The organism is Psychrobacter sp. JB193 (assembly GCF_002285555.1).
Lineage (GTDB): Bacteria > Pseudomonadota > Gammaproteobacteria > Pseudomonadales > Moraxellaceae > Psychrobacter > Psychrobacter alimentarius.
This window is the reverse complement of record NZ_NRGY01000003.1, coordinates 288,358-346,028: the sequence shown is the minus strand read 5'-3', so window position 1 is coordinate 346,028 and position 57,671 is coordinate 288,358. Positions and strand designations below refer to the sequence as shown.

General features: G+C 44.3%; 37 protein-coding genes (2 of these 37 only partly in view). 19 read left to right on the top strand and 18 right to left on the bottom strand.

What is annotated here, in order from left to right:
• The 3 genes in view from CIK80_RS14620 to CIK80_RS14610 are tightly spaced (at most 3 nt apart) and all read left to right on the top strand, a layout consistent with a single transcriptional unit that may run on beyond the window.
• Positions 1 to 6,369, top strand: the 3' portion of a protein-coding gene (locus CIK80_RS14620; protein WP_095570614.1) for a HEAT repeat domain-containing protein. The gene continues 1,287 nt to the left of window position 1, outside the view; only the last 6,369 of its 7,656 coding nucleotides appear in the window; its start codon lies beyond the left edge, outside the window; the stop codon is at positions 6,367 to 6,369.
• Positions 6,359 to 8,512 carry a hypothetical protein gene (locus tag CIK80_RS14615; RefSeq protein WP_095570613.1) on the top strand — a complete coding sequence of 718 codons (2,154 nt, stop codon included), beginning with the start codon at positions 6,359 to 6,361 and terminating at the stop codon, positions 8,510 to 8,512. The genes CIK80_RS14620 and CIK80_RS14615 overlap by 11 nt, the downstream gene beginning before the upstream one ends.
• Positions 8,513 to 8,515: 3 nt before the next feature.
• Positions 8,516 to 9,943 carry a reverse transcriptase family protein gene (locus tag CIK80_RS14610; protein WP_218830339.1) on the top strand — a complete coding sequence of 476 codons (1,428 nt, stop codon included), beginning with the start codon at positions 8,516 to 8,518 and terminating at the stop codon, positions 9,941 to 9,943.
• 73 nt (positions 9,944 to 10,016) lie between these two features.
• On the opposite strand, the gene CIK80_RS14605 is transcribed toward CIK80_RS14610, so the two are convergent.
• A complete protein-coding gene (locus CIK80_RS14605) occupies positions 10,017 to 10,655 on the bottom strand; it encodes a GDSL-type esterase/lipase family protein (RefSeq protein ID WP_095570612.1) in 639 nt (212 codons plus the stop codon).
• Between the two features lie 281 nt (positions 10,656 to 10,936).
• Here CIK80_RS14605 and CIK80_RS15595 point away from each other — a divergent pair, with 281 nt between their 5' ends.
• From CIK80_RS15595 to CIK80_RS14590, 3 genes are read left to right on the top strand one after another with little or no spacing between them, the layout of a single operon-like run.
• Positions 10,937 to 13,033 (top strand): circularly permuted type 2 ATP-grasp protein, encoded by a 2,097-nt coding sequence (locus CIK80_RS15595; protein WP_343286960.1) that lies wholly within the window; start codon positions 10,937 to 10,939, stop codon positions 13,031 to 13,033.
• Positions 13,034 to 13,093: 60 nt separating this feature from the next.
• Positions 13,094 to 13,879: a transglutaminase family protein gene (locus tag CIK80_RS14595; RefSeq protein WP_062844599.1), complete on the top strand. Its 786-nt coding sequence runs from the start codon at positions 13,094 to 13,096 to the stop codon at positions 13,877 to 13,879.
• A gap of 36 nt (positions 13,880 to 13,915) precedes the next feature.
• Positions 13,916 to 14,656 (top strand): peptidase, encoded by a 741-nt coding sequence (locus tag CIK80_RS14590; protein WP_095570610.1) that lies wholly within the window; start codon positions 13,916 to 13,918, stop codon positions 14,654 to 14,656.
• A 39-nt stretch (positions 14,657 to 14,695) separates the two neighbouring features.
• Here the strand turns inward: CIK80_RS14590 and uvrA are convergent, their stop codons facing one another.
• The 5 genes from uvrA to yghU form a co-directional block, all read right to left on the bottom strand.
• Positions 14,696 to 17,260, bottom strand: coding sequence for an excinuclease ABC subunit UvrA (gene uvrA, locus CIK80_RS14585; RefSeq protein ID WP_095570609.1), 2,565 nt, complete (start codon positions 17,258 to 17,260; stop codon positions 14,696 to 14,698).
• A gap of 240 nt (positions 17,261 to 17,500) precedes the next feature.
• A complete protein-coding gene (locus CIK80_RS14580) occupies positions 17,501 to 18,745 on the bottom strand; it encodes a DUF819 family protein (RefSeq protein WP_095570652.1) in 1,245 nt (414 codons plus the stop codon).
• A 218-nt stretch (positions 18,746 to 18,963) separates the two neighbouring features.
• A complete protein-coding gene (locus tag CIK80_RS14575; RefSeq protein WP_095570608.1) occupies positions 18,964 to 20,634 on the bottom strand; it encodes a DEAD/DEAH box helicase in 1,671 nt (556 codons plus the stop codon).
• Positions 20,635 to 21,189: 555 nt separating this feature from the next.
• Positions 21,190 to 22,233 carry a DUF1176 domain-containing protein gene (locus CIK80_RS14570; protein WP_257011793.1) on the bottom strand — a complete coding sequence of 348 codons (1,044 nt, stop codon included), beginning with the start codon at positions 22,231 to 22,233 and terminating at the stop codon, positions 21,190 to 21,192.
• A 464-nt stretch (positions 22,234 to 22,697) separates the two neighbouring features.
• On the bottom strand, positions 22,698 to 23,564 hold the full coding sequence (gene yghU / locus CIK80_RS14565) for a glutathione-dependent disulfide-bond oxidoreductase (RefSeq protein ID WP_095570606.1): 867 nt from the start codon (positions 23,562 to 23,564) through the stop codon (positions 22,698 to 22,700).
• 278 nt (positions 23,565 to 23,842) lie between these two features.
• Between yghU and CIK80_RS14560 the strand changes: the two genes are divergently transcribed.
• Positions 23,843 to 25,219 carry a DHA2 family efflux MFS transporter permease subunit gene (locus CIK80_RS14560; protein ID WP_095570605.1) on the top strand — a complete coding sequence of 459 codons (1,377 nt, stop codon included), beginning with the start codon at positions 23,843 to 23,845 and terminating at the stop codon, positions 25,217 to 25,219.
• A 143-nt stretch (positions 25,220 to 25,362) separates the two neighbouring features.
• On the opposite strand, the gene bfr (CIK80_RS14555) is transcribed toward CIK80_RS14560, so the two are convergent.
• The 3 genes from bfr (CIK80_RS14555) to CIK80_RS14545 all read right to left on the bottom strand — a co-directional run bounded on the left by bfr (CIK80_RS14555) (position 25,363) and on the right by CIK80_RS14545 (position 27,003).
• Complete coding sequence (gene bfr / locus CIK80_RS14555; RefSeq protein WP_062844606.1) at positions 25,363 to 25,845, bottom strand: bacterioferritin; 483 nt, start codon at positions 25,843 to 25,845, stop codon at positions 25,363 to 25,365.
• A gap of 78 nt (positions 25,846 to 25,923) precedes the next feature.
• The gene (gene bfr, locus CIK80_RS14550) at positions 25,924 to 26,412 is read right to left on the bottom strand and encodes a bacterioferritin (RefSeq protein ID WP_062844607.1); all 489 of its coding nucleotides are present in this window, start codon (positions 26,410 to 26,412) and stop codon (positions 25,924 to 25,926) included.
• Between the two features lie 399 nt (positions 26,413 to 26,811).
• Positions 26,812 to 27,003, bottom strand: coding sequence for a (2Fe-2S)-binding protein (locus CIK80_RS14545; protein ID WP_062844608.1), 192 nt, complete (start codon positions 27,001 to 27,003; stop codon positions 26,812 to 26,814).
• Positions 27,004 to 27,396: 393 nt separating this feature from the next.
• Here CIK80_RS14545 and CIK80_RS14540 point away from each other — a divergent pair, with 393 nt between their 5' ends.
• On the top strand, positions 27,397 to 27,720 hold the full coding sequence (locus CIK80_RS14540; protein WP_062844609.1) for a metalloregulator ArsR/SmtB family transcription factor: 324 nt from the start codon (positions 27,397 to 27,399) through the stop codon (positions 27,718 to 27,720).
• Positions 27,721 to 27,891: 171 nt separating this feature from the next.
• Here the strand turns inward: CIK80_RS14540 and cysA are convergent, their stop codons facing one another.
• The 5 genes from cysA to CIK80_RS14515 form a co-directional block, all read right to left on the bottom strand.
• The gene (gene cysA, locus CIK80_RS14535; protein WP_084387291.1) at positions 27,892 to 28,614 is read right to left on the bottom strand and encodes a sulfate ABC transporter ATP-binding protein; all 723 of its coding nucleotides are present in this window, start codon (positions 28,612 to 28,614) and stop codon (positions 27,892 to 27,894) included.
• A gap of 114 nt (positions 28,615 to 28,728) precedes the next feature.
• Positions 28,729 to 29,661 carry a sulfate ABC transporter permease subunit CysW gene (cysW, locus tag CIK80_RS14530; RefSeq protein ID WP_095570604.1) on the bottom strand — a complete coding sequence of 311 codons (933 nt, stop codon included), beginning with the start codon at positions 29,659 to 29,661 and terminating at the stop codon, positions 28,729 to 28,731.
• A gap of 1 nt (position 29,662) precedes the next feature.
• On the bottom strand, positions 29,663 to 30,544 hold the full coding sequence (gene cysT / locus CIK80_RS14525; protein WP_062844611.1) for a sulfate ABC transporter permease subunit CysT: 882 nt from the start codon (positions 30,542 to 30,544) through the stop codon (positions 29,663 to 29,665).
• A 209-nt stretch (positions 30,545 to 30,753) separates the two neighbouring features.
• On the bottom strand, positions 30,754 to 31,794 hold the full coding sequence (locus tag CIK80_RS14520) for a sulfate ABC transporter substrate-binding protein (protein ID WP_228139947.1): 1,041 nt from the start codon (positions 31,792 to 31,794) through the stop codon (positions 30,754 to 30,756).
• Positions 31,795 to 32,116: 322 nt separating this feature from the next.
• Positions 32,117 to 33,226: a sulfate ABC transporter substrate-binding protein gene (locus CIK80_RS14515; protein WP_095570603.1), complete on the bottom strand. Its 1,110-nt coding sequence runs from the start codon at positions 33,224 to 33,226 to the stop codon at positions 32,117 to 32,119.
• A 371-nt stretch (positions 33,227 to 33,597) separates the two neighbouring features.
• Here CIK80_RS14515 and CIK80_RS14510 point away from each other — a divergent pair, with 371 nt between their 5' ends.
• Positions 33,598 to 34,122 carry a hypothetical protein gene (locus CIK80_RS14510; RefSeq protein WP_095570602.1) on the top strand — a complete coding sequence of 175 codons (525 nt, stop codon included), beginning with the start codon at positions 33,598 to 33,600 and terminating at the stop codon, positions 34,120 to 34,122.
• A 76-nt stretch (positions 34,123 to 34,198) separates the two neighbouring features.
• Here CIK80_RS14510 and sat read toward each other — a convergent pair whose 3' ends face one another.
• Positions 34,199 to 35,449: a sulfate adenylyltransferase gene (sat, locus tag CIK80_RS14505; protein WP_095570601.1), complete on the bottom strand. Its 1,251-nt coding sequence runs from the start codon at positions 35,447 to 35,449 to the stop codon at positions 34,199 to 34,201.
• A gap of 313 nt (positions 35,450 to 35,762) precedes the next feature.
• Between sat and CIK80_RS14500 the strand changes: the two genes are divergently transcribed.
• The 3 genes from CIK80_RS14500 to CIK80_RS14490 all read left to right on the top strand — a co-directional run bounded on the left by CIK80_RS14500 (position 35,763) and on the right by CIK80_RS14490 (position 38,749).
• Positions 35,763 to 37,448, top strand: coding sequence for a nitrite/sulfite reductase (locus CIK80_RS14500; protein WP_062844616.1), 1,686 nt, complete (start codon positions 35,763 to 35,765; stop codon positions 37,446 to 37,448).
• Entirely contained in the window at positions 37,441 to 38,037 is a 597-nt protein-coding gene (locus CIK80_RS14495) for a DUF934 domain-containing protein (RefSeq protein WP_062844617.1), read from the top strand. The genes CIK80_RS14500 and CIK80_RS14495 overlap by 8 nt, the downstream gene beginning before the upstream one ends.
• A 73-nt stretch (positions 38,038 to 38,110) precedes the next feature.
• Entirely contained in the window at positions 38,111 to 38,749 is a 639-nt protein-coding gene (locus CIK80_RS14490; protein WP_062844618.1) for a phosphoadenosine phosphosulfate reductase family protein, read from the top strand.
• 133 nt (positions 38,750 to 38,882) lie between these two features.
• Here CIK80_RS14490 and CIK80_RS14485 read toward each other — a convergent pair whose 3' ends face one another.
• Positions 38,883 to 39,623 (bottom strand): SDR family oxidoreductase, encoded by a 741-nt coding sequence (locus CIK80_RS14485; protein ID WP_095570600.1) that lies wholly within the window; start codon positions 39,621 to 39,623, stop codon positions 38,883 to 38,885.
• Between the two features lie 284 nt (positions 39,624 to 39,907).
• Between CIK80_RS14485 and cysG the strand changes: the two genes are divergently transcribed.
• The 3 genes from cysG (at position 39,908) to CIK80_RS14470 (ending at position 47,182) form a co-directional block, all read left to right on the top strand.
• On the top strand, positions 39,908 to 41,488 hold the full coding sequence (cysG, locus tag CIK80_RS14480; RefSeq protein ID WP_095570599.1) for a siroheme synthase CysG: 1,581 nt from the start codon (positions 39,908 to 39,910) through the stop codon (positions 41,486 to 41,488).
• 168 nt (positions 41,489 to 41,656) lie between these two features.
• Positions 41,657 to 43,231, top strand: a complete 1,575-nt coding sequence (locus tag CIK80_RS14475) for an exonuclease SbcCD subunit D C-terminal domain-containing protein (RefSeq protein WP_095570598.1) — start codon at positions 41,657 to 41,659, stop codon at positions 43,229 to 43,231.
• A gap of 87 nt (positions 43,232 to 43,318) precedes the next feature.
• Positions 43,319 to 47,182: an AAA family ATPase gene (locus tag CIK80_RS14470; RefSeq protein WP_095570597.1), complete on the top strand. Its 3,864-nt coding sequence runs from the start codon at positions 43,319 to 43,321 to the stop codon at positions 47,180 to 47,182.
• Between the two features lie 90 nt (positions 47,183 to 47,272).
• Here CIK80_RS14470 and CIK80_RS14465 read toward each other — a convergent pair whose 3' ends face one another.
• On the bottom strand, positions 47,273 to 52,108 hold the full coding sequence (locus tag CIK80_RS14465; protein ID WP_095570596.1) for an NAD-glutamate dehydrogenase: 4,836 nt from the start codon (positions 52,106 to 52,108) through the stop codon (positions 47,273 to 47,275).
• 476 nt (positions 52,109 to 52,584) lie between these two features.
• On the opposite strand from CIK80_RS14465, the gene purD reads away from it, so the two are divergent.
• Positions 52,585 to 53,907, top strand: a complete 1,323-nt coding sequence (gene purD / locus CIK80_RS14460) for a phosphoribosylamine--glycine ligase (protein WP_095570595.1) — start codon at positions 52,585 to 52,587, stop codon at positions 53,905 to 53,907.
• A 410-nt stretch (positions 53,908 to 54,317) separates the two neighbouring features.
• Positions 54,318 to 55,712 carry an AarF/ABC1/UbiB kinase family protein gene (locus tag CIK80_RS14455; protein ID WP_095570594.1) on the top strand — a complete coding sequence of 465 codons (1,395 nt, stop codon included), beginning with the start codon at positions 54,318 to 54,320 and terminating at the stop codon, positions 55,710 to 55,712.
• A 139-nt stretch (positions 55,713 to 55,851) separates the two neighbouring features.
• Here the strand turns inward: CIK80_RS14455 and CIK80_RS14450 are convergent, their stop codons facing one another.
• The gene (locus CIK80_RS14450) at positions 55,852 to 56,529 is read right to left on the bottom strand and encodes an SAM-dependent methyltransferase (RefSeq protein ID WP_095570593.1); all 678 of its coding nucleotides are present in this window, start codon (positions 56,527 to 56,529) and stop codon (positions 55,852 to 55,854) included.
• A gap of 197 nt (positions 56,530 to 56,726) precedes the next feature.
• Between CIK80_RS14450 and CIK80_RS14445 the strand changes: the two genes are divergently transcribed.
• Both CIK80_RS14445 and CIK80_RS14440 read left to right on the top strand, forming a co-directional pair.
• Entirely contained in the window at positions 56,727 to 56,918 is a 192-nt protein-coding gene (locus CIK80_RS14445) for a DNA gyrase inhibitor YacG (RefSeq protein ID WP_095570592.1), read from the top strand.
• A 41-nt stretch (positions 56,919 to 56,959) separates the two neighbouring features.
• A protein-coding gene (locus CIK80_RS14440; RefSeq protein ID WP_062844625.1) for an aspartate aminotransferase family protein crosses the window boundary here: on the top strand, positions 56,960 to 57,671 show its 5' portion. 470 nt of this gene lie beyond the right edge of the window; only the first 712 of its 1,182 coding nucleotides appear in the window; it begins with the start codon at positions 56,960 to 56,962; the stop codon falls past the right edge of the window.

The following is a 57,671-nucleotide window of genomic DNA, read 5'->3' as shown; positions in this document are numbered from 1 at the left end:
AGCAACGGTTTGAGCAACAGTCGCGCTCTGCAGTTGGTACAGTGGCTAGCTGGTATAACGCTTGATGCGCGTTTACCCATACTTGAAGAGCAGCTTCACTCAAATCGTGGCAGCCGTGTGCGTCTTGCCGCATTTGACGGGTTAACGACGGCTGCTACAACAAAACTCAATGCATTACCCTCATACTTAGAGGATGCGCTTGCACGTTCCACGAATGAGGACGTTATTAGTGCCACGCTACAACGCTATCTAACAATCGCCACTCAGGATACAGACAAACAGTCTCGCGTTGTATCCATTTTGCAGGTGGCGCTGTCGCACTCCATGCTGAGCGTTCGCCGACAAGCATTAGCATCGCTTGAGCACTTGCTACCAGACGCCAGCCCAAAAGCAGATATTATGGCGTTGGATAGCCGCTATCCTGACACCATTCAGGCAGGACTGATTCGACTGTATCAGCGCGGTTTATTGGATAATCCAGAAGTGTCCCGCCAGCTCATGTTGCTGCAAAGCCACCATCAAGCTGACGTCAGACAAACCGCTTTTTATGCGGCTTTATTGGCGCAGCCTGAGCTCATTACGGTCTTAAAGCAGCAGGCCCGTGCAAAAGAAGACGCTCAGCTACTACGTACACTGACTGATTTTGATGACTTTCGCTTACTGCGCGGTACGGTCTTTGACAATATAAAAGTAGATAAGCATACGTCCAATTACGATGAGCTATTAAATGTCATGATAGGATCGCGCTTTGAACACCAAACCAAAAATGCGACCGAGCATACCGTTCAAGAAGATGATACTACTGTCAGCCTTACATTAGATACGCAAGATTTTGCCACCCAAGTCGAGCAAACATCCACGCAAAAAGCAAGCAAAAACACCGCCAAAACGGCGACTACGGCAACGGTAGTATCACGTCCTATACTCAGTAGTGCCTGTCTTGAGCCTCTATTACAAAATCTGAGCAACCGCTACGAAGACATCAGTTTTCGCGCCGCCTACGCCCTTGCCTGCTTAGAGGATGCGCGCGCATTTGGCACCCTAATACGGTTTATGCATCATGATAACGATGCCTTTATTCGTGCAGGGGTTGCGGCCGCCCTAGGTCATCTACAGCTAGCCGATGGGAAAAGCATTTTACCCACCTTGCTTGATGATGCCGATGCTGGCGTACGCCAAGTCGCTATGAGCGCCCTAGGAAAACTGGTAGATGATGACTTATCTTGGGTGGCGTTTGGGTTTGACTCAAAGCATCAAGACATTCATGAGCGTGCGCTTGCAATATTGTTGACACAAGTGCTAAACAACAAAAAAGCGATTTCTGACCCATCAGATATGAGCACGGTACTGGATCAAGCACTCAATAACCCCTTTACCAGTATTCGCTTAGAAGTGGTAAAAGTGTTACTCAATAAAACGCTTGAACGTACTACCAAAACCACTATCATTAATATGATTGAACAGCTACAACACAGCCTGTTTGAAGATGTGCATCAAGTGGCAGTAGAAGAATGGCAGCGACTCTTATTACAGAGCACATCAAAAATAAGTACGGCACCGGACGGTATAGACACGTACCAGGCGGTGCTGACTTTGCTGCTTGCTGATAACTTTGCCCATATTCGTAAACAAGCTTTTGATACGGCGCTTAAAAATAGCAAGCGTTTCGGATTTACCAATCTGATGTTGGACGCACTTGCCAGCCCTCATCTCGATATTAAACGTTTGGCGCTGAGCCAATTACAAACCAAAGCCAGCACTCAGCAGCTGTGCGCGTTAATGCCCGCCTTAATAGATTTGTTGGCAAGCGACAGTATGGACTTGCGCCAGCAGGCATTAGCAGTCGCGCTAAATTTGACTGATATTGGAGTTTCGCTCAACTCGACCACCAACCATGAAGCATTATTTACTGCCGGACTAAGCAGTCCTTACCCTGATATCCAACTGACCGTCGCCAAACTGCTGGCAAGTCAGTCCATCAATTACCCTGAGCCACTAAAGACGCAGTACCAAGCAAACGCTTATGCCGTGTTTGCGCAGTATCTGAATAAAGAGATGCCTATATCTGCCAGCCACAAAAAAGACAATGAAGATTACAAACAGTGGCATCAGCAGATCACCGATGCCTTAATAGGGTTGGCAACGCTCTCAGAACCTAATAAATACCACGCCTTAGACTGGTATGCGCGCTACTTACACCATCCTGATGCCGATTTTAGCTCACTTGCGCCCAAGCTTATGTATATTGTCACGCCTCAAGATACCGAGGTGCTGGCGACATGGCAACAAGACGAGCGCCCAATCATCCGTCAATCTGCCAGCTTGGCTTTGGCAGTCTGGGGCGACAACCGTGGGCAGCATTTTTTTGGCAACGCATCTACTCATACCTCTAGCAAAAGCCATAACGACAGCCTGCGCCATCTTGTTGATCCTATTGGGGCTATTCAATGGCTACAAGCGCGCTCAGGCTTGGGTATTACTCAAGCACAGCAGCTACGGCTGTTATTTGATAATCAAACGTATGCGCCAGCCGCCAGATTATTGCTCATATTCAATGCTTTGGTATCACCACTTACTCGACCCGAGCGCCTCATTGAGGCATTGAGCTTTGCCGACAATGAGACTGCGTTTGTTTATGCACATGTATTGGCACGCTTTCACCTACCTTCGATGTCCAATTGGCAGTATCTCAGTGACTACTTGTCGCAGAAGATTGATACCATTTTGGTAGCTCATCCAAAGATGCTGACGATGTCGTCAGAGACAAGCGGTGCCAACACGCGTAGCACGACTGACGCACGCGCCCACATACTCAGTATGGTCAATGTTGCAGGCTTACAGCAATTTGCATATTTAACTCAGCACAAGGCCCCTTTGATACGTGCTCAAGCGGTGGCAGTTTTGGGTAAATTATCTCGTCTGCTCTCGCAGCAATCTTATGAGGATGATGCCAAGGTATTTGCCGCTCTACAAGAATGGCAGCGTAGCATCGAAAGTATCGAGATTTTACTTCAACGTCATCATTACCCAGCTGATACCGACGAGCTTAGCCAGCAAGGTATGAGCAATGCTGACATTGATGATACGTATCAAACCCTTGCATTTGGCGTATGGCTTGGCGTCATTCGTGAAAACGATCATAGTAACAGCAGCACCGAGCAAGCGATTCGCGGGCTGATGTGGCTGACCAAACCCAAACCGACTCTAGCACCAAGTACAGATACTGCATTAGCTGCCAGCAATCAAGGTGAGGCTATCGACTGGTCGGACAGTGTCAGCCGTGCGCTGTTGCCTCTGCTTCATCGCCCTCGCATTGAAACGCGTGAGCTGGTGTGGGACTGCTTATCCACGCTGCCTATTTCTGCATCAAAGCTGGCTGAATGTGCCATGAATACGCCGTATCGCGATATGGTCAAACGTGGTTTGCACTGCTTGATAAACAGCCTTGAAACTGCATCTGTATCGAGCGATAGCAAAGTGGACGTAGAAGCCGCTAGCAATCAACCACTAACAGACTTACTGTTCACCAATCATGATCTGTTGGCAGAAGAGACCTATCAACTATTAAAAGAACGTATGGGTCATTTACCAGCCAGCCTCATGGCGCTGAATACAGAGAGCCTACCACTGTTACGGCAAGTGGTGAGCGAATGGCGTCACATCACAACGCGCACTTCTCAGACAGCAGGCGGGTCTGACCAAGCGCAAGCCTTACGCCAAGACAAGTTGACCTTTTTATTACAAGCACGTCACTGTCACGACTGGCAGGCACGCTATCAGACCTTTATGCAGCTTATCGAGTTTAATGGCGTATTGTTTACGGATACAGGGTTTAATCATACTAAGCTGATGGATGAGTTGTTTGTCTTTTTAATGGACAGTACAAGCAAATACGAGCAAGAGCAGGTTTTATCCCTCATTACTCAAGTATTGCAATCTTGCCAGCGTATTCAAACGGCAGCGCATCTTGATAATATTGATAAAGCGGTGGACACAAAGGTGGTTGAAACAGCGGCGCAAAAAAGTCGCGAGCAGCTATTGTCCTTGCTAGACCATGCCACTCTCAAGCTGTCAAACGCGGACTTATACAAATCTATTGCCGCACTGCGCGATACGCACATGGCTACTCCCTTACGCGACCGCCTGCAAAAAATGTTCGAACATCCAGCAGCTCATTCATCTCAGGAGCGGCAGCAGCTGTTTGATACACTCGTCATGATCAGTGGTTACGACCAGCCTATTCATGACTATTTGGGCGAGGATAAAGACGTGCGCTGGCTACAACAACAGTATCCCAGAGATCCTGAGGCGCTATTGTCTTTATTTATCTTGCTCCTACGCCATGCCGACTATGGGCATGCCGCTCAGCTACTAAGATCATTGGCTTGGGTCCCTCCAGTATGGACGTTAGATACGATTATTGGTGCAGACCAGATTAAAGAGGAGGATATTGCCACGCGTATTGATAAAACCTTAGCTCTGTCTTATGAGCAGCTACCTGCTAAGTATATGCAAAACCTGATCAAGGCCGTCTCTTATCGTGCCAAGAAACGTAAACACCATGCAGACGTCCTAAAAAACATACTCAAAAAAGCTTTATCATACAAAGAGGCGTCAGTGCCGTTTTTGGCAGCAGAAGGTTTGGCGCTCTGCGGCAATAGTGAGGGTTTGAGCACGTTAATGGCCAGTATTGACTACCATACTGATGGTGATATGCGTCGCCGTAGTGTGCTGGCTATTGGTGAGATGATGCAGGTTCATTCTCAACCTACAGACACGCATGCCCTCTACAAGGCGTATGATAAGTTAACCAAACTGGCAGAAGATGATGAGCACTACTTACAAGACGTGGCCTCTGAAGCGTTGGGACATATCGCGCAGGGCGGCGCATTTGAATACAGCGCGCAGATTTTTGCTTTATTGACAGCGCAGTTGTCAGACCCTGAATTACAACCTTATAACCCGGCTATCACTCATTGGTTAAATGGGCTACGCTGGTTGAACACCAGCAATGCTTGGGCGCAAATCCGCAAACACATACAGCGCCAGTTACATGAGCAATTCCTATTTGCACCGCAGCAGCATGCCATCTCCTTATTATCGCATTATGATAGCGATGCGAATAAAGAGATGCTGTTAGATATTCTCAGACAAGATACCAATCAAGAAGCGATACTAGAAACCGCTTATACGGCTGCGCAAAACCTATGGGGCAACCGTACTGATCATATCTATCCGTATGACTGGGCGGCAATACAAAACCCAAATGAAGATTTTACATTGCTAGCAGCGCTTAGCCTAAAACGCATCGTGACGCATAGCACTATTGATATGCTGGCACCCTTTATTACTCAGCATATCCATGAACTGCCCGCGCAGACATTTACCCTATTACAAAATGCGCTATTGGCAAAACCTAACATGAGCCAGCGGCAGCTTCGCAGCTTGATCGACAGCCCGGATGCGCAGATACAGCATATAGGTTTGCGCTATATAACGCAGTACCCTAGTCAGTATCTTGATACGCAAATGCAGATAGACTGCAAGCAGTACTTGATCACCGCGCAGCATCGATGGCAAACGCTACTGGATATCGTCACAGCGCAGCCTGTCATGAGACACCATGATACGTGGTTGACTCAAATGCAGCATACAGCCACCACGATTACTCAATTGTTGTGGATCACCTGCCGCTATGGCGTACCTGATAATGCTTTATTTGACTGGTTAAGCGCTCAGCTAACCTCACCTGCCATCAACAGCGTAGCCGCACTGGCGACGGCGGTCAGCGCGTACTGGCAACAAGCCTTGTTAGGGCTTCTGGCACGGCAGGCAAGCGACGATCATCTGCTTGCTGACCTAATACCAACCCTTATCAATATAGCCAACAATCCAATAGTACCGCTGGCAGCAGAAAATAACGCCTTATTGTCGACCCTGCTTGAGCGCTTGACTGTGCAAAAGGCGCAAACAGCTAAAGCACAACTGACATCTATCGCTACACCTCAGCCAGATTCAAGCCAGCCGTTATTAGCAGCGATTAAGGCCAAAGACGCCGCTGCCCTCTATCACTGGGCGCAGGACAGCCATGCTGAGACGTCAATACGGATACGCGCCATCGAAGCACTTGGGCAGCTGCACGATCCTAATATTGGCACGTGGCTGGATGCTTTAAGCAAAGCACCTGCTGATGATGACATGGATATTCAAAAACTGGCTTATAAAGTTTTGCGCCGCTGGCAACGCGCTATGACGCGCGCTCAGCAAAAACGCCCGCAACTGCCTACTGTAGTAGCGATGAGAAGCATTCATACAAAGGCGACAGACAAGCTACAGAATCAGGGCGAAGGACATTATCATGACCAATAAACAAATAGACAACTCAATTGACCAAACCGTCATCAGTCAAGAGGCAACACCAGCAGACAAAGATGAGACTCACGCTAATGGCGTGATGATGGAGCTCAATTATGCCGCGCCAAGCCATGTGAGCTTATCCTCAGATCAGCAATCTGACCACACCCAGCATGTGGTATTGTTCACACAGCTAGAGCGTGATGCAGTCAGCTTTCATGGCAAGCTCAAAGACCCACTGATTTTTCGGGACAGCTTACTGGCGTTATTTGACGTGGTCAGTAGCGATTACCGCTATGTACCAAAAGACCGTGCCGCCTATACGGTGTTTATGCAAATGCGCCGCGCCAGTCGTCATAAGAACCTATTTTCTGCGCAGCGTGATTATTTTACATGGCTGTTTGACAATGACCCTTTGGCCTTTTGTCTGCTCGACCCTATCATTCAAGTTCATCAAGCAGGCGTCAGTTTTGAGGTGTTCAGCCGTGATGAAGGCTGCTATGCGCAACTGACTTTGCAGCACGATTTGTTTGAAACAGTATCTGCTCCCGTGCTTGGTACTACCAGCATTGACTACAGTAGCGCCCTATTTGATGGCATTGAGCAAATCCGTGATCATCAAATAACCACGTTAGATATTGGTCAAGAAGCGATACGTTTAGAGCGCTCAAACGTATCAGAGCCAAAAGATAATTCTGAGACCGAAATGGATAGCGCGGTCAATGAGGATAGTAAACAGGAAGTCATCGAAAAACGCATCAATGTGCCCAAAAGTTGGATACGCGCATTATTGCAAGTACAGTCAGCAGGTCAACTGGCACAAGAACGGATTGATCTTGATCCTATTGCGTTATACAACGTGTTGTTTGAGCTGCGCATGCATGCCGATATTAAAGGTAAGCGCCGCGGTTTATTGATTGAGCTCATACCGCAGCAGCTGCCCGTGATGATTTTAGAGCCATTTGATATTACCGTCACCAGTCAAGTGAGCCGCCAGCAAACCCTGTATCAAGGACAAAAAGCCAAGCTCATTCGCTTGTGGGGTCGCAGGCGTTTAAGTTTATTAAAGCGCTTATTACCGCATACCGATACGGTCAGTGTGTCGCTGCTTGGACAAGGGATGCCAAGCTACTGGACGCTCACAGGTAAGGGCTTTCATTTTACCTTTGCCATGACAGGCTTTAGCCAAGCCAACTGGTCGCAGTCACTCAATTTTGATTTATTATTGCCCAAGCGTCCGCAGCAAAACACACCAAACAGTGATAACGATGATTTAGTACCTTTGGTGCAAGCGCTTGTCGAGCAGCCAAGCCGTATTGACGCTTTGTGCGAGCGTTTGAGTACGCCAGAAAATAACCTTATAGCCAGTCACGTCCGGCAGCAGCTGCTGTCGGGTGCGCAGCAAGGTTTGATTCGCTATGATATGGCCAACCAGTCTTATTACTATCGTCCGTTGACACAAACGCCGCTCGACATGGCGCAGTTTGCACATCATAACGAGGCAGAAAAACAGGCATTTGACATCGTTAGCCGAGAAGATGGCGTACAGAATCTCAATGTCCAAACGGTGGTGGGACAAGGCGTCTCAATCAGTGCCGATATTCATGTCAAAGAAGATCGCCGTACTTATCAAAGCCAGCTACAACTGGGGGATGAGGGTTTGGTCAGTCGCGCTGCGTGTAGCTGCCCGCAGTATTTACAGCATCGCCTGAGCCAAGGGGTCTGCGCGCACCTGATTGCTTTGCGCTTAAGCCATCATCAATACGACCACACACAGACAAACAGCTGGCATGACATGCGCACCCTCAGCAAACGTGTGCCCAAACCGCAACAAAAAGCATCTAAAAACAATAACGTATCAACCGAACACGCTTCTCAATCATCTACCAATGAAGTGCTGGACTTATCGGCGCTCGCCCAAGGTTTTCCATCAAGTGATACGCAGGCAAAGCCAGTCGCTTACAACCATAGCGCACACACGATCAGCTATGTGCATGTGACGTGCGATCATAAAAAAGTACTGATTGAACACAGTATCGATGATGACAGCACACGTCAGCAGTTTGTATTTAATCAACCTGCCCAAGCCCATGCCGCCTTTTTACAACACATTGCCCGATTTGAAGCCCAAGGCTTTATCGAAAATAAAGGGGTATAACCCATGACCACACCAAACAATCAGCAAACCGATTATATCAGTCCGACCCCAATAATGACGCCTGCTGAGCGTCAATGGCAAAAGCTGTGGCAAGATATTGAAGACGCGGGTGGCCGTTATCAATATATCCAGCAGCAAATGCTACAGCACGGGTTTATGGTTGAGCGCAAACCCATAGATACGATGTCGCCAAAAGAGCGCGAACGCTATAAAAAATCCCTTAAAAAAGAAGCCGCTGAAGAAAAAACCCTCAAAAAAATGGCATGGCAAGCCTATAAATCACAGCATATCGTTTATCTGGGGCGCCACATTTATTGGTCAGATGACACCAGCATCGATAAATGGGACACTAAAGATGCCAGCAATCGACTCATTGACAACAAACTGCCCCTCATCAGCAAGCATACGCAATTGGCAAGCGCCGTCAATCTGACAGTGCCACAGTTAAAAGGTTTGTGTTATCAAAGAGAGGTGGCAACCAATATCCCTTATACGCATTTTACGATTAATAAGCGTAACGGTACGCCTCGGCAGATATGGTCACCCATTCCTCGACTCAAATTCGTTCAGCACTGGATTTTAGAGAATATCCTAAATAACTTAATGACGCATGGAGCCGCTCACGGGTTTGTTCGTGGCAAATCCATTATTACCAATGCGGCGGTACACACTAATAGTACCCTACTGATCAAACTGGATGTAAAAGATTTCTTTCCAAGCGTGCACTGGCGCCGCGTCAAAGGCGTGTTTCGCCATGCAGGTTATCCTGAGCAAATCGCCACTTTGCTGGCTTTGTTGTGTACCGAATCGCCAAGGCAGATGGTGCAACAAAATGGCAAAACCTATTACGTGGCGCTTAGTGACAGAGCGTTACCGCAAGGCGCGCCGACCAGCCCTGCTTTAACCAATATCGTTTGCGTCAATCTTGACCGACGGCTAACAGGACTGGCGGACAAGATGGGTTTGCGTTATAGCCGCTATGCCGATGATCTGACTTTTAGCCTACCAGACAACGCTACCAGCACCAAAAACACCGTCCAGCCTGCTGATCATAATCAACTCATTGGGCAGCTATTGGGTTCTGTGCATAAAGTTTTGCGTGAAGAAGGTTTTAACTTGAACAATGATAAGACACGCGTTATTCGTATGGGCAATCAGCACACTGTCACTGGCATGGTGGTCAATGGCGAGGGCGTGCCACGCGTACCGCGCAAAATCAAGCGTATGCTGCGCGCCTCCCTGCACAATCTAGCGTCAGATCAACCCTTACATGACGGCGAGACGCTTGAAACCTTATCAGGGTACGCCGCTTGGATTGCCTCTGCGGAGCCTGAATTGGGGCAAAGATACTTGAAGAAAATTGAGGCGCTACGAGACCAAGGTAAGCTATCCAAGGCGAAAAGCCATACGAAAGCTGACATAGTCGCTTAAAGGTATTAAAATCATTATTAGAGATAGGTAAAACCAAAAAATGGTTTTGCTTATCTCTATTGTAGTCAACATATTATTGTGCCACACCTTCTTCTTTTAAATACTCGTACAGCCCTTCTGCAAATTGTCGATAGCCTGTTGCATTGGCGTGAATGCGATCAGATTTTAGCGTGTCATCTGACAATATTTCTGACCAGCCGTCTGAATATAACGGCACCTTTTTTGCTTCAGCAATCTCTTCATATATCGGATTATCACTTGCCTTACCAAACAATGCACTGGTGCTAATGTATGGCTCTGCAATGAGAACGACGTCGATATCCTGAGACTGTAATGTATCGATAGTGGCATTAATATTAGTTCGCGTGGTCTCGGGCTGAATACGTTGTAATACATCATTACCACCCACACCCAGCAGTACTAAATCAGGTGCTTTTTTGGCCACTTCCTCTACTCGAGCAAGTACATCTGCGGACGTATCACCATTGACACCAGCATTGATGACTGTCCATGTCGTCAGTTCAGAAAGCACCATAGGGTAAGCCATCTCTAGATCTGCGCCATAACCATAAGTTAGCGAATCCCCAAGCGCGATAACGGTACTGTCTGCTGGCAAGGCGTTTTGTTGAGGGTTACTGCTACAGCCACTCATATTGATAGTGGCGGCAAATCCCAGACTGACCAGCGCCAAAAACTTACCACGTATCTCCATACTTGCTTCAATCCTATTTTTTATACCAATTGAGTTAAATTTATCAGAATTAAAATGAGATATCTTAAAACCTATCATTTAACGCTTGTTGTATGTTGATCAGTATCCGTTGTATAGTTTATCTAGGAGATAGACTACCTGTTGGGCACCATACAAGTGCTCTGCTGTAAAGCATACTAAAAAAACCGCAAAGTTTTGATGAGCTCCAAAACGGCAAAGGACAATACCGACTGGTAGCAAGTTCTGTCGGCAATTGGCTGGACAATACCAGCATTGATGCCTTGAACCATCTCAACGAGCAAGCTGCCGATATATTTTATCGTAAAGGGGTGACCTTTACGGTCTATAGTGATGCTAAAAACATTGAGCGCATGATTCCATTTGATATTATTCCCCGTATCATCGCGGCAAGTGAGTGGCGTCAGATAGAAGCGGGCTGTAAGCAGCGTATTACCGCCCTCAATGCGTTTTTGCATGACATTTATCATGACCAAGCCATTATGAAAGCTGGCATTGTTCCTGCCAGCTACGTCTATGCCAGTGGTTGTTACGAGCCATGGATGATAGGTATTGAGCTTGATAAGCCCATCTACTCCCATATCAGTGGTATTGATCTTATTCGAGATGAGTCGGGTCGGTTTTGTGTGTTGGAGGACAACCTACGCACCCCTTCTGGCGTCTCGTATATGCTTGAGAGCCGAAAAATATCAGAGACGCTATTATCTGATCAGTTTTCACAAAGCTCTATCTTGGGCGTCAGTGACTATCCACAGCGCCTCAAATCCTGTCTTGCCAGCTCAACCAGTAAATACGACCCACAGATAGCTATCTTAACGCCAGGACGTTTTAACAGTGCTTATTATGAGCATGCTTTTTTGGCACACGAGATGAACGTACCCTTAGTACATGGCTACGATTTGATTGTCGAAGACAGTAAAGTCTACATGCAGGGCATTCGCGGTAAAGTGCAGGTCGATATCATTTATCGCCGCATTGACGACCCTTATATTGACCCTTTGGCGTTTCGCTCAGACTCTATTTTGGGAGTGTCAGGACTCATGAGTGCCTACCGTGCAGGCAACGTGGTCATTGTCAATGCACCCGGAACTGGCGTGGCCGATGACAAAAGCTTGTACCCTTTTGTACCAGATATGATTAAGTTTTATCTGGGCGAAGAGCCTATCCTACCTAATATCGAAACATACCAGTGCCGTAAACCAGATGAACTCAAATACGTGCTGGATAATTTAGATAAACTGGTTGTCAAAGAGACACAAGGCTCGGGTGGTTATGGCATGCTTATTGGCCCCACCTCTACTAAGCAAGAAATCAGTGATTACCGTCAGCGTCTTTTAGACAATCCAGCTGGATTTATTGCTCAGCCTACGATCTCACTTTCCACCAATCCTACTGCTGTCAGTGACGGGATTGCACCGCGTCATATTGATTTGCGCCCCTTCATATTGAGCCATGGTGATGGCTCAGTGGACATTGTACCTGGCGGTTTGACGCGAGTGGCCATGGTTGAAGGCTCTTTGGTTGTCAACTCGTCACAAGGCGGCGGTATCAAAGACACGTGGATTATCGACGACAGCAATTTGACGTCATCATCTAGGCAAATGGTCAAAAAATCAGACAACCAACTGGATAAACAATCGATAGAAGCAATCACCGCAAGTCACTCACATTATCATGATCCTGTGCAGCCGCTTGAAGCAGGTTATGAAAATCCTGACAATGCACCAATGATATTGCTGCTATCTACCGCCAATCATCTGGTGTGGCTCGGTCGCTACAGTGAGCGATTGTACTATTATGACAGCATCATCAAACAATTGGTGAAAGGCAATATTAAAAAAACACAGTTGCAGCATCTGATTAACCATTTGGGTTTTAACGTTGATCCAAACCAGCCATTAAAGTCGATAAAAGCTCAGATGCTGAGTGACTTGGAACAAGACAAGATACCCAATATTGTCCAATCTATTGAGACCAATGTGCAAGAAGCCAAAGGTGTCATCGGTAAAGATACCGCTGAGCTGTATAACCTAATTAAAAGATTGTCTAGCGCGGGCACGTATCGAGCGGCGACGCTACAACTACACGCCTGTAATGCTGCGATGGCGCAAGAGCATCCTATCGTCACGTGCTTTTGGCAATTGGGGCGGCATTTTGAACAACTGGAGCGTACGGTATTTCTCAATGAGGACTCAGTCAATATCAGCCTTGAATTCAAGCACTGGATCAATAAGCTACCAGAAAATACACGCTGGCGTGAGCTGATTCGTCTAACCAATCAGATGATTAAATCGCAACAGCTTAGCGACTTTCAGCTCTTGAGCAAAGAATGCAGCACAATATTGCAGCAAGGGGTCTAACGCAGCATCACTTAATAACAAAACCCTGAGTGCGGAACAATCAGAACAATAGGAGATGCTATGAAACTTCAAATCAGTCACCAAACCAACTATTATTACGATGAGCTGGCACATCGAAGTGTGCAATATATCCGCATGACGCCCATGCAGCTGCCACATCAAATCATTCATCAGTGGAACGTCATGCTACCCAAGGTAGCCACCAGTCAAAAAGATGGCTTTGGCAACGACTGGCTGACACTCAGCCGTAATGAGGCGCATAACAATCTACAAATGCAAGCGTCCGGTATTGTCGAAATTAATACGAGTACAGAGCGATTAGAGGATATGGACCATGTTCCCTATCTGTTATTTACCGTACAAAGCCCTTTGACAGCGTGCTCAGAAAATATGCGGGCATTTGCAGCGCCTTATCTAAAAACGCTGACTCATGACAGTCTAAAGGCGATGGCCGCTGAGCTACTCACAAAAGTGCCTTATATCAAAAACCTCACTCATGTCGGCACAACGGCTGCTGAAGCTTTTGAAATTGGCGCCGGCGTGTGCCAAGACCATACCCACATCTTTTTAGGGTGCTTACGAGATCAGCAGATTCCAGCGCGCTATGTATCAGGCTATCTCTATGATAATACCGAGAACCACATGGCCAGTCATGCATGGGCAGAAGTATGGCTAGATGGCTACTGGTACACATTTGATATCTCAAATCAGTTGTTCCAGCCAAGCTCTCATGTGTACGTCGCCATTGGCCGCGACTACTTAGATGCAGCGCCTGTACGCGGTGTAAGGATGGGCGGTGGTTACGAAAATCTTTACAGTCAGGTACTGGTTTCAAGATTATCATAAATTATTTTCTACGCTCATTTTTACCAAGGATTTGTTATGACTTATTGTGCTGCCATTCGTCTCAAAGAAGGGATGATTTTTGCCAGCGATACTCGCACCAATGCAGGGGTTGATCACATCTCAACCTTTAGAAAACTGTACCAATATGGCGTTGAGGGTGAGCGCTTTATGGTGCTACAAACCGCTGGCAGTTTGGCGACGTCGCAAGCTGTGTTTAATAAACTGCAAAGCGATATTAATTTACGTGCAGAAGGTAGCCTCAACACTGTCTCATCGCTGTTTGATGGGGCGCAAATGGTTGGTGAATGCATGCGTAACATCATGGCAAACGCGCAGAGAGTGGCTAATGATAACAATAGCCGCACGTTTACCAGCTCATTTTTATTGGGTGGTCAAATCAAAGGGCAACCGCCCGAGCTATACATGATCTACCCTGAGGGCAACTGTATTAGAGCTACAAGAGACACGCCATTTTTTCAGCTGGGCGAAAGCAAATATGGTAAGCCGATTCTTGATCGCTCAGTCAGATATGACACCAATGTCAATCATGCAGCTCAAGCGTTGATGCTGTCTTTTGACTCCACCCTACACTCCAACTTGTCCGTCGGTATGCCCATTGATTTTGTGATTTATGAAAACGACAGTCTGATGTTACCAAAAGGCCGCCGTATCGAAGAAGACGATGAGTACTTCAAGACCATTAGCCGTCAGTGGTCAGCCGCCTTGCGTAATACCTTAATTGAATTGCCTGAATGTCCAGACAACTATTGGGGCTAGGTTATCCCGTATTACGAAACCCAATCTAAACCTTTGCCATTACACCAATAAAAATGGGGCGGTGCGACTGTCTTCTGATTGGGCGACATCCCTTGGCGTGCCCTGAGCAACAATTAGCCCGCCCGCATCCCCTGCTCCTGGCCCGATATCAATAATCCAGTCGCTATTGCTGGCCACTTGCATATCATGCTCAACCATGATGACCGTGTTGCCAGCATCGACGAGATCATTTAACTGCGTCATTAGCATGGACACATCAGCGGGATGTAGACCAGTGGTGGGTTCATCTAATATGTACAAGGTATCGCCTCGCTGTATACGTTGCAATTCAGTAGCAAGCTTGATGCGCTGTGCTTCCCCGCCTGATAGCTCCGTCGCTGGCTGACCCAAACGCAAATAGCCCAGTCCAACTTGTAGTAGCGCGTCCAATGCCCGCACAATAGGCACCTCATCAACAAAAAACTCGTGAGCCGCTTCTACGGTTAAGTCCAGCACCTCAGCAATGTTCTTATCTCGATACGTGACCGCTAAGGTTTCTTTATCATAGCGCTGCCCATGACACACTTGGCAAGGTGCATAAACGCTTGGTAAGAACAACAGCTCAACACTGACAAATCCCAACCCTTCGCAATTTGGACAGCGGCCTTTTGTCGTGTTAAAAGAGAAACGCCCAGCATCATAACCACTAGCTTTTGCTTGCTTGGTTGCTGCAAACAGCTTACGTACATCATCAAATAAACCAGTATAGGTTGCCAGATTCGAGCGCGGCGTCCGTCCGATCGCCTTTTGATTGATATTAATCAGACGACGGATATGCTCCATACCAGATATGATTTCACCACCTGTTACCGCTTCAAGCTCTTGCTCAAGCAAATCTGCCTCCCCTATAGGGGCCTCCGCAACCGTTTTTTGTCCCAGTGCCTCATTGATGAGCTCGACTAATGCTTGACTGACAAGGCTCGATTTTCCTGAGCCTGAGACCCCAGTGACACTCGTCATTACCCCAAGCGGAAACGCAACGTCTAAACCTATTATGTTGTTGCGCTCGATGTTTGCAAGCTTAAGCCATGCTGTCGGCTCTCTGGTATCAGATTTAGACTGAGCGTTAGAGATTGTATCAGCAAAGAGGTATCGACCCGTATGCGACTGTGCAACCTCACGCAGTCCCTCTACAGGCCCACTATAGACAATCTCACCGCCATGCATGCCAGCCTTTGGTCCGACATCGACGATCCAATCGGCATGTCTGATAACACTCACGTCATGCTCAACGACAAACATAGAGTTGCCAGACGCGATGAGCTCATCCAGTGCCCCGAGCAGCGCTTGCGTATCAGCAGGATGAAGACCTGCGGACGGCTCATCAAGGACATAAACCACGCCAAAAAGCTGCGAGCGAATCTGGGTTGCCAGTCGCAATCGCTGAAGTTCACCAGGAGATAATGTGGGTGTCGTACGCTCAAGCGATAGATAACCCAAACCAAGCCTGGTCATTGCCTCAACACGAGAGAGGATGTCATTAGTAATACGCTGTGCAACGATGGCTTTTTCGCGGTGTGGTGTGTCATCAGTTACTTTAGTCCGCGCTGTTTTCTCAAGTTTAATGGCCATTTCAGTTAAGGTTAGCTGTGACAGCTCACCGATATCCAATCCAGCAAACTTGACGGACAGCGATTCTTTTTTGAGCTTTTTGCCATGACACTCTGGACACTCAGAGATTTGCATAAACTGCGAGACACGTTTTTTGGTACGCGGGCTTTGAGTTGTAGCAAAAGAATGTAAAATAAAGTTTTTGGCACTGGTAAAGGTGCCCATATAATTTGGCTTCTCCCCATTCTCAATCGCCTCGCGCGTTTGCTCAATATTGTACTCAGGATAAACGGGCACGGTTGGCGTGTCATCGGTAAACAAAATCCAGTCGCGCGTTTTTTTGGGCAGTGTGTGCCAAGGTTTATCGATATCATAGCCGAGTGTGGTCAATATGCGGCTAAGATTTTGACCTTGCCATGCTGGCGGCCATGCCGCAATCGCCCGCTCACGGATGGTCTTCGTATTATCTGGTACCAACAATGCTTCAGTAACTTCAAACACACGACCAATACCTGAGCAAGTCGGACAAGCACCGTCTGGCGTATTAGGAGAAAACGCGTCGGCATATAGCATCTCTTGGTTGGCTGGATACTCTCCTGCTCGTGAATACAGCATACGCAAACCGTTGGATATAGTGGTTACACTACCGACGGACGAGCGTACTGAGGGCGTACCGCGCTGCTGTTGTAGTGCCACAGCTGGTGGCAATCCTTCGATGCTATCGACATCTGGCTCATCGACTTGATCAATCAGTCGTCTTGCATAAGGAGATACCGAATCAAGATAACGCCGTTGTGACTCGGCAAACAACGTCCCAAACGCCAATGATGACTTCCCTGAACCTGATATACCCGTAAAGACCACCAGTGCATTGCGAGGTAAATTAACATCGACGTTCTTTAGGTTATGCACGCGCGCACCCCTTACCTGAATGTTTTCTTGGTCAGGGTTGTATAGAGCGTTTTTCACGATACTTGTTTTATTTGTTTTTTCTAATTCTTTTTGGCTTGCCATAATACTATTCATTCCTGTTGAGTCGTCGTTTATTCCCGAAGGTTCTATTTTTTGTACAACTGGCAGAAATGTTAACACGTACTTAGGTAGTGACATGATGAAGCTTACGTATTAGTAGCATAGATGGACAAAACGATAACTTAATCTATCAATTCATGAATAACAAAAAAAAGCTGCATTCATGCAGCTTTTTTAATTGGTAAAAGAGAGACTTTAGTTGTAAGCATGATGGTGTCAGTATTACCCCACCACAAGCCGCATCAATTGGGTACTGATATAACCACCAAACGTCCCTACCGCATAACCAAGAATACCCAAAAATACACCCACAGGTGCAAGCGACGGATGAAATGCCGTCGCAACAATCGGCGCCGATGACGCGCCGCCTGTATTGGCATTAGAGCCAACCGCCAAAAAGAAAAACGGCGCGCGAATGAGTCTTGCGACAACAAAAATAATGGCAACATGGATACTCATCCATAAAAAGCCAATCAATAAGAGACGCCACTGAGAGACAATACCTTCCAGATTAATCTGCATTCCGATGGCGGCAATCAACACAAAGATAAATACCGTACCGATTTTAGACGCGCCAGCGTGATCAAGACGACGAATTTTGGTAAAGGAAAAAATAACACCGATCAAGGTAATGATCACCACCATCCAAAAAAACGAGCTGGCAAAGCTATACTGTACTGCCCATTTGTATGGCGCAAAAAAATCTGCAATTTGCCCGCCGGCAAAGTGCGCCACTCCTACCATAGCAAAACATAACCCAAACATCACCATCAAATCATTTAAGGTCGCAGGCCGCGCATGATCACGCTCATAACTTTCGACGGCTGTAATGACTTTATCGATACTGCTGGTATCTGCTTTTAAAAAGCGGTCTATTTTCTCGCTGTGTTTAGCCATTACTAAAATTGCAAGCAACCACAATGAAGCATTGGTTGCATCCACCAAAATCATCATGCCAAACAAATCGTCGCTGACACCAAACAATTCTTTCATTGCTGCCTGATTGGCGGCGCCTCCGATCCAACTACCAGCCACGGCTGAAAACCCGCGCCATAAGGTATCATCGACAAACATTTCAGGCGATACCCATTTGGCGATTCCTAAGCTAATAGGACCACTGATAATAATGGCAATACTAGCCGCAAAGAACATGGCAATAGCTTTCCAGCCCAACCCCAATATCTTAGGCACATCCATAGATAGGGTCATTAATAATAAACTTGCAGGCAACAAATAGGTTGCTGTAAAACCGTAAATCTGCGAACCAATACCGTCCGCAAAGACGCCCAAACTGTTGAGGGTTGCAGGTATAAAGCAGCACAAAACAATACCCGGTAATACCGCATAAAATCGTCGCCAAAACTTACCGGGCAATCCTTGGGTATAAAAAACCAAACCAATGATGGCCATAATGATGCCAAACGCCAGCGGCAAACTATCAATAGCTAAACTTGAGAAAGCGGGCATCAAATAGCTCCAAAGCATACGATAAAAGCCTGCCAGTATAGACAAGGCAAAAAAAACGCGCAAGCCACTATCTTGTACTTGCCACTCAAAATGGTTGGACTCACACAAACCAATAGACACAAAAAAGCCAGATAATAAGTATCTGGCTTTTTTATTAGCTTTACCGTTAACTTAGTCGCTTTTATAAAAGCCTTCGTTAACCATAAATAATCGTATTATTACGAGTTTTTACCACGGTTGCCGCTGTTTGGACGACCTTGACCACGGCTGTCAGAACGACCTGCTGGGCGACCTTGGCTGCCGCTTGGACGACCGCGACCTGTTGCTGCACGCTCACCACGTGGAACGCCAGTGCTATCACCGCGGCTTGGGCCACCAGTGCGCTTGCCTTGATAAGGCTTGCCACCTGAACGCTCATTTGGCTTACCAGATGAATCACGTGGTTTGCCTTGATAACCGCTGTCATTGCTGGCGCGTTGACTGGTTGCTGCGCTGTCACTTGAGCGACCACGGCCTTGACCGCCACCACTAGATTTACCTGCATAGCCACCCGCTGAACGACCACGGCCTTGACCACCTCCGTTAGAGCGTCCGCGACCACGGCCACGACCATTACCTTTGTTTTCGCTAGGCACGTATGTTTTCTTAGGCTCCATACCTTCGATAACACAGACTTCCATTTTGCGATCTAAATAACGGTTGATGGCGTTTAGCTGTGGACGATCATCCATGCTACATAGGCTGATTGCGATACCAGTACGACCAGCACGGCCACAACGACCGATACGATGGACGTAATCTTCTGTCTGACGCGGCAAGTCATAGTTAATAACGTGTGAAATTGCTGGTATGTCTAAACCACGGGCAGCAACGTCAGTCGCTACTAGGATTTTGACTTTACCGTTACGCAAATCTTGAACGATACGGTTACGCTTGCTTTGTGGCAAATCGCCATGTAGGAAACTGGCTTTATGACCCGCTTCTTGTAGCTGTTTTGCTAGCTTTTCAGTGCTACGTTTGGTGGCAGCAAAGATAATGATTTGATCCATATCTTGCTGGCAAACGATTTTGTCAAGTAAGCGGTTCTTGTGATCAAAATCATCACAGTAGTACACTTTTTCTTCTATGTGTGCAGATTCTACTTTGATTGATACACGCTCAGGATTTTTAGTGAAGCTAGCTGCGATTTTACCTACTGGGCCATCCCAAGTCGCTGAACACATGATTGTCTGACGATCAACTGGTGCTGCACGTAAGATATCACTGATGTCATCAGCAAAACCCATGTCTAACATGCGATCCGCTTCGTCAAGTACCAATACTTCTAGATTTGATAAGTCAACACGGCCTGCATTGATATGATCAAGTAAACGACCAGGCGTTGCAACGATAACTTGGACGCCTTTTTTCAGAGCAGTGATCTGACCATTGTATGGCGCGCCGCCAACCAATGGTACACAGAATAAACCGCGCATGTCTTTAGAGTAAGTACGGACACTATCATGTACTTGCTGAGCAAGTTCGCGCGTTGGCGTTAGGATAAGGGCTTTGGTGAGCTTGTCAAAGCTGGTTGCACGGCTCAAACGATCAAGTACTGGGATTACGAATGCTGCAGTCTTACCACTACCTGTTTGCGCTGACAACAATAGGTCACGACCTTCTAGAGCAAAAGGAATGGCTTGTGCTTGGATAGGTGTTGGGTTGGTGTAACCACTACGATCAAGTGCCGTAAGAATTGGTTTGGCAATACCAAGATCGGTAAAGGTAACTTTATTTTCTTCAGTAGCGTCAGTAGTCGCCGCTTGATTATCAGTATCAGTATTTGCTTGAGTGTTGTTGCTTTCGATGATGCCGTTTTCAGCGGCGATTGTAGATAAGATATCAGTCATGAGAATCCTTGGTAAGTATAAGTTGCTGTAAATTCAGCAATCTTGATGCATACCACTGATAACCGTTCACCACGCAGCCTTTATTGAAGTATCATCGCAGCACATAAAAGTGTCGATAATAAGAAACGAAGCCAATAAAGCCTCGATAATAAATGCGTTTGTGCTGTCTGACGTATTTTGGTGGTAGTGCCGAGTGTCTCATCCTTGCTTGATATAAACGTATTATTGATGCTTTGTCCAAAGCAGATAATCGCATATAACAACCAATTTGACCCCTCTTTACGGGTCAGTAGATAAGATATGAGTCAAAAATAACGATTATTTATATAAAGTGTTATTTAAGTACACAAAATCATCGGCAACAATTACTTATGGTCATCCTAGACCCAAAATCGCAGGCGATGTTATCAATCTCATAATTCACGATAGACTAAGCTAACGTGGCGACGCAGTATATCACATTAAAAAAATATTTGTAGCTGTTTTTTTGATTAGTGTAGAAACAGTCGCAGGATTGCGGTTTCTACACCCTATTGAGACGTATATCGGCTACTATTATTGTGCTGTTCTAACCTCAGTCACATAGGTGGGTAGCTCCCATGCACCGCCAGCTGCAATCAAACGACAGAGCCCAGTAGTGCTTTCATAGCTTTTTTCAAATGATTTGCCCGTCCATATCCACTCGCTTTTGGCTAAGCAGTCGCCAATACCGCGACCTCTCTGCACTGAGGTTATTTTGCCTTCGTCGTAGCCTGTGGCACTAGTAGTGACCAATGTCGGATTGTAAGGCTTGCTGTCATTCATTACCCACACGCCTGTACCGACATTGTAAGCCCCTCTCCAACATTCATGCTGTACCAATAGTTGTGAACCATTTAAACGATTGATGCGCCATGGCGACTTGTCTGGCAGATTTGGGCAATCACTATCTACTTCTTTCATTGTACCTTTCATAATGGTTGCTAGCTGAGAAGAGCGCATGCCAAATTTTTTATTATTATTAGAAACCGCTTTGGAATTAGGTAATACAAAGCGTAATTTTGGGACAGCCTTTGGAGGTATTACGCTGCTATTGGGCTTAGCCGCACCTTCGCGATCAATAAAGGCGTTTGACGTCCCTACTCGACCTTGGGCTTCGTCCGCCTTTAGCATAACGGCACTAGCGCCTTTATCAGAAAGCTGCCAACGTGAATTGCGCAGTACCAGCTCAATTTTACTGGATTTGGTCAAGGCATTCAATAATGCGCTTACTTGAGCTTCAGTCAATTCAGCATTGCCTGCAGTGGCTGAAAAAGTTTTGGTTTCGCCATAGTTTTTATCGTTAATAAATAAAGAGATACGATGGCGATCACCCAATTGCATGAGTGCTTTAGACGAGCTTTCTTTAGCACCCCCAAGCTTCACTTTGCCCTCTACGCTGGCATTGGCGCCTGCGCGGCGCACAAGCAACACGGAAACAGGCAGCTCACTATTATTCTCAGCTTGATAGCCTGCCAGCCGGCAAGTCATGGTATTGTCGCAGGCAACCTGCCAGTCTTGATTGACAAACTCAACACCTGCGTGCGCCATGGTGACATTGCTAAGTAGAACTGTACTCATGGCAGCAACCATAGGTATAAGCACATGGTTTTTTATCCTCAATGAGGGCATCTTTTTTATTACATTGGATATAATTGTAGAATAAGTCATGTAGTACGACCTTAAGCATTTATTGACAAATATCGATTGATATTTTTAAAAAATCATGCCGAAATTTTAATAGAAATTAAGCGTTGAATATTGATTAAAGGCAATCACTCGATCAAGTTAAGATGTTATGTCTTACATAATTTTTTATTCATAAAATGGTGACAAACATCTGTCTGTCAGAATATTGTTTGCCTATCTTAACGCATTAGTGTTTCTGATTGTTATGATAATGTAGCATTTCGTAAAAATACAGCCATATATTTATTATAATATACTTATACGTAAATATAATATATCAAATACTACTAAGGCCGATAAGCGGAATGCTTATCGGCCTTAGTGGTAATATGATGGTAAACCAGATACCAATTTACTTAGTCAATTGGTGTTAATGTCAGGTCAACCGCACGTTTAACTGCAGGACGCTCAGCGATTTTTTGTGCCCAGCGCTGTACATGTTTATAGTCGTTTACTTGTAAGAATTCTGCTGCATCATAAAGCTTACCCAGTACCAGCTGACCATACCATGCCCAAATAATCATATCAGCAATATTGTAATCTTCTTCATTGTTGCCACACATGTATTCATTATCTTTTAGATGCGTATCAAGCACATCAAGCTGACGCTTAACTTCCATCGTATAACGATTGATTGGATACTCCAACGGTTTAGGTGCATAAGCATAGAAATGACCAAAACCGCCCCCTAAGAAGGGCGCGCTACCCATTTGCCACATAATCCAAGACAAACAATCTGCACGTGCCTTGCCTGCTGACAGAGGAATAAACTTACCAAATTTTTCTGCCAAATACATTAAGATGGCACCTGACTCAAAGACTGCGATAGGCTCGCTGCTGTCATCGCCTTCTACATGGCTAGAATGGTCTACCAAGGCTGGAATCTTTGAGTTGGGATTGATTGCCACAAACCCTGAGCCAAACTGATCGCCTTTAGAAATATCAATTTTATAAGCATTATATTCAGCACCTTTCACACCTAGCTCTGCCAACTCTTCCAATAATATATTTGCCTTTACACCATTTGGGGTATTCAAAGAATACAATTGCAATGGTGCATCACCTACTGGTAGCGGTTTTTCATAACGTGCGCCAGCAGTCGGGCGATTGATGCTAGCAAATTTACCACCGTTTTCTTTGTCTTGTACCCAAACCTTTGGCGGTACATAGGTATTTGTTTGTTCAGTAGCGTGATTGCTTGAATTATTATTGTCCTGACTCATAACATATCCTTAATTTATTTTTTTTGGTGTATATCTATAATGAAGGCTCACTATAACGAGAATTCACCCTTACATTAAAGTCCTCTCTTGTAAGCAATGTTGTCGCCTATTGTTTTAGTACTTTGTCACCTCAGCTGGCAATCGTTACCTTGAGTCACTTTTATTATCCGTAAGTCTTTCTTATACTACTTGACCTATATCATAACTCGCCACTTATCAATAAGTGGCAAATAATACTATTCGTCTGATTTTATGACAGAATATTTAATGAGATTTACATGGTAACGCTCACCCCAACGCAAGATAAATACCTGCCCTATGTACTAGCGGTAGCGCTATTTATGCAAATTCTAGATGCAACCATTTTAAATACGTCACTACCGCAAATGGCACAAGCGCTTGGCGAGTCGCCCTTAAAAATGCAGTGGGCGGTGATCAGTTATGCACTGACTTTAGCCATATTCATTCCTCTTAGTGGCTTTTTGGCTGACAAATATGGCACCCGCCAAGTATTTTTATCAGCCATCATTATTTTTTGTATTGGCTCATTGTTATGCGCCGCCTCACCAACACTAGATTTTTTGATTGCTTCACGGGTTATTCAAGCCATCGGTGGCGCAATGATGACACCCGTTGCTCGTCTCATATTGGTCAAATCCTATCCACGTAATAAGCTATTAACGGTCATGAATTTTGCGGTCATACCTGCATTGGTTGCGCCGTTGGTAGGACCCATTTTGGGTGGTTATATTGTGCAATACGCCAGTTGGCATTGGATATTTTTGATCAATATACCAATGGGGATAGCCGGTTTTGTGATGGGGAAAAAGCTGGTCCCTGCATTATTCGAAGATACCAAACGTCTTGATTGGACAGGATTTTTATTGTTTGCCGCAGCGGCTTGTGGATTTACATTGGCTGTAGAGTTTGGCTCGCAGACAGGACATGGGCTTTATGGTCTGCTCTTCGGTCTTGGCGCAAGCCTATTGATAGGCGCTTATATTTGGCATGCCAAACGGCAATCTGCCTCGTTGTTCCCGCTGGCCTTGTTCGATGTTCGTACCTTTCGCATAGGTATTACTGGCAATCTGTTTACACGCCTTGGCATCAGTGCGGTCCCCTTTTTATTGCCATTACTGCTGCAAGTCGTATTTGAATACTCTCCATCAAAGGCAGGCTGGCTCCTTGCTCCTATTGCTGTAGGCGCAATCGGTATCAAGCCCTTTGTGAGTAAGATCATTCAGCGTTACAGCTACCGCAAAGTTTTGATCTACAACACCTCAGTGATGGGCTCACTTATCTTGGTTTTAACGCAGTTTAATGACGCCTCACAATGGCTTTGGTTTATTCCTATTTTGACCATCATGGGCGCTTGTAACTCCTTACAATTCAGCGCGATGAATACCATTACAATTGGTGATCTCCAAGGCGCACAGACCAGTAGCGGCAATAGCTTGATGGCCGTTAATCAACAGCTGGCCATTAGCTTCGGTATTGCTTTTGGTGCAGCCATTTTAAATCTATTACGTGAGCGTATACAGATGGATACGTTAACAGCATTTCAAACCACATTTTTTGTCATGGGTGTATTAACGATTCTCTCTGCAATGGTATTTATGCGCTTGAAACCTGAAGACGGCCGTGGTTTGTATTGACAGTAAAAACGTGACTACCGGTGTTAGCTTCCATAGATTTGTTAAACGTCACACATAAAAATGCCAGCATGGGGTTGGTATAAACCAAAACTCATGCTGGCATCTGATATGGCGTGATCGCCAATCAATGATAGGTTTAACGCTTAGATCGTATCGTCATCATTGATTTGTGATTGAATGTATCGTTCTACGCCCATACTTTCGATTAAGTCTTCTTGAGTCTCAAGCCAATCTTGATATTCCTCATTACCATCTTTTAAAATGGTCAATAACTGACGAGAAACATAGTCGGCCTTTGTCTCACACAAAGTGATGGCATCAGTAATGATAGCGAATTTTTGCTTTTCTAAACGCAAATTGCAATCGATCAACTCTGGCACATCTTCGCCAATAAACATCTTACCGTAATCTTGCAAATTGGGTAAGCCACCTAATAATAAAATACGTGCAATCAAATCATCTGACCATTTCATCTCAGCGATAGATTGTTTGTAAAAATTTTCGTTAAGCGCTTCTAAGCCCCAATGACGGGCAATGCGTGCATGCAAAAAATACTGATTGATGGCAATAAGCGACTGTCCCAGTACCTTATTTAAAGCACGAATGACCTCTTTGTCCCCTTTCATTATTTCTCTCCCTACTTATTTATTGTTTTGGCCAACCATGTCGGCCAGTTTTTATGACTATTTATATCTATTGTGACATTAAATAAGATTGGGAGTGACTTCAGCCACTTGGCTTTGGAGGTAATTTGGCAGACCAATCATGTCGATAAGACGTAACTGCTGTTCAAGCCAATGAGCATGATCTTCTTCGGTGTCTTTTAACTGCTCAACAAGCATCTCACGCGTAACATAATCCCGCTCTTCTTCACACAGCGCAATACCGTCTTTTAGATGCTTCTGTACTTGATACTCTAAATCAAGATCCAGTTGTAGCATCTCAGGAACCGTGGCTCCAATATTGATAGCATCTACAGTCATTTTTGGCGTACCGCTTAGCATCAAAATGCGGCGAATAATGGCTTGCGCGTGTAACGTCTCATCTTCCATCTCATGATGGATACGGTCGTACAACTTCCCGTAATGCCACTCAGCATACATTTCTGAATGTATAAAATACTGGTCACGAGCAGCCAGCTCACCACCTAATAAAAAATTTAAATAATCTATGACTTTTTGGCTACCTATCATAACCCATACTCCTCTATGTATATTTATACATTACCGTATATCTAAAATTCATCACGTAATAGTAGCAATGTCAGTAAAAATCACATGCAATAATATGCTCTGTTACTTTATTTAAATATAGTAACATACAGGCGCTGTATGACATGTAATATTATGAACTAAGAATAAGATGCTAGTTGAGAATCATAATTAGCTAGCGTTTATAAAGACAACAGGAATTTATCACGTTGAAAAAACATGAATAAAAGGATAGCTGTTTTTTTGAAAAGTACTGTAGAAATTTGCCAATTACCCTATGTCTTTTATATATTGAGGGTAAAGACATGATATTAGATGTACTGTGTTTTATAACAATACATCTAAGATATTTAAAATAGAGAATTTTTAGATCTACTATATTTAGACAGCATAGGCTAGGATATCTAATTTCGCATGGTGTTCATCTAGGTAATCATTTACCATTGGCTCGCAGCAGCCACAGCAGGTTGCAACGTCGAGCGTATCTTTTAGACCTTCAAGAGTATCAATACCTGAAGCAATAGCAGCTTTGATTTGTTTTTCTTTCACGTCATTACAGATACATACGTACATACACCAGCTCTCCTGAATACCATCATTCGATAACTACTTTACTGCTTATAAATATTGGGCATTGATGAAAAACCTTATAGGTCAATAGATAGTCACCCACCCACTTCACTACCTATCAATTTGCTACCTAATAAAATTCTGCGTAACAATTTAAGTATAATAACGATAATTATTATCATTTGCAATAGTATTTTACAATTGAGTGCGCAAAAAAATAGTCTTCTATTACAGTCAGTTAACTGATGTAGATTAATATGGTTACTACTGTAACTAAACAAGATAAAAGGTAGTAAATTGACGACGAACTGTAATTTAGCTTATTTTTTAATCGATTTTGTAGATAACTGCTGTTATATTGAAGGCCTATTAATCTAGCCTTATTGGAACTATTCTATGTCTGATAATAATTTTACAATACGACCTATTGAGTTGTTTAAAGTCTTATCTGATCCGACACGCTTAAAAATATTTCAAATATTATTCCGAAAAGAAGCACGTTGTGTGGGTGAGTTGGTTGACATATTGGACCAGCCGCAGCCAACCATATCTCGTCACTTAAACCATCTAAAGAAACTGGGTATTTTGAGCTGTGTTCGTGATGGTACTTGGATGTGGTATGAGGTTGCTGATGATTTACCCGAATGGTGTGAGCATATTCTAGAGATTACCTACAAGCAAATATTGACCAAAGACATTGATATGTCAGAACCTGCTTAGATAGAGGGTGTATACAGCAAGACTGGCTTTTAGCACGGATTAAAGGCAATAAAAAAGACCCATTTAAGATAGGTCTTTTTTATTGCCTTTAAGAAGCTAATCGTTCCAACACTATAAGTCTATAGCGTACTCTCAGTTTTTATACAAGATTCAATTATATAAAATACCATTCTATACAAGATCGAGGAAATCACTGATGAAAGCATTGGCTGGCTGATGTATCAACTCTTCCGATGTTCCCACCTGCTCTACACGTCCTTGGTTCATAACCACAATCTCATCAGATACGGCACGTGCTTCTTCTTGATCATGAGTAACCATAATACTAGTAATACCCAGCTCATGATGAATATTTTTTAGCCAAGTGCGTAGCTCTTTACGTACTTTGGCATCCAATGCGCCAAATGGCTCATCAAGTAATAGTAGTTTTGGCTTGACAGCAAGTGCCCGTGCCAGCGCAATCCGTTGACGCTGTCCGCCTGATAGTTGGTGCGGATAAGCATTGGCAACTTGAGGCAACTGTACCAAATCTAACAGTTCTGCGACACGCTTATTAATCTCAGCTTTGTTAGGTCGCTCATTTTTTGGCAATAACGTCAATCCAAACGCCACATTATCAGCGATGTTTTTATGACGAAACAATGCGTAATGCTGGAACATAAAACCAATATGACGTTTTTGCACAGGGGTATTGGTGACATCCAAATCATCAAACAGTATTTGTCCAGAGTCCGCGTATTCCAAACCTGCAATGATGCGCAGCAACGTGGTTTTACCACAGCCTGAAGGTCCAAGCAACGTGGTTAGCTTACCCGTTGGTACGGTAATGTTGATATCGTCTAAGGCTACGAAATCACCAAACTTTTTATTAACGTTACGAATCTCGATACTCATAATAATATCTCTTATTGTCTCTTTTGGCGTATCGTATCAGTGTATCTGGGCGACACCCAATGTCTCAATTATCAGTGGTTTAAATCATACTGCTGACTTAAATACCATTTATTTTTACGGCTTATCTTGACTAGTAGGAATGGTCGCACTCGCACTTGCTGGTAGCTCGGGTGCGCTTGCCAACCTTTCAGACTTAGCAAATTTACGCTCTTGCAGCTTGGTCATAACCTGCTGAATCAGTAAGGTGATTAGCGCTAGAGCCGCAAGTAAGCTCGACAAAGCAAACGCAGCGGTAAAGTTATAATCGTTATAAGCAATCTCAACCAACAATGGCATCGTATTGGTTTCGCCACGAATGTGACCTGATACCACGCTCACAGCACCAAACTCGCCCATCGCGCGAGCGTTGGTCAGAATCAAGCCATATAGCAACGCCCATTTAATATTGGGTAATGTCACATGCCAAAAAGTCTGCCAACCAGAAGCTCCTAGAGTCAGTGCGGCTTGCTCTTCACTATCACCTTGAGTCTGCATTAATGGTATCAGCTCACGTGCGACAAAAGGAAAAGTCACAAATAGGGTTGCTAAAACAATACCAGGGACCGCGTAAATAATTTGGAAACCCATGCTCTCAAGCCAGCCGCCAAGGGTAGAGTTCAGACCAAACAACAATACAAACATCAAGCCTGCAACCACGGGCGACACAGAGAATGGTAAATCAAGTAACGTGGTGACCAGCTGCTTGCCTTTGAACTGATAACGCGTGACCAACCAAGCGATAGCAATACCCATTACCATATTAATTGGCAAGACAATAGCAGCCGTAATGAGGGTAAGCTTGATCGCCTCCAATGCTTCTGGGTCGACCAGCGAGGCAATATACAACTGCCAACCACTCTTGAAGGCTTCATAGAATACCGCCAACAACGGTATGACCAACATGACAACCATAAACAAGACAGCAATCACGATGAAAATGCGACGTACCCACGGTGTATCTTTGGTGGCAGGATTGCTTTGGTAGTCGTAGCTATTGGATATTTGCATATTAGCGAGCTCCTACGCGGCGAGACAGCTTCCACTGCACGATATTAATGGTCAATAAAATCACAAAGGAGATCAGTAGCATAAATAACGCAACAGCGGAGGCACCTTGAACATCGAACTGCTCAAGCTTACTGATAATAATAAGTGGCAAAATCTCAGACTGCATCGGAATATTACCGGCAATAAAGATGACTGAACCATACTCACCAGTGGCACGCGCAAACATCATCCCTGCACCCATTAATAAAGCAGGCAGTAGCTCTGGTAAGATAACCTTTCGAAACGTGGTCAAGCGATTGGCACCCAACACCGCTGAGGCTTCTTCAAACTCAACCGACAGCTCTGCGAGCACAGGCTGAACAGCACGGACAATGAATGGAAAGCTAACCACGACTAACGCGAGCCAAATCCCGATGGGCGTAAAAGCTACCTGTATGTCAAATTTTGCAAACCACTGTCCAATCAAGCCATTCGGTGCATAAAGCGTGGCAAGGGAGATACCCGTCACTGCTGTTGGCAACGCAAAAGGCAGATCGACCAACGCATTGATTAGTGACTTACCCCAAAACTCATAACGTACCAGCACCCAAGCAACCAGTGTTCCAAACACCATATTGGTCAGCATGGCCAAAAACGACATCCATAAGCTCAGCTTAATAGCAGCGGTGACCTGCGGCTGAGTAATGGTTTCCCAAAATCCAGTCCAGCCCATCTGCGTTGTGGTATAGGCCATCATGGCAAACGGTAGCACCACCAATAACGATAAGCTAAAGACAGTAATACCCATGCTTAAACCAAAACCTGGCAACACATTGCGTTGACGCAAACGTGTCAGCCAACCTTTTTTAGGCGGTTTACTGGCAGAAGAAGATGTTGCACTCATAGTGATGTCCTATTGCCTATCTGATGGTACTTATCGTAAGACCATGTTATATCGAGTTTATGGTTAGTACGTCTGTGTTAGAAAGCCTATGTTATAAAGGACATAGCGCAGAACGCCATGTCCTTTATGGTTGTCTATGACTTAATGCTCATATCTATTGCATGACAAGACGTGGTCGAGCCAGCGCTAACATTGCCGTTAAACGGTAATTATTTTGGCGCTTTGATGGCCAATTGATCGAATACACCGCCATCGCTGAAGTAAGTACTCATGATTTCATCCCATGACCCAAACGCATCATTCGGACGGAAGGTTTCAACTGGTGGCAACTTGTCACTGTTTTTATCAAGAACGCTTTTGACACTAGGACGTAGGTAGAGGTCAGCTGCCAACTGCTGAGCAGGCTCACTCCATAGGTAGTCAAGATAAGCTTTTGCTGCGTCAGTGGTACCTTTTTTGTCAGTCACCGACTTCACAACCGCTACTGGACTTTCTGACTTGATAGAGTACTTTGGATATACAATGTCTACTTTACCAGCACCAAAGTCAGTGGCAGCAAGATTGGCTTCGTTTTCAAACGTCACTAACACATCGCCAATACCACGTTGAACAAAAGTGGTCGTAGCAGCACGTCCGCCATTCTCATAAACTTTGACGTTTTTGAGCATATCTTGCACATAGTTTTTAGCGGCTGCTTCTTCGTTATTGAAAGCATGCAAGCCATAACCATAAGCACCTAAGAATGCATAGCGACCATTACCCGTCACTTTTGGGTTGGCCATGACAATCTCAACACCCTCTTTGGTCAAATCTTGCCAATCATTGATGCCCTTTGGATTGTCTTTACGCACCAAAAACACGATGGTACTGGTAAATGGCACTGCATTATCTGGGAATTTGCTTTGCCAATCTGATTCAACCAAGCCTTTTTTCTCAAGCAGCTCAATATCAGAGCCTTGGTTCATGGTTGCCACATCTGCTTGCAAGCCATTGGCTACAGACAGCGCTTGCTTACTTGAACCACCATGTGACTGATTGATGTTGATGTTAGCATTTGGATTTTCTGCTTTATAATGCTCAATAAATAGCGGGTTGTAGTCTTTATAAAAATCGCGGGCCACGTCATAAGAGACGTTTAGTAGCTCGATATTTTGACTGTCTGTCGCCGCACCATCCGCATTTGCAGTTGTGTCTGCCTGCTCATTGTTGCTACAGCCAGCAAGACCCAAGGTTAATGCAACGCCTGCCATACCTAAGACGTTCAGTGCTTTACTTTTCTGTTGATATCGCGCGGCGTATGTCATAAATCCCTCAAAGGTATCTGTTAAATAATACCAGTATGCTAACAGCGCCATCTTATTATGTTTAATGATGAATATGCGTATGTTATTGCCAAAATGGAATAACACAATGCTGGCTTTAACGCGATAAGGAGATTAGCAAAAATTCTTAATAGCGTTACCAATAGACCATCAAAAATATATCTATGACCGTAGTTTTTAGTTTTCTGGACAGTCTATTGGTCAAATATCACGTTGCCTTTGCCTTTGCCTTTGCCTTCGCCTTCGCTTATTACTTTGCTTGTGCTAGCTGATCAAAACGCCCACCATCTACAAAGAATGTTTCCATGATTTGCTCCCACGAGCCCAAGACACTAACTGGTTCAAAGGTTGCGATGGCAGGCAAAGTATCTTTATGCGCAGCAAGGACTTGCTCATTGCTAGGACGCATATACATCTGAGCCATAAGCTCTTGAGCTGGGGTTTCCCATAGACCTTTTAGATACGTGTTCGCAGCGTCAGTCCTTCCCGCTTTATCGGTAACGGCTGTCACGACTGCCACTGGGTTGTTGATCAACACAGAATAACTTGGATAAACAATATCAACCTGCCCTTTAGCAAAGTCTTTGGCCGCCAAATGGGCTTCATTTTCAGTGGTAATCAGCACATCACCAAGCCCGCGCTGGGTAAAGCTGGTCGTCGCTGCACGCGCGCCATTGTCATAAGTCACCACGTTTGCCAGCATGTCTCTGATAAAGCCATCAGTTTTGACATGACTGTCTGGGCTTTCTTTAAACTGATGCAAGCCATAACCATAAGCGCCCAAAAATGCATAGCGAGCGGTACCACTGGTCTTTGGATTTGGCATAACGACCTTAATATCGCTACGCGCTAAGTCTGACCAATCTTTGATACTTTTGGGATTGCCATTACGCACGAGTAACACCATGGTACTGGTATAAGGGACAGCGTTGTTTGGTAGTGCTTGCTTCCAATCGGTGGCAACCAACCCCTTTTCGACCAACAGGTTCATGTCACTTTCTTGGTTAAAGGTCACCACATCTGCTTGCAAGCCATTGGCAACGGACAGCGCTTGTTTACTTGAACCACCATGCGACTGCTTGATATTCACTTTACTGCCTGGATTCTCTTTTTGATAGTTTTCGCTAAAGAGTTCGTTATAATCCTTATAAAAATCACGTGATACATCATAAGAGACATTCAGTAGACTAACGTTTTTTGAACTGCCATCGGTGCTTGACGCATCTTGTGCTGTTTTGGCGTTGTTAGAGCCGCAGCCCGTCACAAATAAAGTCATTGCTAGTACGCCACTCATGCCAAGCAGTTGCGCCTGTGCGCCTTTATTATTAGGTTTGGGTGTTTTTTTGCTTATTGATTGCATAAATATTCTCGATAAAGTGTTAGCGCCATTTTTTTAGAATTTCGCTATCAGGTATAAAGATGATAACGACTTAAGTGCGGCTCTATGGATAATGATCATATGCTAGCAGCTTGTTTGAAAAAGGCTTAATGACGAATCAGCTTATCGAGTGATTAACTTGGCATAAGTAATGTTATTATTGTTTCTCATACGATGGGTTTTTTGGCTATCCGTAACAGCGGCGAGTAGATAAAATTTTAATCGAACGAGATAGCAATCAAGTCCCTGAATTTTGCCTATTACGTCCAAGGTTTGAATACATTACTGTCAGTACATTAACTTCTTATCGTTTTTATTTAATCGTTTCCCTAATACTATTCTAGAGGTATTCCATGACCACTCATCTTCCACAAGGTTTTCGTTTTTTTGTCGCAGTCTCATTGACCACTTTGGTTTTGTTGACGTTGAGTGGCTGTCATAGCGTGCCCAGTAATACCGCTAACCAAGTGGCGAGCTCCAACAGCCCCACACTCGTGCCAGTCATGCAAGCGGTGGTGGGAGATTATGCCGATGAAGGCTATGTTGATCGTGTGCAAGGCTATGACTGGGTTGGTGTGATGGTACGAGCGGCAGGTGATAAACAGATTGACATTAAGATACGAGCGCGCAGTGATCTCAAAAAACCCACGTGTCAGTTTGATGGTAAAGCCGTGCTGATGGGTCAAGACGAGGCACATGGCATCATTTTTCAAACCAACGCCAATAACACTCAGATCTTTTTTCAATTTAAAGAAAATACCCTAACCATTGATGGGCAAGAGTCAGGCGCATTGAGCTATTTTTGCTCTGGTGGTGGCTCATTGGCAGGTACATATCAAAAGCTAGGAGCCCCGTTGGAGTTGGCTCAACCGCATTAAGTGCAAACTGGAAATAAAAAAGGGAATCGGACTATATATCCGATTCCCTTTTTTAATATTTAACGTTTGGCCTCTTTTATACAGCAGAAGCACCCGTTAGCTTGACTTCAGCACGCTCCTCGTGAGCGATACCAGCATAATAATTGCGCAAAATCTCTAATACTTCTGGACGACTAAAGTTCTCTGGCACGTCTTCATCTTCTGATAGCGCCTTACGTAGTTTTGTACCAGAAACCTTAACATGCTCAGACGCATCATGCGGACACGTTTTATCAGATGCCATGGCGTTACAAGCATTACACCAGAATGTCCAGCCAATCTTTAATGGCTGAGTGATTAAGTCGTCTTTGCCAACCTGCTCAAAGATGGTTTGAGCATCAAAAGCACCATAGTAATCACCAACGCCAGCATGATCACGACCAACGATCAGATGACTACAGCCATAGTTTTGACGGAACACCGCATGTAGCAGTGCCTCACGTGGTCCAGCATAACGCATGTCTAATGGATAACCAGCTTGAATTACGGTATCTTTTCTAAAGTAATTATCAATAAGGGTTCTGATCGCTTCTTGGCGCACTTCTGCTGGGATGTCACCTGGCTTTAATGCCCCAAGCAATGAATGAATCAATACTCCATCACAGATCTCGATAGCAATCTTGGCCAAATATTCATGCGAGCGATGCATCGGATTACGAGTTTGGAATGCGGCGACTGTTTTCCAGCCCTTGGCATCCAAAATTTCGCGGGTTTCAGCGGGCGTTTTATAGATCTCTGGATATAATGTTGGGAACTCGCCTTCACTTAACACCTCAACGCTGCCGGCGACATTGACCGCTTCTTGATTCAAGACTTGTTGAACCCCAGGGTGCTCTGAATCTGTTGTGGTAAATACTTTTTGGCACTCATATTCTTTATCAATCGTATAGGTTTCTTCTACCGTTAAAATACCCATGATCTCGCCATCTTGCGCCACCAATGCCACTTTATCGCCTTGATTCAAGCTGTCAGCAGTTTCTTTGGGCGCAGATAAAGTGATTGGAATCGGCCAAAACAAACCAGCGTTGTCGCCGCTTTGCAAGCGCATGTCATCTACCACGCCTTTCCAATCCGCTTGATTCATAAAGCCGTTTAATGGTGTAAAACCACCAATACCAAACATAATCAAGTCACCACGCTCTCTTGAGCTTAAGGTAATTGTTGGTAGTGTGCTGGCAAGCTTTAGTGCTTGGGCTTGAGCTTCGCCATTTAATAATAAGGGCTTAAGCGCTGTGCTACCGTGCGGAGGAACAAGTTTCGATGTGGTCTGATTCTGAGTCTGTGTCATAGGAATGTTAAAACCTTACATGAAGAAAAAAGTGGTCAGAAAAATAAGAGATAACGCAAGAAATAGCCAAAACCGAAAAGTGTGCCAATAATCAGACGTTAAATATGATAAGCATAGGCTACCTAACTTTCTTTATGAAAATTTATGCTGTGTTTGGATATGGATATGTCTGAAAGGAATTTATGTTTATGGAAGCAAGCTTATATGATGGTAAGCTGAATTATTCATCATGCGATTGGCAATAAAACCTATTACACACGCAAATCAATATCAATGCTGCCATTAAGCTTAAAAACAAAATTGAGATTACGTCATGTATCAATATAATTACGCTGACCAAACCTTAGTAGAGGAACGCGTCGCCCAATTTCGCGACCAAACCAAACGTTTTTTGGCAGGTGAGCTGCCAGAAGAGCAGTTTTTGCCGCTGCGTCTACAAAACGGTCTTTATATTCAGCGTTACGCACCAATGTTGCGTATTGCCATTCCTTATGGCCTCTTTGCTTCTTATCAGTTGCGCAAGCTAGCAGAAATCACGCGCAAGTATGACAAAGGCTATGGGCACTTTACCACCCGTACCAATATTCAGCTGAATTGGCCAAAACTTGAAAACGTTCCAGATATTTTGGCAGAGCTGGCCTCAGTACAGATGCATGCGATTCAAACGTCGGGCAACTGTATTCGTAACACCACCACTGACCCTTATGCTGGTATCCACCAAGAAGAGATTGCGGATCCGCGCCCTTATTGTGAGATTATTCGCCAGTGGTCAACCTTTCATCCTGAATTTGCGTTTTTACCGCGTAAATTTAAGATTGCGGTGGTTGGCACTGCCAATGATCGTGCCGCAACGCAAGTGCATGATGTAGGACTACATTTAAAAACCAATGAAGCCGGTGAGCTTGGTTTTGAAGTGCTGGTTGGCGGCGGGCTTGGTCGTACACCAGTGATTGGTAAAGTGATCAATGAGTTTTTACCGCGCCAGCACCTGCTCAGTTATTTGGATGCAATTTTACGCGTTTATAACTTACATGGTCGCCGTGATAATAAGTACAAAGCTCGTATCAAGATATTGGTTGAAAGCATGGGCGGCCCTGCCTTTGCCAAATTGGTCGATGCTGAGTGGGAAGCGCATACCAAAGACGGTCCGCTGACGTTGACCGAGGAAAATTTTGCGACTGCCAGCAGCTTTTTCACTGAGCCTGACTATCTGACTTTTGATACTCTACAAGTGCAGTCTGATTTGCAAAAGCAGCTGGATGCTGATAAAGATTTTGCCAATTGGTACAACCAAAATACAGTGGCGCATAAAGTTGCGGGTTATCGTGCCGTGGTAATCTCTTTGAAAGCTGGGGTGGTCGATGGTCGCTATGTGCCTTCAGGTGATGTGAGCGAGTCACAAATGGACGCCCTTGCCGATCTTGCTGATAAATATAGCTTTAGTGAACTCCGCGGTACGTATCAGCAGAATTTGGTCTTCGCTGATGTACAGGCCAATCAGCTGTATGAGTTATGGCAACAGTTATCTACCTTGCATTTGGCTCGTGCCAATATCAACACACTCACAGATATGATCGTCTGCCCAGGCTGGGATTATTGCTCGCTTGCCAATGCGACGACCCACAACATCGCTGAGCAAATCGAAAAACAGTTCGATGACCTTGACTACCTATATGACTTGGGTGAGATTCGTCTCAACATGTCTGGCTGTATGAATGCCTGTGCCCATCACCATACGGGTGATATCGGTATCTTGGGTGTTGATAAAAAAGGTGAGCACTGGTATCAAATCAGCCTTGGTGGCAACTCCAGTAACGACGCTAAAATCGGTAAAATATTGGGCAAAGCTGTGCCAGCAACTGATGTAGCGGTTACCCTACAAAAAATTCTAGATGTTTATCTAGAACAGCGCGTAAGCAATGAGCAAGACGTAGAACGTTTTGGCGATCTGGTTGATCGTGTTGGTATTGCGCCCTTTAAGGAGAAGGTCTATGGGTAATCATCATGTGTTAAACCATGAAGGTGTTGATATCAGTCAAAACGATACGTGGTTAGCGCTTAGCACTAATGAGCTGCCAGATGGTATCGCACTGTCTCATATATCATTACTTGAGCTACTACAAAAACAAGAAAAACTTGAGGTCTTACTGCCCCTCTCTGATTTACTAGATTCGGCAGGCAAACTTGCTGGCGGTCTCTTAGAGCAAGTGAGTGACCTCGTAACCCAACATGCCAGTCGTGTTGGCGTATGGGTGACCGCGAATAGTGATACGGATCTACTGATTGGCTTGTCAGAGTTTTTGTTACAGCAAGATTTGATTGTCATTCATGTGCCTGCTTTCACCGATGGACGTGGTTTTAGTTACGCCCAAACCCTACGCCAAATCGGCTACAAAGGGGAGATCCGTATAGCAGGACAGTTTGGCCGTGATCAAATTGCCTATCTGCTGCGTACTGGCGTCGATAGCTTTGTGCTGAATGAGCATGATATGCAATCTATCTCGGATATCAATCAAGCATTTAGTGCACTTTCCAGCAGTTATGATGGTCGCAATGCCGCTGCATTACCGATGTTTTCAGGCAGCTAGTTCTCGGGCACCTAATTTTATTATTAAATTTTAATTAATCACTTTTATATTAATCACCATTAAGGAATGTATCATGAGCCAATTACACCCAAACCTAGATATCGATCAAGCAAACCAAGACTTGCAAGGCAAATCACCAGAAGAAATCGTGGCATGGGCATTAACGCAAGCGAAAAACCCAATCATCACAACGAACTTCCGCCCTTATGAATCAGCCATCTTACATTTGGTTGCTAAGCAGCATCCTGACATCACTGTACTGTGGGTTGATTCAGGTTACAATACTGATGCGACCTATCAATTTGCCAACAAAGTTATCCGTGATTTGAACTTAAACGTCATCACGTATATTCCTAAGCAAACAGCCGCTTACCGTGATGCAACCATGAACGGTATCCCAGGAATCGATAACCCACAGCATGATGAGTTTACGGATCAAGTAAAACTTGAGCCATTCCGCCGTGCTTTGGATGAGTTAAAGCCTGACGTCTGGTTCAACGCCATTCGTAAAGATCAGACCGAATTCCGCCAAGGTCTTGATGTGCTTAGCTTATCAAAAGATGGCGTGTTAAAAGTCGCGCCATTGTTTGAGAAAACCGATGCGGATCTAGACGTTTATCTTGATGAGCATAACCTACCAAATGAGTTTGATTATTTTGATCCAACCAAAGTAGAAGAAAGCCGTGAGTGTGGTCTGCATACTCAGTTATAATATTCGATAACCACTCACAGCATTACGCAACAATAGAAAAGCCCTCTCATTTTGAGAGGGCTTTTCTATTGTTGGGAATATACATAAGAGTCGTTCGTTATACTGTTGACGACTATGTTGGCAACGACTAAAGCTATTTGCGACCTAGCACCCAACCGCCATCCATCAAAACGTTAGCGCCTTGCATATAATTAGAATCATCAGATGCCAAAAATACGGCAAGTGCAGCAATCTCTTCAGGCTTACCAGCACGCTGAGCAGGAATACGCGCTAGACGTTCATCCTCAATTCCCTCAGTCATTGGTGTTTCTATAAAACCTGGCGACAATGTATTAACTTTGATGCCCTGACTACCAAAATCGAAAGCTAACTGTTTCGAAAACCCTAAAATAGCATGCTTGGATGTAACATATGCTGAGCCGCCCGGTCCAGCCATTTGTGTCGCTTGCGAACCGACATTGATAATGGCGCCGCCGCCTTGCTTAATAAAATGCGGAATCACCATTTTGGAAGCCAGATAAGGCGCTTTGACATTAATCGCCATCAATTTATCGTAAAAATCTTCTTCTAGCTCAACAGCATTATCATAAGCATCATGAATACCAGCACCGTTATATAAGATGTCAATCTGACCATAAGTCGTTAATGCTTTGTCAACAACGGCTTGAATATCGCTCTTTTCCGTCACATCAGCCTTTACAAAAATGGCGTCTTGATTGCTGTCTTTAATATCTTTAACAATTCGATTACCGTCTTCCTCATCGCGTCCTGTGACGACTACTTTAGTGCCTTCATTAGCAAATGCCTTAGCCGTCGCTTCACCCAATCCTGAAGTGCCACCAAATATAATCGCCACTCTGTCTTGTAATTTCATAGTATGCTTACTCTTTTTTAATTATCGATATACGATGGAAGATCCTAAGGCATGCTAGCACACCCTAATTTTGGAATATGTTAGCGTGTGTTAGAAAATTTATTGATTTGAGAAAGTCATTTCATCTATTCCTATTGGCAAGAAAAATATCGTTTTTTATCTCAAAAACGAATATGTTAATGCCAATTCACTAGGTGAGAGTGTGTCTGTGATACCTCATAATGGCGGCATCCCTCATACCTTTTCTATTATTTATAATAAATAACTCAATATATGGTGACGCTATGAACACCTTCCCGCTATTTTTCAAATTAGAAGGCCGTAAAGTGCTCATCGTGGGCGGCGGCGAAGTGGCACTGCGTAAAGCTGACTTGCTGAGCCGTGCTGGCGCGTGCATTACGATTCTTGCGCCTGATATCAGCCATGAGATACAAGCCTTGCTAACGGATGATAAACACGAATTTATCTACGAGAATTACGATATAGCTCATATGTCAGGTGCACGCGTGATCATTGCTGCGACTGACGATGAAACGCTTAACCATGAGATTCACGCCGATGCGACTGAGCTAAATATCCCGGTCAATGTGGTCGATACGCCGCCATTGTGTGATTTTATTTTTCCAGCGATTATTGACCGTAACCCCATTGTGATTGGGATTTCATCCAATGGTAAAGCGCCCGTATTGGCACGGCTATTACGGGCACGCCTTGAGACACTAATTCCACAAGGCTATGGTAAATTGGCCAAGCTGGCAGGTGATTTCCGTAGTGAGGTAAAATCCAAAATACCAACGCTCACTGGACGGCGGCAGTTTTGGGAGCGTGCGTTTGAAGGTCAAGTCAGCCAGCTGATGTTTGCTGGCAACGAAAATGAAGCAATCGCACAACTCAAAGCCGACCTAGACCGTACCGCAGAAGCACTTGATGAGAAAAAGGCAACAGAACAGACGGTAGCAGCTGCCGTATCAGATGACTCAGTAGACGCTCAAACCCCAGTGGGCGAAGTCTATATTGTTGGCGCAGGCCCAGGTGATCCAGAACTGCTCACCTTTAAAGCGCTGCGCTTGATGCAGCAAGCAGATATTGTTTACTACGATGCGCTGGTATCACCGCAAGTGTTGGATTTGTGCCGCCGTGATGCGGACAAAGTATTTGTGGGTAAAAAACGCAGCAATCACGCAGTGGCACAGCTCGGTATTAATGAGTTATTGGTCAATAGCGCTAAGCAAGGTCGCCGCGTGGTACGTCTAAAAGGTGGTGATCCCTTTATCTTTGGACGTGGCGGCGAAGAGATTGAGAGCCTACGTGCTCATGGTGTGCCTTATCAAGTTGTACCAGGTATCACAGCTGCTAATGCCGCAGCAAGCTACGCTGGCATTCCGCTGACCCATCGTGACCACTCACAATCCGTACGTTTTGTGACAGGATTCTTGAAGGCAGGTGCACCCAACAGTAACTTCAAAAACTTCTTAAACACTGATGAGACGGTGGTATTTTATATGGGTCTGCATTCGCTGGCGCGCTTGACTGAAGGCTTGATTGACGCTGGTCGTAGCGCTGATACGCCAATTGCCATTGTCTCTAATGCCAGTATGCCCAATCAGCAAGTACTGACAGGTACGCTTGCAACGATTGTTGCCAAACAAGAGGACGCCGAGTTACCAACGCCTGCCCTACTGATCATGGGCGATGTGGTCAGCTTACATCACGATTTGTCTTGGTATAATCAGTACAATCAAAACAGCGATGACACAGCGGATAACTGGTTGCGCGAAGGCATATCAAGTCTTAATAAAGACAAAAAACCATCTACAAGTCAGCAAGCACATGCCCTTTCTATGGTTGCCAATCTTGCTGAGTGACAAGAGAGTATTTAAGGTCCTAGATTAAACGCCTACTGAAAACGTCAAAAGCTCTGCCAAATAATTGGTAGGGCTTTTTTCTATAAGGCAACAGAGCAAACCTGCCCAAATCTTGCTAGAATAAAACCTGTCTATCCAATGTTCGCACGTTTAATGATAAGCCCTACTATGTCCATACCTGACACGCCCAAATATGCTGCCACAAAACCTCTAAAGATTTTACACACCTCCGATTGGCATTTGGGGCGACGTCTCTACGGTCGCCTTCGTTATGATGAGTTCGAATCATTTTTGCAGTGGCTAGAAGACACCATTAGCGCACAGCAAGTGGATATATTGATTGTCGCGGGTGATATCTTTGATACCATGACGCCCAGCAATAAAGCCCAAGCGCTATATTATGAGTTTTTGGGTAGGGTCTCACGTTCCTGCTGTCAGCATGTGGTCATTGTCGCAGGCAATCATGACTCACCAACATTTTTGGATGCGCCAAGCAATGTGCTCAAATTTTTGAATGTTCATGTGATTGGTACGGCTTGTGATGATTTAGAAGATGAAGTATTGGTCTTAGGTGATGATAATAACAATCCTCATTGCATCATCGCCGCTGTGCCCTACTTGCGTGATCGTGATGTGCGTAGCAGTAGCGCTGGCGAGTCTGCGGATAGCAAAGATGCCAATGTTATCAAAGGTATTCGCACCCACTATGATGAAGTAGCAAGTATTGCGAAAGGAAAGCAGGCAGAATTAATAAAAATTCATCAACGGCATATTCCTATCATTGCCACAGGTCATCTATTCGCTGCTGGTGGCAAAACAACCGATGATGATGGCGTGCGCGATCTCTATGTTGGCTCACTTGGCAAAATCTCCGCTGATATGTTTGATGAGGGTTTTGACTATGTCGCCCTTGGGCATTTACACGTCCCGCAGCGCGTTGGTGGTCTTGAAAGTATTCGCTACTCAGGCTCACCCATCGCAATGGGCTTTGGCGAGGCAAAGCAGCAAAAACAAGTTTTGCTCATACAGTTCGGTGCTATTGAATATTTTAATAATGATAGCTTAAGGCCAAACGCCATTCCTCAGCTTGCCAACACAGATACTAGCGTTAAAACTGCCACGATTGAAACGTCAGCAGAAAAAACCATTAAAAAAGCACCTGTACAAGCTGGTTTTATAGATGACTTGTTTGGCTTTGACGAGCAATTAGAAGATAAGGAAGCAGAAAAAACAATTGTCACCAATCGCACTTCTGCTCAGCAAGATCAAAGCATCCAAATAGTATCTGCTAAGGCTCCCACTGCCAATAAAACGCTGCACCGTAATGTGGGTAATCAGATGCAAGTAGTTTCCCTACCCATTCCAAAGTTCCAACAGTTGGCGCAGATATCTGGTGACCTAACCACAATCTCACAAACAATAAAATCACTCACACCAACTGAATCTATTTGGCTAGAGGTGGTCTATACGGGTGACGAAATTGTCAGTGACTTACGTGAGCAAGTACAAGGTATGGTAGAGGATTTGCCATGTGAGGTATTAAAAATTAAAAACACGCGTACTTATAATAAAATTCTTAATCAGCAGCAAACCTCTGAGACACTACAAGATCTAAATGAGATGGAAGTGTTTGAGCGCTGCTTGACGATAAATGATGTGGCTGATTCTCAAAAAGACTCATTGCGCGATGCCTATGGTCAGATACTTTATCACTTACATCATGAGGACAGACAGGCCGAGTGATATAAATGGTAAATCATTATCGCACTTCTATTGTTTATCTTTCTAAATTTTCGCAGTTGTTGCTATCACTAATAATAAGATATATCCATGCGCCTCATTGAACTCAGACTCAAAAACCTAAACTCTTTAAAAGGCGAATGGCACATAGATTTCGCTGATACCGCTTTTACCAATGAAGGGATCTTTGCGATCACAGGACAGACTGGCGCTGGCAAGACTACCATATTGGACGCCATCTGTTTAGCATTATATGGTGAAACACCAAGAATCAACAGTATCAGCAAAAGCAGCAATGAAGTAATGACACGGCAAACAGCGGAATGCTTCGCTGAGGTCGTGATTGATTTGAATGGTGAGCAGTACCGCTGTCGCTGGGGACAGCGCCGTGCTTATAATAAAGCGGACGGTAATCTGCAAGACGCAACTCATGAGATTGCTCAAATACACGTTGATGATCCGTCAAAAAAGGATGAGCTGTTAGAGAGCACTTTAAAGCACACCAAAAACAAAATCATTGAGCTAACTCGGATGGATTTTCAGCAGTTCACTCGCTCGATATTACTCGCTCAGGGCAGTTTTTCAGCTTTTTTGAAAGCCAAAGCCGACGAACGTGCTGACATTTTAGAGAAAATTACGGGCACTGATATTTATGCCACAATTTCAGCACACGTTCATAATAAAAAGCGCACTGAAGAAGAGATATTGAGTAAGCTGCAATACGGTTTAGATGGATTGGCGCTTTTAGATACTGAAGAAGAAGCTCAATTAAGAGCCGAATTGCAATCACATCAAAGCACCCAAAGTACGCAGCAGCAAATCATTCAAGATTTGGTCGAAAAAATTAAATGGCTAGATAGTGTTACAGAAGCAAAAGAAAAACTGAGTGTCTATCAAAATGATCTTGATGATGCTCGGCAAGCGCAGCAAGATTTTATCCCTAATGCTAAACGCTTAACTGCTGCTAATAAGGCGTTGGAGATTGATAGTCAATTTGGTCAACTGACCCACAATCGCGATAGCCTAAAACACTTGCAAGATGAACAGCAGAAAATAAATCAGACATTACCGCAGCAGGAAGACAATCGAAAGCAGGCTATTACGAACTTAGAGACAGCACAAGCTCATCTACAAGCCGCTAATGAAGAATGGACTGTCGCCTCGCCTAACATTAGAGAGGTGCGCAGACTTGATGTAGAAATTGCGCAGAATAAGCGCACTTTGGAAGAAACTCAGCAAAGACGACAAGACTTATCTATTAGTACTCAGCATTTGCGTCAAGAGATAGATAATCATAAAAAAGAAGCAGCGCGCAATCAAACTCAATTAGCAGGTATCGAGCACGACCTTGATACTGCAAATGATTTAAATGACATCGACGGCGATATTGCTAATTTTAAGAGTTATTGCACAAGTTTAAGAGCACTGTTGCAAGACAGTGCTGATCTAATCAGCAACCAGACTAGTCAGAAAAGAAATATAGACCAGTATCAAAGCCGTCTTAAAACCTTGCATCAACAACAAGAGGAACAAGCGAATAAAGAAAAAGCTCTGCAAGCTGAGACCAAAGCGCTACAACAACAGCAAACCGCCTTGATCCAAGTACAATCATTGTCTGATATACGCCAAGAGCAAGAACAGATTGATGGCCTTAATCGTCAGCTTGAACAAATAGAGTTAAAAGCAGATAAGTGGCATGAGATTAGCGCACAGATCAAAGATATAGACACCGCGCTACCAGTAATACAAGACGATCTGGTAGCGCTTGCTGATATCATTGCTGATAAAACGCATACTATCCAATCCACTAAAGACAAGCGGCAAGACAAACAAACACAGCGGTATCTACTACAAAAAGTAGCCACCTTAGAAAGTCACATTGCTGATTTAAAAGACGGTCATCCCTGTCCGCTGTGCGGATCGCTTGAGCATCCTTATGGCGCAAACCATCCGCATTTGGTATCAGATACCGAAGCGGACCAGATTCAGAAAAATATGATGGAGCTGGACACTATCATATCCGACTTGGAAAGTATCTTAGCTGCGCATCGTATCAGTCAGGCGACCAAACAACAGCAGTTTGAGCAGCAGCAAAATCAGAAAAATCGACTACTAGATCAAGCACAAAAACTAACAGCTGATATCAAGCAGTCAGTGAGTTTAGTGCTGGAGAAAAACTACTCGCCATTTATCGCGGCAACGATACATCCATTGCAGCAACTTGAGACACAGGTAGATATACTACCGTTGTTAGAGAGCACTCAGCATCAACTTGCCGAACGTAGAAGCTCTCTTAAAGACACGCTGTCCAACTATGAAACGTGTAGCGAGCAGCTTGCTACTATACGGGGTGACATTAGCGCTTTAGTACAACAGCAGCATAAGCTGGCAACGGATATTAATGAGATTGAGACGGATATTAAAATAAAATCTGCGAGTATGGATACGATAGATAAAAAAATTCACGATAATTTTTCTGAATTAACCACTCTTAAAAATGACATCATGCAGCTATTAGCGAGATACGCCACTGGCGCGTTTCAGTCAGACGCAATCATGCAGATACGCGCCTCGCAGCCCACTTTACACCCCCTGATGGACAGTATTGACAACCAAGTCGTACTAAATGAGTCGGATTACCATGCGCATATCAACACATTACGTCAGCAGCACGCTGCGCTTACGGCTGTAAAAAATGAGTTTAATAACTATAAAGAGCAGCATCAAACACTGACGACAGTACTAGGTCGTCTAGAAATACAGATCGATACCAAACAAACCCAGTTGGATAAAGACCAACAGGAGCTTGATAGGCTGGTTCAACTCGTGATTGAAAAAACAGAGGCGCTTAAGCAGTTACAAACAAACAGAGCAAATGTATTCGCCAACAAAGATCCTGACGTAGAAGAGCAGCGTTTGCGCGAGGCGTTAGAACAAGCCAAAACCGATCAGTCCGTTGCCCAAAGACAACTAGACAATGCTGAGTACATGCTTAAGCAATTACTTGAGAAACAGCGATATGTGATTGAACAAATAACCACGGTGAGAAGTACGCTCAACACTCAAGAAGATAGCTTTAAGTTGATACTTGCTGCTTCTGACTTTATGAATGAAACGGATTTTGCGAATGCGCGGTTGCCAATTGGTGAGCGTAATACGCTCAAGCAGCAGCAAGAACGTATTGATTATGCGTTCCAGCAAGCGCAGTCTCTGTTAAAAGAAACCGAGAAAGCATTGGAAGATAGACAAGCAAACCCGCTGACAACAGACGATCGAGAGACACTTACTCAGCAGCAAGCGCAAGTCCAAGAGAAGTTTAATAGCTGCATTGAGTCTATTGGTGCGATCAGTCAGCGTCTAAAAGACAACGAAGATAAGAAAAACACCCAGCAAGCACAAATTGATGCCATCAATGCCCAAAAGGATAAGTTGCAAGTTTGGCAACAACTGCATAAATTGATTGGCTCATCCGATGGCAAAAAATACCGCACCTTTGCTCAAGGCCTCACTTTTGATCTCATGGTCAATCATGCCAACACTCAGCTACAACAAATGAGTGATCGTTACCTGCTGATCCGTGATGATGACAGCCCGCTTGAGCTCAATGTCATTGACAATTATCAAGGTGGTGAGATTCGTAGCACCAAAAACCTATCAGGTGGTGAAGGGTTCATTATCAGTCTGGCACTTGCGCTAGGACTCTCACAAATGGCCAGTCAAAATATCCGCGTGGACTCACTATTTTTAGATGAAGGATTTGGTACATTAGATGAAGAGTCATTGGATATTGCACTAGATACGCTGACTAATTTACAGCAAGAAGGCAAATTGATCGGTGTAATCTCTCACGTGCAGGCACTAAAAGATCGCATCTTAACTCAGATTAAAGTTGAAAAGCTCTCTGGCGGCTTTAGTCAGATCAGTGGTCAAGGTTGCCGGCGAGTCGCCCACTAAAATTTAAAACCGATCATATCTACCCGATAATCATCAGACAATAAAAAACCACCGTTAACGCTAACGGTGGTTTTTTATGAAACAACTATTTTATTTGCTCACTAAACCACTAATCTCGCTCATGAGTACAGAAAGCGTCGATAGACTGACTTTGCTGTCTTCATTACTATCAAGCTTGTTCATCTCTGACTCTATAGACGCTAAGCTATCTAAATGACGTGAGCGCCACTCACCAAACGCTTGCTTAGCATCTGGTTTTGACAATACCGCATCCATCAGTAAGCGTAAGCTACGTGTCAGCTCATTCACTAGTGCATGGCGGGCACGGCGATCCCAATAACCTTGCTGCGGTAAATCAGCGATGTTATCCATCATCCAATCGAGTTGCAACACTTGATAGGCTTCGAAGTATAATGTGGCAATCTCATCAACAGGTCGACCATATTGTTCAGCCAAAAGTGCGGCATCCAGTGCATCAACATGATATGGCAGCATGGCAAACAAGGTGGCATCGCTATTGGATAGATCATCCTGCATCAAGCTTGTGGTATCTTCTTCTAGATACTGGGCAAATTGCTGCTCAATGAAGCCACCTGATTTGGTGAGTTTTTCCACGCTATTGCTAAAGCGGCTAATCATGTCCGTGACTTGCAAATCTTGACCAAAGGCATTGATAAACCACACCACGCCGCGCTCAAGCGCATCACGCAGACGCAGCTCAAGGGTGAGTAGCAATTTAGCATCCGCTTGATTGTCTAGATCTTCAAGCGTTTTCCATGCTTTAGACACATTAAAGACATCACGAGTAATCGCATAACCACGAATAATGGTGGCCAATGACTGATCTGTTTCCTCATAAAGGCGGAACAAGGCTTCAATACCCAAACGGTTGACGACACTATTCGTCAAATAAGTACTGATAATCTCACGATGCAAGCGATGCTTCGTCATCTCATCAAAGAAGCGTTCTGCCAATTCATCAGGGAAGTACTTGCGTAGCTCATTGATGAAGTACGGGTCATCTGGCAAATCAGACAATAACAAGTTGTCATAAACCCACATTTTGCCATAAGCCATGATGACCGCCAACTCAGGATTGGTTAGGCCAGTATCTGCTTTTTGACGCTTAGCAATTTCTTCATCCGATGGCAAATATTCGATGGCACGATCCAGACGACCTTCACCCTCTAACATCTGAATGAAGCGTTGATGTTCGCTTAAGTTTGCCGAGGCTTGAAGCTGACTTAGCTCAATTGCTTGCGGCTGCAAATAATTTTGGCGCAGTACCAGCTCTGCCACGGTATCTGTCATGCTTTCTAACAGCTCATTACGTTGCTTCAACGTCATATCGCCTTGCTCAACCACTTTACCGAGCAAGATTTTGATATTGACTTCGTGATCCGAGCAGTTTACACCGCCTGAGTTATCAATCGCATCGGTATAAATGCGGCCACCTGTTTGTGCGTATTCGATACGCCCTTGCTGAGTAAAACCTAGGTTGCCACCTTCACCAACGATGGCAGCACGTAGCTCGTTACCATTGATACGCAGCGCATCATTGGCACGGTCACCAACATCCGCATGCGTTTCATTGGCGCTTTTAACATAAGTACCGATACCACCGTTCCAAATCAGATCAACGGGTGCTCGTAGTAATGCACTGATCAAATCATTAGGCGTTAGGCTGTCCTCACTGATGTCAAAAACAGCTTTCATCTCTGGACTGATAGCGATGGTTTTGTCTTGACGTGAGAATATACCACCGCCTTGACTGATTAATGATTGCTCATAATCTTCCCACGACGAGCGTGGCAGCTCAAACAGACGAGCACGTTCTGCATAAGAAGCGGCTGTGTCTGGATTCGGATCAATAAAGATATGCAAGTGGTTAAATGCTGCCACCAACTTCGTATGAGTTGACAATAGCATACCATTACCAAATACGTCGCCACTCATATCACCGATACCAATCACGGTAAAGTCATCACGATTCTGAATGTCCATACCGCGCATACGGAAGTGGCGCTTGACCGACTCCCAACCACCGCGAGCAGTGATACCCATCGCTTTATGGTCATAGCCTACTGAACCACCAGAAGCAAAGGCATCATCAAGCCAGAAGTTATATTCAGCAGCTAACGCATTAGCGATATCTGAGAAAGTTGCTGTCCCTTTATCCGCAGCAACGACCAGATACGGGTCATCTTCATCATGACGCACGGTGTTGGCTGGCGCGACAATGTGCCCATCGACAATGTTGTCTGTGATATCGAGCATACCGCGTAAAAACGTCTGATAGCAGGCAATACCTTCAGCTTGAAACGCTTCACGGCCATCTGCCATGGTTTTGGTTTTGACAATAAAGCCGCCTTTTGAGCCAACAGGCACAATGACTGCGTTTTTAACCATCTGTGCTTTGACCAGACCCAGTACTTCGGTACGGAAGTCTTCCATACGATCGGACCAGCGTAGACCACCGCGAGCCACTTTTCCACCGCGTAAATGCACCGCTTCAACACGTGGTGAGTAAACGAATATCTCAAACATTGGTTTTGGTAGTGGCAGATTAGGAATGGCAGCTGCCAAAAACTTAAATGACAGACGATCTTTGCGCTGACCATTCGCATCTGTTTGATAGAAGTTGGTACGAACCATCGCATTGATTAAGTCTAAGTACCAACGCAAAATGCGATCTTCATCTAAGCTATCGACATCGGCAAGCGCTGCATTGATTTTTTCTTGAATCTGAGAGGTTTTCTCTGCACGTGCCTCATCGCTATACTTAGGATTCATACGAGCATCAAACAGATTGCTCAATGCCACGCTAATGTCGCTATTTTTGACAACCGTTTGCTGAATATAAGTACTGGAGAATGGTGCGCGTGCTTGCATCATGTAACGCGCCAAGGCACGTAATAAGACCACATCATAAGTATCAAGATTGGTAATTAGTACCAACTCGTTAAACGAATCGCTTTCGACCTGTCCTGCCCAAATCTGCTTGAGACTGTCTTCAAATTGACCGCGTACCACTTGCATATTGACGGTATCAACGTGCTCTAGTGTCAACTCGTATTCTTGCATCCAAATAGGCTGCTCTGGTAAGTCAAATTCATAAGTCTGTGCTGAAATGACGGACACACCGAAGTTTTCAAGAATTGGTAATACTTTTGACAAAATGACAGGTTGCTCACGACCATACAGCTTTAGATGCAACTGGTTGCTTGCGTCGCCCGTTGATTGGTACAGATGCCAGATCATTGGCTGCTCTGCTGTCAATCCTGCCAAGCGTTTGGTGTCCTCAACGGCAGTACGGGCATCAAAACGCTCTTGATAAGCCGCTGGTATGTAGTTTAAGAAGCGACGGTTCAACGCATTGGCTTGCTGCTCGCCCACATTATCAAGCAGCATTTTTTGATAGCTGTCATTCCATGATTGCATCAATGCAGATAGCTTGGCTTCAAGCACTTCAGTATTGACGTCATTTACCTGACCGGGTACGGTACGAACGTGTACATGAACGCGGGCATGCGCAGACTCATTGAACTCAGTGGTAAAGCCCGATGATGTGCCGCCGTAAGCTTCTTTTAAGACGTTTTGTACTTTGATACGCAGCTCAGTGTTGAACTTATCACGTGGGATGTAGACCAAGCATGAGACAAAGCGCTGATAATGATCGATGCGGCTGAACAGGCGCAGACTCTTTTTGTCTTGTAATTGACTGATACCAGACACAATCGGATACAGCTCTTCAACGCCAGCCTGAAATAAGTCATCACGAGGCAAGGTATTGATAACGTGCATCAATTTATGGTGTGCATGTCCATCACGTGGTAATTCTGCCATTTTCATGATTTTGTTGGCTTTTTCACGTAATAGCGGTATTTGCTGTACGGTAAGTTGATAGGCTTGTGACGTCAATAAACCCACAAAGCGATATTCACCGACCAGCTTGCCATTGTCATCAAACTTATGGATACCCAAAAAGTCCATATATACAGAACGGTGTATAGGCGATACACGGCTTGATTTAGACAACATCAAGACACGTGGTTCCGTCAGTAGCTGCTTTAATACTTTAGGCAGTTGGCTAAAGCTTTCTGACAACTTGTCTTCTTCAGCCCCGCGTAATAACCCAAGACCGCTATTGCCGATTGCAAACAAATCCAAGTCACTCGGTTCTGAATTGACTTCGATCGCTTGGCCACCTTCTAAACGGTATTCACGGTACCCTAAGAATATGAAATGATCGTCTAAGATCCAATCTAAAAATGCTTGTATCTCTTGCTGTGAATAAAAGACTTCTGGCAACGGTTTGTTGGCCAATTCAGCCTTGATATTCATCAGCTGCGAACGCATTTGCTTCCAATCGCCGACGACAGTATCCAAAGTATCAATTTTGGTCAGCAGCATTTGCTGTAATGCGGCCAAATCTTTGTTGTCTTGATAAGCAATTTCACAGTGAATCAAAGACAAATGAGAAGTCGCACTTTCATGCGCGCCTTCAACGTGAGTGATTTGTCCATCGTCATCACGCTGCACGCTAACAATAATATTGTACGTACGATGAACATCGATGCCTTCTGCCTCAAGGCTCATTAAGATAGTGTCGACTAAGAAAGGTCTATCATAAGCCACAATTTGGATAACCGTGTGTGAGCTATGAAAATGCTGCTCTTCTGCCTTTGGATTGATTACAGTCAGTTGCGGCTTGCTGCCATCATAGGCTTTGAGTAGCGTAAAGTGATGCAGTGCCATCCCGGCCAAATCAGCATTACTAACAGTCTTCGCTGCCTCTTGATGCAACGGCTGATAATAACTATGAACAAAATGGTCGAATAATGATTTGTCTTTTTGTACATAACTGGTAGCAATATCGCTTATCTGGCTGATGCGCTCTTTTGCGATACTGAGAGAGTTTGGCATGTCCTTCGTCCTTTTTTACAGGTTTGGTTTAGCATTTATTTATCTGATTTATTAATCTGTACTGACTACCATCACCATAAGAATATAAGCACTATTCTTTATGAAGCGCAGTAGTATATCCATTTCCGCAGCATATTCTATTTTTTCTTAATTTTTTTGGTCTTTCTCCTCTTTTTACTCTTATATTTTGAGAATATATGGCAGTTCGGATTCAATACTATTAATCTAGTGAAGTTTAACGCACCTAGGCCGTTAGCTAAAGGGTACAACATCATTTCATGAATCAGCAACATTCCAATAACATTTACTCATGGGATAGGATATTGACTTATCGATGATTCATGCTGGCAAGTGGATACTCATAGTAATTGTTGCGGGTTTTTTGTTAGAATACACCAGCGTATTTAAGAGTGTGTGACTCACTCACTATTAACTTTGATGCTAAATTAACTTTGATGCTAAGGGTAGGATGTATGATGAATATTTTGGTGATCGGTTCAGGTGGTCGTGAACACGCACTAGCATGGCAGTGTGCCAAAGATGAGAACGTAGAAAATATCTACGTCGCACCTGGTAATGCGGGTACTGCGCTTGAACTTAAATGCCAAAACGTTGTCTTAGCATCTACTGAAGCTAATGATCATAGTGCCGTTATAGAGTTTTGCCAAAATAATGCCATTGATATGGTCATCGTTGGACCAGAAGCACCTTTGGTCACAGGCATCATCGATGCTTGCCGTGAAGCAGGTATCAAAGCTTGGGGCCCGACGGCATATTGTGCCCAGCTAGAAGGGTCAAAAACCTTTGCCAAAGAGTTTATGGAAAAGAACAACATTCCTACCGCGGCTTATCAAGGGTTTACCGATGCTACCGATGCCAAAGCTTATATTGATGAGCAAGGCGCACCAATCGTTATCAAAGCGGATGGACTGGCGGCTGGTAAAGGCGTCATCGTTGCAGAAACGATTGAACAAGCTCATGAAGCCATTGACGATATGCTCGCAGACAATAAATTTGGCGATGCTGGCAGTCGGGTGGTTATTGAGCAGTTTTTACAAGGTGAAGAAGCCAGCTTTATTTGTATGATAGACGGTGATAATATTTTGCCAATGGCAACCAGTCAAGATCACAAACGTGCTTTTGAAGGGGATACAGGGCCGAACACAGGTGGTATGGGTGCTTATTCTCCTGCACCAGTCGTAACGCAAGAAGTTCACGATAAGGTAATGAAACAAGTTATCCAACCTGTCGTTGATGCGATGAAAGATGCAGGTCATCCTTATACTGGTTTTTTGTATGCTGGCCTCATGATTGATCAGTCAGGCGATCCTTATGTCATAGAATTTAACTGCCGTTTTGGTGATCCAGAAACACAGCCAATCTTAATGCGTCTGAAATCTTCGATGGTAGATTTGGTCGCACAAGGATTAGAAGGTCAATTACCAAATGAAGCAAAATGGGATACACGCCCTGCCCTAGGTATCGTTGTTGCCTCAAAAGGATATCCTGAAACATCATCAAAGGGTGACGTGATTGCTGGCTTGCCAGAACTGAACACCGAAGATGACAATACTGTTAAAGTCTTCCATGCTGGCACTGCGTTTTCTAATAGCGATGAAGCAGCTGCTAAGAAAGAAGTGTTAACCAATGGCGGACGTGTACTATGTGTGACCGCATTGGCTAATACTATTTCTGATGCTCAACAAGCTGCACTGGCAGTCACAGGTGCGATTAGTTTTGATGGTGCACAATATCGCCGTGACATTGGTCATCATGCCATTACTCGTGAAAATGCTTAAAATTTGACGATCAAGTAAACCGAGTGAACCTCTTCTTTTTTGCTTAATGTCGTTGTCTGAATCATTTTTTTTCGTAGTATTTGACCTAGCTTAGTGCTAGGTCTTATTTTTTGATATTGCTATGTATCTAACCTACTTACCATTCACGCCTTACTTTTGTGTGAGAGATAAATACTATCGTACGATATAGATTTAACGATATATTTTATTGAGTCTTCCCATTAATTCTTAGTTATTTACTTAAGTTTATAAATACTCTATGGCTTACAAAGTAACTGTCAGCACCTTACCAAGGCTCATCAAATACATGGGCTTTCTATGATACAATTTCGTATCTGTGCATCACATCTCCCTTGTATTGTAGGTTTCGAACCCGCACATCAATAGCAACTGGATGAATGATTATATTTATGTCAAATGATACGTCTAAACCTTTTAGCAATAAACAATCAATCGATAACTTAAAAACCTCAGGATTTGAGCGTCGGATGTCGATTGCCAAAACTTCCTTAAATATTGGTCGTCGATGGGCGGGTAATAGTGTGTCTGGCATGTTTTTAAATAAAGAAGCCCGTACAGCGCGTAACCAAGCATTTATGGAAACGCAGGCGAACTATTTGGCAGCTGAACTGGGTAAGTTGAAAGGCTCTGTTGTTAAAATAGGTCAAATGCTTGCCATTTATGGAGAGCATATTCTACCGCCTGAGATTACACGTGCTCTGCAAACGTTAAATGATGATACAGCGACATTGTCATGGCCAACGATTGAGCTTACGTTACGTGATTTGTTGGGTGAAAGATTAAATGAGCTTGATATTGACCCTGTACCAATTGGTACTGCTTCCCTCGCACAAGTCCATCGCGCTACTGTCATTACTACAGGGGAGCAAGTCGTATTAAAAATTCAATATCCTGGTGTGGCAGATGCTATCAATTCAGATCTTGCTTTATTCAAACGACTGTTAAAAGTAAGCAATATCGTCCCGCAGACTCGCTCACTAGATGCTTGGTTTGAAGAAATACGCGACTTATTACATCATGAAGTGGATTACGAAGCAGAAGCCGTAACGACTGAGCGTTTTTACGATCGTTTAAGCAATGATCCGCGCTACGTTGTTCCAAAGATTAATCGTGAATACTCAAAAAAACGCTTGTTGTGCATGTCTTATGAGCCAGGTGTTTCAGTTGTATCTGACGTTTTGCAGCAATTGTCGCATGAACGTCGTAGTGCTATTGGTCAGGCTGCCATTGAAATTATGATGCAAGAAATTTTTGTGTGGGGAGAGATGCAAACAGATCCAAATTTTGGCAACTATTTGGTTCGGGTCGGTGATAATGAAGGAGAGCCTGATAAATTAGTATTATTAGATTTTGGTGCTATTCGTCAGTTTGATGAGAACTTATTGACCATTGCTCATGGGTTATTAAAGGCTGGTTATCATCATGATCATGATGCCATGGTACTAGCAATGACGGGATACGATTTTTTCGATAGTATGAGTAATAAGGTACGCTCTGATGTTGCCTCTTTATTTTTGCTTGCGACAGAACCTTTTAGTAATCCTGCAACAAATCCTGATATTCCTAGTGATCGTTTAGATGAGAAAGGCCGTTATATTTGGGCAAATAGTAAGCTGCATTCTCGCCTATCAACCGCTGCTACGCGTGCGATGCGATCTTTTGAATTTAATCTTCCTCCGAAAGAGTTTATGTTCATTAGTCGGAAATTTATTGGCGCCTATACTTTATTGACAGTGTTAAACTCTTATACTGACTCTAATAAATTGGTAAGACCTTATTTATAATCTTAATTGAAGGTGAATTTTGGACCGCCTTTTTTGTGGCGGTTTTTTTCTGTTTTATCTATATCTGCTTAGGCTATTTTATATTTTTATGTATTTCAAATTTTTGGCTGTCGTAGTTTTGATCATTTTATTGCTTAGGCTATTTTTTGGTGCCTCTACAATCCGCTTGCCAATTATCAAATCTGGTTTTATAACCTTGTGGCTTACGCATGCTAAGCTCCCAACAAGTCTCACCCCTTGCCAAATACTTGACTTCAAAATGCGTGCGTTGACTGTCTATGGGGACTTGATAACGCGTATTTGGTAAGCACCAAATCTCAGTTGCTCGCTTCGCAGCATTGTCCATATATGACTCGATATTGGTCACTAATACTACTTCCCCATTATCTCGTAAACGTGACAATAAAAACTCAAAAAAAGGCATGTTCAGCCACTGCTGATTGGGATTATGCTGTTCAGGATTGGGATAGAGAATAAAGATTTTTGCTACACTACTCGGTGCGATGGCATGAACAATCCAAGCAATCGCATCAGCATGTATGGCATCTAGATTAGGGGCATTTTGCAATGCTGTTAGTTTAGCGAAGGCATCAAATTTGTTGCGTGTGCGCTCAATCGCAACCAAGTGCTTATCAGGGTTTTGTGATACAAAGTCCAAAGCATGCTTGCCCTTCCCTGCGCCAATCTCTAACAGTAAGGGCAAATTGTTTTTATTTTCTATGACTATATTTGGAATGATAAAATTGCGTGGTGGTGAGAGCTTTTCCGGTTGAAATGCGCGTGATTGGTGATGCGTAAGCTCGATATTATCAGTCATCTACTGTCCTTAAATTATTTGTCTTTTGCCATTATTCGGTCGCATGCTATTATATAGCCAATCCAACTGAATAGTAATATAACAACGGTGTGTGCCCATTTATCAATGCGATTTAGACCAGCATGGGCAATATTTGTTGCCCTATTTTATATGGCTGCACTCACACCATTAATCTCAAGGATACCTTCTCTCTTATTATGTCTGATTCTACTCCCAATACTTCACCCAAGACCTATCCTTGCCCACGCTGTGGCACTCAGACGGCATGGCAAGACAATAAATATAAGCCGTTTTGTAGTAGTCGATGCAAGCTCCTTGACTTAGGCGCTTGGGCAAATGAAGACTATACTTTACCCGCTGAAACGACGCCGTTCTCTGACGAATTATAACCAGTCTTTTTAATCACTCTATTACTTCAAGGATGTTTTATATGCCTGCAACTTACCTGATGCCTACTTATAACCGTCAACCAATCAGCTTTACTCGTGGTTCAGGCAGTTGGCTATATACCAAAGATGATACCCCTTATCTAGATGCACTGACGGGCATTGCTGTATGCGGATTGGGTCATTGCCATCCGCAGGTAACTGATGCTATCCAACAACAAGCTGCCACCTTAGTACATACTAGCAACTTATTTGGCATCGATTGGCAGGAGCGTGCAGGCGAGATCCTATGTACTGCTGCTCAAATGGACAGCGTCTTCTTTGCCAACAGCGGCGCTGAAGCAAATGAAGCTGCCTTAAAACTTGCTCGTTTATATGCACACAAGCAAGGCTTTAAACGTCCTAAAGTCATCGTTATGGAGCAGTCATTCCACGGTCGTACCCTATTGTCATTGTCAGCCACAGCCAATCCAAAAGCACGTGAAGGTTTTTATACGCTAGATGAAGACTTTATTCGTGTGCCATTTGGAGACATTAATGCGATTAAACAAGCAGCCCAAGACCATGATGATATCTGTGCCATCTTTGTAGAGCCGATTCAAGGCGAAGGTGGTCTTAATACAGCTGCCAATGGTTTTGCTTATCTTGAAGAGTTACAAGCAGAGTGTGAGGCACATAATTGGTTATTTATGCTGGATGAGGTTCAAACAGGCAATGGACGTACTGGCAAGTACTTTGCTTATCAACACAGTAATG

Excerpts from the sequence above, each read along its gene's own strand:
- CIK80_RS14615 (WP_095570613.1), top strand. The coding sequence starts at position 6,359 with ATGACCAATAAACAAATAGACAACTCAATTGACCAAACCGTCATCAGT.
- CIK80_RS14610 (WP_218830339.1), top strand. The coding sequence starts at position 8,516 with ATGACCACACCAAACAATCAGCAAACCGATTATATCAGTCCGACCCCA.
- CIK80_RS14605 (WP_095570612.1), bottom strand. The coding sequence starts at position 10,655 with ATGGAGATACGTGGTAAGTTTTTGGCGCTGGTCAGTCTGGGATTTGCC.
- CIK80_RS14595 (WP_062844599.1), top strand. The coding sequence starts at position 13,094 with ATGAAACTTCAAATCAGTCACCAAACCAACTATTATTACGATGAGCTG.
- CIK80_RS14590 (WP_095570610.1), top strand. The coding sequence starts at position 13,916 with ATGACTTATTGTGCTGCCATTCGTCTCAAAGAAGGGATGATTTTTGCC.
- uvrA (WP_095570609.1), bottom strand. The coding sequence starts at position 17,260 with ATGGCAAGCCAAAAAGAATTAGAAAAAACAAATAAAACAAGTATCGTG.
- CIK80_RS14580 (WP_095570652.1), bottom strand. The coding sequence starts at position 18,745 with ATGCCCGCTTTCTCAAGTTTAGCTATTGATAGTTTGCCGCTGGCGTTT.
- CIK80_RS14575 (WP_095570608.1), bottom strand. The coding sequence starts at position 20,634 with ATGACTGATATCTTATCTACAATCGCCGCTGAAAACGGCATCATCGAA.
- CIK80_RS14570 (WP_257011793.1), bottom strand. The coding sequence starts at position 22,233 with ATGAGTACAGTTCTACTTAGCAATGTCACCATGGCGCACGCAGGTGTT.
- yghU (WP_095570606.1), bottom strand. The coding sequence starts at position 23,564 with ATGAGTCAGGACAATAATAATTCAAGCAATCACGCTACTGAACAAACA.
- CIK80_RS14560 (WP_095570605.1), top strand. The coding sequence starts at position 23,843 with ATGGTAACGCTCACCCCAACGCAAGATAAATACCTGCCCTATGTACTA.
- bfr (WP_062844606.1), bottom strand. The coding sequence starts at position 25,845 with ATGAAAGGGGACAAAGAGGTCATTCGTGCTTTAAATAAGGTACTGGGA.
- bfr (WP_062844607.1), bottom strand. The coding sequence starts at position 26,412 with ATGATAGGTAGCCAAAAAGTCATAGATTATTTAAATTTTTTATTAGGT.
- CIK80_RS14545 (WP_062844608.1), bottom strand. The coding sequence starts at position 27,003 with ATGTACGTATGTATCTGTAATGACGTGAAAGAAAAACAAATCAAAGCT.
- CIK80_RS14540 (WP_062844609.1), top strand. The coding sequence starts at position 27,397 with ATGTCTGATAATAATTTTACAATACGACCTATTGAGTTGTTTAAAGTC.
- cysA (WP_084387291.1), bottom strand. The coding sequence starts at position 28,614 with ATGAGTATCGAGATTCGTAACGTTAATAAAAAGTTTGGTGATTTCGTA.
- cysW (WP_095570604.1), bottom strand. The coding sequence starts at position 29,661 with ATGCAAATATCCAATAGCTACGACTACCAAAGCAATCCTGCCACCAAA.
- cysT (WP_062844611.1), bottom strand. The coding sequence starts at position 30,544 with ATGAGTGCAACATCTTCTTCTGCCAGTAAACCGCCTAAAAAAGGTTGG.
- CIK80_RS14520 (WP_228139947.1), bottom strand. The coding sequence starts at position 31,794 with ATGGCAGGCGTTGCATTAACCTTGGGTCTTGCTGGCTGTAGCAACAAT.
- CIK80_RS14515 (WP_095570603.1), bottom strand. The coding sequence starts at position 33,226 with ATGCAATCAATAAGCAAAAAAACACCCAAACCTAATAATAAAGGCGCA.
- CIK80_RS14510 (WP_095570602.1), top strand. The coding sequence starts at position 33,598 with ATGACCACTCATCTTCCACAAGGTTTTCGTTTTTTTGTCGCAGTCTCA.
- sat (WP_095570601.1), bottom strand. The coding sequence starts at position 35,449 with ATGACACAGACTCAGAATCAGACCACATCGAAACTTGTTCCTCCGCAC.
- CIK80_RS14500 (WP_062844616.1), top strand. The coding sequence starts at position 35,763 with ATGTATCAATATAATTACGCTGACCAAACCTTAGTAGAGGAACGCGTC.
- CIK80_RS14495 (WP_062844617.1), top strand. The coding sequence starts at position 37,441 with ATGGGTAATCATCATGTGTTAAACCATGAAGGTGTTGATATCAGTCAA.
- CIK80_RS14490 (WP_062844618.1), top strand. The coding sequence starts at position 38,111 with ATGAGCCAATTACACCCAAACCTAGATATCGATCAAGCAAACCAAGAC.
- CIK80_RS14485 (WP_095570600.1), bottom strand. The coding sequence starts at position 39,623 with ATGAAATTACAAGACAGAGTGGCGATTATATTTGGTGGCACTTCAGGA.
- cysG (WP_095570599.1), top strand. The coding sequence starts at position 39,908 with ATGAACACCTTCCCGCTATTTTTCAAATTAGAAGGCCGTAAAGTGCTC.
- CIK80_RS14475 (WP_095570598.1), top strand. The coding sequence starts at position 41,657 with ATGTCCATACCTGACACGCCCAAATATGCTGCCACAAAACCTCTAAAG.
- CIK80_RS14470 (WP_095570597.1), top strand. The coding sequence starts at position 43,319 with ATGCGCCTCATTGAACTCAGACTCAAAAACCTAAACTCTTTAAAAGGC.
- CIK80_RS14465 (WP_095570596.1), bottom strand. The coding sequence starts at position 52,108 with ATGCCAAACTCTCTCAGTATCGCAAAAGAGCGCATCAGCCAGATAAGC.
- purD (WP_095570595.1), top strand. The coding sequence starts at position 52,585 with ATGAATATTTTGGTGATCGGTTCAGGTGGTCGTGAACACGCACTAGCA.
- CIK80_RS14455 (WP_095570594.1), top strand. The coding sequence starts at position 54,318 with ATGTCAAATGATACGTCTAAACCTTTTAGCAATAAACAATCAATCGAT.
- CIK80_RS14450 (WP_095570593.1), bottom strand. The coding sequence starts at position 56,529 with ATGACTGATAATATCGAGCTTACGCATCACCAATCACGCGCATTTCAA.
- CIK80_RS14445 (WP_095570592.1), top strand. The coding sequence starts at position 56,727 with ATGTCTGATTCTACTCCCAATACTTCACCCAAGACCTATCCTTGCCCA.